Source organism: Sphingobium sp. R-21 (assembly GCF_049913335.1).
Lineage (GTDB): Bacteria > Pseudomonadota > Alphaproteobacteria > Sphingomonadales > Sphingomonadaceae > Sphingobium.
In genome coordinates this window covers 227026-284696 of the sequence record NZ_CP184375.1, presented here as the reverse complement: position 1 = coordinate 284696, position 57671 = coordinate 227026, and the positions used below count along the sequence as shown (strand labels likewise).

The 57671-nt window shown below is 62.2% G+C and carries 42 protein-coding genes (2 of these 42 only partly in view); 21 read left to right on the top strand and 21 right to left on the bottom strand.

What is annotated here, in order from left to right; translation table 11 throughout:
• The 4 genes in view from ACN9MX_RS16095 to ACN9MX_RS16080 are tightly spaced (at most 11 nt apart) and all read right to left on the bottom strand, a layout consistent with a single transcriptional unit that may run on beyond the window.
• Nucleotides 1–666: the 5' portion of a ribose-phosphate diphosphokinase gene (locus tag ACN9MX_RS16095; protein ID WP_363832573.1), read on the bottom strand. It extends 219 nt beyond the left edge of the window; 666 of the gene's 885 nt are visible here — the first part of the coding sequence; it begins with the start codon at nt 664–666; the stop codon falls past the left edge of the window.
• The gene (locus ACN9MX_RS16090; RefSeq protein WP_363736758.1) at nt 663–2150 is read right to left on the bottom strand and encodes a thymidine phosphorylase family protein; all 1488 of its coding nucleotides are present in this window, start codon (nt 2148–2150) and stop codon (nt 663–665) included. The genes ACN9MX_RS16095 and ACN9MX_RS16090 overlap by 4 nt, the downstream gene beginning before the upstream one ends.
• Before the next feature lie 5 nt (nt 2151–2155).
• Nucleotides 2156–2827 carry an NAD(P)H-dependent oxidoreductase gene (locus tag ACN9MX_RS16085; RefSeq protein WP_363832576.1) on the bottom strand — a complete coding sequence of 224 codons (672 nt, stop codon included), beginning with the start codon at nt 2825–2827 and terminating at the stop codon, nt 2156–2158.
• A gap of 11 nt (nt 2828–2838) precedes the next feature.
• Entirely contained in the window at nt 2839–4434 is a 1596-nt protein-coding gene (locus tag ACN9MX_RS16080) for an MBL fold metallo-hydrolase (RefSeq protein WP_363832579.1), read from the bottom strand.
• Nucleotides 4435–4589: 155 nt separating this feature from the next.
• Between ACN9MX_RS16080 and ppsA the strand changes: the two genes are divergently transcribed.
• From ppsA to ACN9MX_RS16060, 4 genes are all read left to right on the top strand, one after another.
• On the top strand, nt 4590–7013 hold the full coding sequence (ppsA, locus tag ACN9MX_RS16075; protein ID WP_363832582.1) for a phosphoenolpyruvate synthase: 2424 nt from the start codon (nt 4590–4592) through the stop codon (nt 7011–7013).
• A 1-nt stretch (nt 7014) separates the two neighbouring features.
• Nucleotides 7015–9543 (top strand): cation-translocating P-type ATPase, encoded by a 2529-nt coding sequence (locus ACN9MX_RS16070; RefSeq protein WP_363832585.1) that lies wholly within the window; start codon nt 7015–7017, stop codon nt 9541–9543.
• A gap of 364 nt (nt 9544–9907) precedes the next feature.
• On the top strand, nt 9908–10114 hold the full coding sequence (locus ACN9MX_RS16065; RefSeq protein WP_363736748.1) for a cold-shock protein: 207 nt from the start codon (nt 9908–9910) through the stop codon (nt 10112–10114).
• 801 nt (nt 10115–10915) lie between these two features.
• Nucleotides 10916–11602 (top strand): spermidine synthase, encoded by a 687-nt coding sequence (locus tag ACN9MX_RS16060; RefSeq protein ID WP_426387714.1) that lies wholly within the window; start codon nt 10916–10918, stop codon nt 11600–11602.
• Between the two features lie 384 nt (nt 11603–11986).
• Here the strand turns inward: ACN9MX_RS16060 and ACN9MX_RS16055 are convergent, their stop codons facing one another.
• The 7 genes from ACN9MX_RS16055 to rhmD form a co-directional block, all read right to left on the bottom strand.
• The gene (locus ACN9MX_RS16055) at nt 11987–12178 is read right to left on the bottom strand and encodes a hypothetical protein (RefSeq protein ID WP_363832591.1); all 192 of its coding nucleotides are present in this window, start codon (nt 12176–12178) and stop codon (nt 11987–11989) included.
• Between the two features lie 125 nt (nt 12179–12303).
• Nucleotides 12304–12672, bottom strand: coding sequence for a DUF6481 family protein (locus ACN9MX_RS16050; RefSeq protein WP_363736740.1), 369 nt, complete (start codon nt 12670–12672; stop codon nt 12304–12306).
• A gap of 190 nt (nt 12673–12862) precedes the next feature.
• Entirely contained in the window at nt 12863–13951 is a 1089-nt protein-coding gene (rhaT, locus tag ACN9MX_RS16045) for an L-rhamnose/proton symporter RhaT (RefSeq protein ID WP_363832594.1), read from the bottom strand.
• On the bottom strand, nt 13951–14859 hold the full coding sequence (locus tag ACN9MX_RS16040; RefSeq protein WP_363832597.1) for an amidohydrolase family protein: 909 nt from the start codon (nt 14857–14859) through the stop codon (nt 13951–13953). The genes rhaT and ACN9MX_RS16040 overlap by 1 nt, the downstream gene beginning before the upstream one ends.
• 63 nt (nt 14860–14922) lie before the next feature.
• Nucleotides 14923–15672, bottom strand: a complete 750-nt coding sequence (locus ACN9MX_RS16035) for an SDR family NAD(P)-dependent oxidoreductase (RefSeq protein ID WP_363736734.1) — start codon at nt 15670–15672, stop codon at nt 14923–14925.
• Nucleotides 15669–16526 (bottom strand): fumarylacetoacetate hydrolase family protein, encoded by an 858-nt coding sequence (locus ACN9MX_RS16030; protein ID WP_363832600.1) that lies wholly within the window; start codon nt 16524–16526, stop codon nt 15669–15671. Before ACN9MX_RS16030 ends, ACN9MX_RS16035 begins: the two co-directional genes overlap by 4 nt.
• Nucleotides 16527–16535: 9 nt before the next feature.
• A complete protein-coding gene (rhmD, locus tag ACN9MX_RS16025; protein ID WP_426387713.1) occupies nt 16536–17765 on the bottom strand; it encodes an L-rhamnonate dehydratase in 1230 nt (409 codons plus the stop codon).
• Between the two features lie 51 nt (nt 17766–17816).
• Here rhmD and ACN9MX_RS16020 point away from each other — a divergent pair, with 51 nt between their 5' ends.
• The 6 genes from ACN9MX_RS16020 (at nt 17817) to ACN9MX_RS15995 (ending at nt 29115) form a co-directional block, all read left to right on the top strand.
• Nucleotides 17817–18611: an IclR family transcriptional regulator gene (locus ACN9MX_RS16020; protein WP_363736728.1), complete on the top strand. Its 795-nt coding sequence runs from the start codon at nt 17817–17819 to the stop codon at nt 18609–18611.
• Nucleotides 18611–19375, top strand: coding sequence for an SDR family NAD(P)-dependent oxidoreductase (locus ACN9MX_RS16015; protein ID WP_363832709.1), 765 nt, complete (start codon nt 18611–18613; stop codon nt 19373–19375). The genes ACN9MX_RS16020 and ACN9MX_RS16015 overlap by 1 nt, the downstream gene beginning before the upstream one ends.
• Nucleotides 19372–20556 (top strand): FMN-dependent L-lactate dehydrogenase LldD, encoded by a 1185-nt coding sequence (lldD, locus tag ACN9MX_RS16010; protein ID WP_363736727.1) that lies wholly within the window; start codon nt 19372–19374, stop codon nt 20554–20556. The genes ACN9MX_RS16015 and lldD overlap by 4 nt, the downstream gene beginning before the upstream one ends.
• A 240-nt stretch (nt 20557–20796) precedes the next feature.
• Entirely contained in the window at nt 20797–23538 is a 2742-nt protein-coding gene (locus tag ACN9MX_RS16005; RefSeq protein ID WP_363752706.1) for a TonB-dependent receptor plug domain-containing protein, read from the top strand.
• A gap of 21 nt (nt 23539–23559) precedes the next feature.
• On the top strand, nt 23560–26895 hold the full coding sequence (locus ACN9MX_RS16000) for a glycosyl hydrolase (RefSeq protein WP_363832605.1): 3336 nt from the start codon (nt 23560–23562) through the stop codon (nt 26893–26895).
• Nucleotides 26896–26955: 60 nt separating this feature from the next.
• On the top strand, nt 26956–29115 hold the full coding sequence (locus tag ACN9MX_RS15995) for a beta-glucosidase (RefSeq protein ID WP_363832607.1): 2160 nt from the start codon (nt 26956–26958) through the stop codon (nt 29113–29115).
• Nucleotides 29116–29762: 647 nt separating this feature from the next.
• Here ACN9MX_RS15995 and ACN9MX_RS15990 read toward each other — a convergent pair.
• The 4 genes from ACN9MX_RS15990 to ACN9MX_RS15975 all read right to left on the bottom strand — a co-directional run bounded on the left by ACN9MX_RS15990 (nt 29763) and on the right by ACN9MX_RS15975 (nt 34694).
• Nucleotides 29763–30986, bottom strand: a complete 1224-nt coding sequence (locus tag ACN9MX_RS15990) for a dipeptidase (RefSeq protein ID WP_363832610.1) — start codon at nt 30984–30986, stop codon at nt 29763–29765.
• Nucleotides 30986–33364, bottom strand: a complete 2379-nt coding sequence (locus tag ACN9MX_RS15985; RefSeq protein WP_363832612.1) for a TonB-dependent receptor — start codon at nt 33362–33364, stop codon at nt 30986–30988. Before ACN9MX_RS15985 ends, ACN9MX_RS15990 begins: the two co-directional genes overlap by 1 nt.
• A gap of 314 nt (nt 33365–33678) precedes the next feature.
• Nucleotides 33679–34089, bottom strand: coding sequence for a VOC family protein (locus ACN9MX_RS15980; RefSeq protein ID WP_363832615.1), 411 nt, complete (start codon nt 34087–34089; stop codon nt 33679–33681).
• A complete protein-coding gene (locus tag ACN9MX_RS15975) occupies nt 34086–34694 on the bottom strand; it encodes a pyridoxamine 5'-phosphate oxidase family protein (RefSeq protein ID WP_363752717.1) in 609 nt (202 codons plus the stop codon). Before ACN9MX_RS15975 ends, ACN9MX_RS15980 begins: the two co-directional genes overlap by 4 nt.
• A gap of 75 nt (nt 34695–34769) precedes the next feature.
• Between ACN9MX_RS15975 and ACN9MX_RS15970 the strand changes: the two genes are divergently transcribed.
• Entirely contained in the window at nt 34770–35663 is an 894-nt protein-coding gene (locus ACN9MX_RS15970; RefSeq protein WP_363832618.1) for a LysR family transcriptional regulator, read from the top strand.
• Nucleotides 35664–35912: 249 nt separating this feature from the next.
• On the opposite strand, the gene ACN9MX_RS15965 is transcribed toward ACN9MX_RS15970, so the two are convergent.
• From ACN9MX_RS15965 to ACN9MX_RS15950, 4 genes are all read right to left on the bottom strand, one after another.
• Complete coding sequence (locus ACN9MX_RS15965) at nt 35913–36422, bottom strand: PepSY-associated TM helix domain-containing protein (protein ID WP_363832620.1); 510 nt, start codon at nt 36420–36422, stop codon at nt 35913–35915.
• 148 nt (nt 36423–36570) lie between these two features.
• On the bottom strand, nt 36571–38187 hold the full coding sequence (locus ACN9MX_RS15960) for a GMC family oxidoreductase (protein ID WP_363832623.1): 1617 nt from the start codon (nt 38185–38187) through the stop codon (nt 36571–36573).
• A 29-nt stretch (nt 38188–38216) separates the two neighbouring features.
• A complete protein-coding gene (locus tag ACN9MX_RS15955) occupies nt 38217–39833 on the bottom strand; it encodes a flavin-containing monooxygenase (protein ID WP_363832625.1) in 1617 nt (538 codons plus the stop codon).
• Complete coding sequence (locus ACN9MX_RS15950; protein WP_363832627.1) at nt 39830–43354, bottom strand: thioester reductase domain-containing protein; 3525 nt, start codon at nt 43352–43354, stop codon at nt 39830–39832. Before ACN9MX_RS15950 ends, ACN9MX_RS15955 begins: the two co-directional genes overlap by 4 nt.
• 113 nt (nt 43355–43467) lie before the next feature.
• Here ACN9MX_RS15950 and ACN9MX_RS15945 point away from each other — a divergent pair, with 113 nt between their 5' ends.
• From ACN9MX_RS15945 to ACN9MX_RS15930, 4 genes are all read left to right on the top strand, one after another.
• Nucleotides 43468–44196, top strand: coding sequence for a TetR/AcrR family transcriptional regulator (locus ACN9MX_RS15945; RefSeq protein WP_363832630.1), 729 nt, complete (start codon nt 43468–43470; stop codon nt 44194–44196).
• Nucleotides 44197–44792: 596 nt separating this feature from the next.
• Nucleotides 44793–45173 carry a tetratricopeptide repeat protein gene (locus tag ACN9MX_RS15940; protein WP_363832633.1) on the top strand — a complete coding sequence of 127 codons (381 nt, stop codon included), beginning with the start codon at nt 44793–44795 and terminating at the stop codon, nt 45171–45173.
• Nucleotides 45174–45420: 247 nt separating this feature from the next.
• Complete coding sequence (locus ACN9MX_RS15935; RefSeq protein WP_363736702.1) at nt 45421–47076, top strand: hypothetical protein; 1656 nt, start codon at nt 45421–45423, stop codon at nt 47074–47076.
• A 91-nt stretch (nt 47077–47167) separates the two neighbouring features.
• The gene (locus tag ACN9MX_RS15930; RefSeq protein WP_363832636.1) at nt 47168–49858 is read left to right on the top strand and encodes a TonB-dependent receptor domain-containing protein; all 2691 of its coding nucleotides are present in this window, start codon (nt 47168–47170) and stop codon (nt 49856–49858) included.
• A 232-nt stretch (nt 49859–50090) separates the two neighbouring features.
• On the opposite strand, the gene ACN9MX_RS15925 is transcribed toward ACN9MX_RS15930, so the two are convergent.
• Nucleotides 50091–50738 (bottom strand): prolyl hydroxylase family protein, encoded by a 648-nt coding sequence (locus tag ACN9MX_RS15925; RefSeq protein ID WP_363832639.1) that lies wholly within the window; start codon nt 50736–50738, stop codon nt 50091–50093.
• Between the two features lie 675 nt (nt 50739–51413).
• Between ACN9MX_RS15925 and ACN9MX_RS15920 the strand changes: the two genes are divergently transcribed.
• Nucleotides 51414–51818: an EAL domain-containing protein gene (locus ACN9MX_RS15920; RefSeq protein ID WP_363832642.1), complete on the top strand. Its 405-nt coding sequence runs from the start codon at nt 51414–51416 to the stop codon at nt 51816–51818.
• On the opposite strand, the gene ACN9MX_RS15915 is transcribed toward ACN9MX_RS15920, so the two are convergent.
• Nucleotides 51730–52224 carry a DUF983 domain-containing protein gene (locus ACN9MX_RS15915; RefSeq protein ID WP_363832645.1) on the bottom strand — a complete coding sequence of 165 codons (495 nt, stop codon included), beginning with the start codon at nt 52222–52224 and terminating at the stop codon, nt 51730–51732. The two genes, ACN9MX_RS15920 and ACN9MX_RS15915, sit on opposite strands and share 89 nt — an antisense overlap.
• A 132-nt stretch (nt 52225–52356) precedes the next feature.
• Between ACN9MX_RS15915 and ACN9MX_RS15910 the strand changes: the two genes are divergently transcribed.
• The 5 genes from ACN9MX_RS15910 to ACN9MX_RS15890 all read left to right on the top strand — a co-directional run.
• A complete protein-coding gene (locus ACN9MX_RS15910; protein ID WP_133655018.1) occupies nt 52357–52677 on the top strand; it encodes a helix-turn-helix domain-containing protein in 321 nt (106 codons plus the stop codon).
• Nucleotides 52677–54335, top strand: coding sequence for a SulP family inorganic anion transporter (locus ACN9MX_RS15905; protein ID WP_363832648.1), 1659 nt, complete (start codon nt 52677–52679; stop codon nt 54333–54335). Before ACN9MX_RS15910 ends, ACN9MX_RS15905 begins: the two co-directional genes overlap by 1 nt.
• Nucleotides 54336–54444: 109 nt before the next feature.
• Complete coding sequence (locus ACN9MX_RS15900; protein WP_363736695.1) at nt 54445–54750, top strand: alkylphosphonate utilization protein; 306 nt, start codon at nt 54445–54447, stop codon at nt 54748–54750.
• Between the two features lie 855 nt (nt 54751–55605).
• Nucleotides 55606–56829: a molybdopterin-dependent oxidoreductase gene (locus ACN9MX_RS15895; RefSeq protein ID WP_363832651.1), complete on the top strand. Its 1224-nt coding sequence runs from the start codon at nt 55606–55608 to the stop codon at nt 56827–56829.
• Nucleotides 56830–56848: 19 nt separating this feature from the next.
• Nucleotides 56849–57671: the 5' portion of a phospholipase D-like domain-containing protein gene (locus tag ACN9MX_RS15890; RefSeq protein ID WP_363832654.1), read on the top strand. 599 nt of this gene lie beyond the right edge of the window; only the first 823 of its 1422 coding nucleotides appear in the window; its start codon is at nt 56849–56851; its stop codon lies beyond the right edge, outside the window.

The following is a 57671-nucleotide window of genomic DNA, read 5'->3' as shown; positions in this document are numbered from 1 at the left end:
GCCGCTGGAGATCATGTCGTCCACGATGATGGCGCGGCGGCCCCTTGCGTGCTCCACGTCCGGGATGGTCAGGCTCACCTGACGGTCGCTGAGGCGCTGTTTGGTTGCGACCAGGGTTTCGAGGCCGAGTGGTCTGGCGATCGCTTCGGTCCATTGGCGGGATTCACTGTCCGGGCCGATGATGATCGGATTATCCCCGGCGTCGATCAGCGCCGTGAGCAGGGGGGCTGCGGACAGGCTGATGGCGGAGATGCCGGGGATGGCTTCGGATAGCGTGGCGACGCGGTGGAGGTGGGGATCGACCGTCAGGAGCGCATCGAAATGGCTGGCGAGCAGGCCGCCAATGACCTTCTGGCTGACCGCTTCGCCGGGGTGAAAGGCTTTGTCCTGCCGCATATAGGCAAGATAGGGCGCGACGAGGATGACGCGCTCCGCCCCGCTGTCCCGCGCGGCGGAGGCGGCGAGCAGGAGTTCGATGAGCTTGCGGTCGGGATCGTCGAGCGAACGATACAGGATGACGCTCTGCGCTGATGCGGGAATGCGGACGAGCGCTTCCTTGTCAGGGAAGCGGTGGACGGCGACGTCACGAACCGGCAGGTCGAGCGATGCGCCCAGCCTATCCGCCGCCGCCATGCTGTCCGCGAAGGCGAGGATCACCGCGCTCACCGTGCCACCATATAGCCCGAATCTTCCGCCGCGAGGTCGCGCGCGAAGCCAAGGCCAGTGGGCGACTGGGCGTGGATGCGATAGAGCGCCTGCCCCTTTCGCACCTGCGCGCCGACCTTGTGCAGTAAGTCGATGCCCGCGCCCTTGTCCATCGGCGCACCGGCGAGGCGGGCGATGCGCGCGATGCGATGGCAATCAATCGCGCTCACCCGCCCTTCATGCGGCGCGACCACTTCATGGACATGGTCGCCGAGGGCGAACTTCACCGGCTGCCGTCCCTGCGCGTCGATCAGCCTTTCCATGGCGGCGAGCGCCTTGCCAGAGGCGAGCAGGTCCATCGCCCGCGCATAGCCCCGGCCGCCGCGCAGGGCGGGATCGAAGTCGAGGACGCGGCCCGCGAGGAACAGTGCATGCTCGCGCAAGTCCTGCGGCGCGTCGGCATCGTTGCGCAGCACCGCCATGACATCGCGCGCCTCCAGCACCGGGCCGACGCCCCGGCCAACGGGCTGCGAACCGTCCGTGATCACGATGTCGATGACGAGGCCGATCTCGTCTGCGATATGTTCGAACAGCTTGCGCAGGCGAACGGCGTCATCCTGCGTGCGGACCTTTGCGGTGGGTCCGAACGGTATGTCGAGCACCAGATGGGTGGACCCGGCGGCGAGCTTTTTCGACAGGATGGAAGCCACCATCTGCTCGAACGTGTCGATGCGCAGCGGGCGTTCGACGGAGATCAGCACATCGTCGGCGGGCGACAGGTTCACCTTGCCGCCCCAGGCGAGCACGGCCTTTTCCCTGGCGACGATGGCGCGCATCGCGTCTTCGCTGAGGTCGACGCTCGCCAGCACTTCCATCGTGTCGGCGGTGCCGGACGGGGAGGTGATCGCGCGCGACGATGTCTTGGGCATGATGAGGCCGTGCGCCGCCACGATCGGCACTACGATCATCGACGTGCGGTTGCCGGGGATGCCGCCGATGCAATGTTTGTCGACGACCAGCGGGGCCTTCCAGTCGAAGCGGTTGCCGACATCGGCCATGGCGCGGGTGACGGCAAGGGTTTCCTGCGTGCTCATGAACCCGGCGCAGGCGACCAGGAATGCGCCGATTTCCATCGGTGAATAGCGGTGGGCGGCGATGTCGCGGATGATCGCGGATATCTCGTCATCCTGAAGCGTATCGCCGTCGATCTTGCGCCCGACAAATTCCAGGCTGCGGGGCGGCATCGCCTGTTCGATTGCAACGGCCGCGCCTTCGGGCAGGGCGAGGCGCCGGAATGCCTGCTCGCCAAGGCCGATTTCGCCCGGCTTCAGCATCGCGGGTTCATCGACCAGCGCGAGGGTGGCGAGGATTTCGGCGCTTCCGTCACTGATGCGGATCTTGCGCAGCGCCTGGAATTGCTCGGCGGAATAGCCATTGCTTTCACGCAACAGAAAGGCGGTGTTTTCAGGGTAGGTGTCGATGGCGAGGCGCTTGATCGTCAGCATGAGGATCAGCTGCCGTCGCCAAGTTGCGGCGGGACGGGTGTGCCATGCAGTTCCTGCGCGACACGGGCGCAGATACTGGCCGCCCGCTGGCGCACGCGGGCAAGATTGTCCTTGAAGAAGTCGGCGGGTGCGCTGTCCACGACATTGCCGATATACAGCGCCTCGCTCGATTGCATGGCGAAGGCGCGGAACAGATAGGTGCCGGCGAGATTGCGGAGCGCTTGGGCCTGGCCTTGCGATTGCAGCCAGTCCTCCGGCGCGCCGGAGGTGGTGATGGCGCACAGATGGCCGTTGCCGAGCAGGCCCGCGCCCGCGCCATGCTGGACCTGGCCTATGGTTGTTCCCGCACCCAGCACCCGGTCGATATAGCCGACGAGGATGGCAGGCGGCATGCCGAACCAGACGGGAAAGATGAAGGTGATGACATTGGCGCCGCATAGCAGGGCGAGTTCGGCCTGCACGTCCGGGGAGAGGCGGAAGTCGCTGCGGCCCGGGCGTTCATGTGCCTTCAGCACCGGATCGAAGTTCATGGCGTAGAGGTCGCGCAGGATCGCCTGCTGACCCGCCGCCTCCACCGCCTCGCAATAGGTTTGCGCGATGCCGGCGTTGAAGCTGCGGGGATCGGGGTGGGCGAGCACCACCGCGTGGCGGATGGGAGATGGGGACGCGCTGGGCATGGCCGAGTTCCTCATTTGGCGTGCTGGCGCTGCTTCGCCTCTTGATAGGCGTCGAGCACGCGCCGCATCCGCGCCAGCGCATCGCGGCGGGCGCGTTCGCTGCGGATGCGGCCGAGATGCTGTTTCAGGTGGGTGATGAAGTCGGCATAATCATTCTGCCAGTCGGGGCCGCTCAGCTCCTCCATGTCGACCCGGCCGGTCTGGATGCGGCGGGCCGGCTTGCCGGGTTCCAGCGCATAGACTTCGCCGATCTGCGGGGCAATGATGCTGGCTGCGGGATTGTCCGCCTGCGTCAGGATGCGCAGGGCGGCGACGGCTTCGGGTTCGCCATGGTCGAGGAACAGGCTGCCGCTGATCGGCCTGCGCGCGCTGATCCAGCCGTGCAGTTCATCGCGGTCGGCATGGGCGGAATAGCTGTCGATGCGGCGGATGCGGGCGCGGACATTGATGTCCTCGCCAGAAATGCGGACGCGCTGGGCTCCGTCAAGGATGACGCGGCCGAGCGATCCCTTCGCCTGAAAGCCGACGAACAGGACGGTGGAGTCCCGCCGGAACAGATTATGCTTCAGGTGATGGCGGATGCGGCCCGCTTCGCACATGCCCGATGCGGCCATGATGATAGCGCCGGTCATGGTGTTGAGGCGGATCGATTCCGCGACATCCTCGACATAATGAATGGACGGGTGACGAAAGACGTCTTCCCCGCCGGTGTCCTCCAGTTCCGACGCATGGGCGGCGAACACCTTGGTGGCGCGGCTGGCGAGGGGGGAGTCGACGAAGATCGGGACGTTGGGGATGCGGTTGGCGTCGGCCAGCTTGGCGAGGTCGAGCAGCAGTTCCTGCGTGCGTTCGAGCGCGAAGCTGGGAATGATGAGGTTGCCGCCGCGTGACAGGGCGTCCTTGATCTCTGTCTCCAGCTGGGTGCGGCGTTGTTCGATGGTGAACTTTTCCCGCGCGCGGTCGCCATAGGTAGCTTCGCAGACCACATGGTCGAGACCGGCGGGGGCCTGTGGGTCAGGGTGGAAGGCCTTGTTGATGGGGCCAAGGTCGCCCGAAAAGAGGAGGTGCATGCCTGCGGTTTCTATCTCGACCGAGGCTGCGCCCAATATATGGCCCGCGTTCCAGAAGCGCGCGCGGAAGCCGGGGGCTGGGTCGAACCAGTCGCACAGCGGCGTCGGGCGGGTGAGGCGCCAGGCATTGAGCGCATCCTGCTCGGTGTAGAGCGGCTCGAACAGGCTTTCGCCCGCGCGGTCGCGGCGGCGGTTGCGGCGATCCGCTTCGCTTTCCTGAATGCGCCCCGCGTCGGCGAGCATATATTCGAGCAGGTCGGAGGTGGCGGGCGTGCACCAGATGGGCTTGTCGAAACCCTGCGCCGCGAGCTTGGGGAGCAGGCCGCAATGGTCGATATGGGCGTGGGTGAGGACGACCGCGTCGATCTTGCCTGGCTCGAAGCTGAATGCGCCATGGTTCAGCGTTTCGAGCGTGCGCGATCCCTGGAAGAGGCCGCAGTCCACGAGGATGGCCCGATCGCCCAGCCGCAATTCCATGCAGGAGCCGGTGACGGTGCCTGCCGCGCCATGGAATGTGAGGGTTAAGGCAGGGCTCAAGCCGTTTCTCCCGATCCTTGTTTTCCGGCCATCATCATGGGGCCAACGGGCGGGGGAGGCAGTCCGTAGTTATACTGATGGGCGGGGGCGCATCCGTATCTTTCCTAATGTCGCGGGACGGGGCGCGTCCGCACAGTGACGCGATGAGCAGCCAAGTGCCAACGAAGCCGCCATTGCCCGTCAAGGACGAGGTGATCCTCTGGTTCGATGCGATCGGGCGCGGCGATGTCGGCCGGGTAGGCGGCAAGAATGCCTCCCTTGGCGAGATGGTCTCCATGCTGGGCGGGGCGGGCATCGCGGTGCCGCCGGGCTTTGCGACCACGGCGGCGGCCTATCGCGCGCTGGTGGAGCATAACCGGATTGGGGATCGGCTGGCGGGCATCGTGGCGCAGTATCGCAGCGGTGCGATGCCGCTGCATGAGGCAGGCGAGGGCGCGCGGCGGCTGTTTCTGGACGCGGAATTGCCGCCGTCGGTCGCTGATCCGATAGTGTCGGCTTATCGGGATCTGTCGCGGAAGGCTGGCAAGCGCGAGGTCGCGGTCGCGGTGCGGTCGAGCGCTACGGCGGAAGATTTGCCGGACGCGAGTTTCGCGGGGCAGCAGGAAAGCTTCCTGAATGTCGTGGGCGAGCGGGCGCTGCTGGACGCGTGCCGCCGCTGCTTCGCCTCGCTGTTTACCGATCGGGCGATTTCCTATCGCGAGGCGAAGGGTTTCGACCACTTGCAGATCGCGCTGTCGATCGGGATACAAGTCATGGTGCGGTCGGACCTTGCGGGATCTGGGGTCATATTCTCGATCGACACGGAGACGGGCTTCCCGCGCGTCGCCGTCATCAGCGCGGCCTGGGGGCTGGGCGAGACGGTGGTGCAGGGGCGGGTCGATCCGGACAGCTATATGGTGTTCAAGCCCTTCCTGTCGGACGGACGGCTCAAGCCGATCGTCGAGAAGCGGGTCGGCGCGAAGGCGCAGAAGCTGATCTATGCCACCGGCGGCAGCGCGCGGACGGAACTGGTCGAATGCAGCCGCCATGAGCGCGACCATCCTGTGCTGGAGGACGAGGAGATATTGGAGCTGGCCCGCTGGGCCGTGCTGATCGAGCGGCATTATGGCTGCGCGATGGACCTGGAATGGGCCAAGGATGGCGAGAGCGACAAGCTGTTCCTCGTGCAGGCGCGGCCTGAAACGGTGCATGGAACGCGATCTGCGACGGCGCTCAAGACCTGGCGGCTGACGGGCAAGGCGCCTGCGCCGGTCGTCACGGGCGCGGCGGTGGGCGATGCCATCGCGTCCGGCGCGGCCTGCATCATCCGCAGCACCGATGACATTGCGCAATTCGTCGATGGCGCGATCCTGGTGACCGACAATACCGATCCCGACTGGGTGCCGGTGATGCGGCGCGCGGCGGGGATCGTCACCGATCATGGCGGGCCGACCAGTCATGCGGCGATCGTCAGTCGGGAGCTTGGCGTACCCGCCATCGTGGGGGCGGGAGACGCGACCAGTCGCTTGACCGCAGGGCAGGACCTTACCTTGTCCTGCGCGGAAGGGGACCGGGGACATGTCTATCCTGGCCGCCTGCCCTTTGTCTCGGAAGAGGTCGATACGGCCAGCCTGCCGCTCACGCACACGGACTTGATGCTGAACGTCGCGAGCCCGGCGAGCGCCTTCCGCTGGTGGCGGCTGCCCTCGCGCGGCGTGGGTCTGGCGCGAATGGAGTTCATCATCAGCAACCTCATCCGGGTCCATCCGATGGCACTAGCCCATCCCGATCAGGTGAGCGATGCGGCTGAGCGGCGGGAAATCGAGCTGCTGACGCGTGGCTATGATCATCCGCGCGACTATTTCATCGAGACGCTGGGCCGGGGCATCGCGAAGATCGCCGCCGCGCACCATCCTCATCCGGTGATCATGCGCTTGTCTGACTTCAAGACCAATGAATATGCGCACTTGCTGGGCGGCGCGGCGTTCGAGCCGCATGAGGAAAATCCGATGCTCGGCTTCCGGGGGGCATCGCGCTATTATCATGAGCGCTATCGCGACGGCTTCGCGCTGGAGTGCCGGGCGATCCGGTTTGTGCGGGAGGTGATTGGCTTTGAAAATGTGATCGTGATGGTCCCCTTCTGCCGGACGCTTGGCGAAGCGGACAGGGTGATCACCGAAATGTCGCGCCATGGGCTGATGCGGGGAGAGCGAGGGTTGCAACTCTACATGATGGCGGAGATTCCCGCGAATGTGGTGCTGGCGGAGCAGTTCGCGGCGCGGTTCGATGGTTTTTCGATTGGCTCCAATGATCTGACGCAACTGGTGCTTGGCGTAGATCGCGATTCAGACTTGCTCGCACCGCTGTTCGATGAGCGCGATCCTGCGGTGATGAAGATGATCGCGGACCTGATCGCCCGTGCGCGCAAGGCGGGGGTGAAGGTCGGGATATGCGGGCAGGCGCCGAGCAATTATCCGGAGTTCGCCGAATTCCTGGTGCGCGAAGGGATCGACAGCATATCCCTGAACCCCGACAGCTTCGTCGCGACCCTGAAATGCGTGGCCGCGGCGGAAGCCGGGCGAGTTGTTCCTGCGGCCTGAGATGGCCGGTGCTGGCGCTGAACTGACGGGCCTTTCCGCTTCGCAAGCGCGGGAGAGGCTGGCGGCGGAAGGGCCGAACGAACTGCCACGGCCAGCGCGGCGCACGCCGTTCAGGATCGCGATGGAGGTGCTGCGCGAACCCATGTTCGCTATGCTGTTGGCAGCGGGTGGCCTCTATCTGCTGCTGGGCGACAAGGCCGAGGCGTTGATCCTGCTGGGTTTTGCGGGCCTCTCCATCCTCATCACCATCGTTCAGGAGGCGCGCACGGAACGCACGCTGGAAGCGCTGCGCGACCTGTCCGCGCCGCGCGCACTGGTGATACGTGATGGGGAAGCGCTGCGCATAGCGGGGCGCGAGGTAGTGACCGGTGATATATTGGTGTTGGATGCCGGGGACCGGATTGCGGCCGACGCTCTGCTGCTGGAGACGCAGGCACTGGAGGCGGACGAATCGCTGCTGACCGGCGAAGCGGTACCTGTCCGGAAACGGGCGGCGGGGCCAAGCGATCAGGAACAGGCCGAGCCGGGCGGGGATGATACGCCCCATCTTTTTTCAGGCGCCATCGTGACGCGCGGCAGCGGCGTTGCGCGCGTGACGGCGACAGGCCTTCGCAGCCGCGTCGGTCAGATCGGGCGGTTCCTGGAGACTTTGGAGACGCAGGTTCCGCACCTTCAGAAGGAAACGGCGCGGACGGTGAGCCTGTGCGCCGTCGGCGGTGTCAGCGTAGCGCTCCTGGTCGTGCTGCTTTATGGCGCTTTGCGTGGCGATTGGATGGCGGCGCTGCTGGCAGGGATCGCCACCGCCATGTCGTTGTTGCCGGAAGAATTTCCGGTGGTGCTGACCATCTTTCTGGCGATGGGCGCTTGGCGCATCGCGCAGGTGGGGGTACTGACCCGGCGCGCGTCGGCTATAGAGGCTTTGGGCGCTGCGACGGTCCTCTGCACTGACAAGACCGGCACCCTGACACAGAACCGGATGACCGTGACCGAACTTTGGTTGCCGTCCGGCGCTGCGACGGGTCTCGGCGAAGGTTTGCCGCATCCCGACTTCCACAACTTGATCGGGGCGGCAGCGCTGGCCAGCGCGCCGGTGCCGGTCGATCCCATGGAGGTCGCGTTTCATGGCATTGCCAGGGATGCCCGGCTTCCTGCCCGCGGCGATTGGGAGTTAGTACATACTTATGGCCTGCGACCGGACCTGCTGGCGATGTCCAATGTCTGGCGGCCGGCGGGCGAAGGCGAGCCGCTGACCGTGGCGGCCAAGGGCGCGCCGGAAGCGATTGCGCGCTTGTGCCGTCTGGATGGGGACGCGCGCCGGGCGCTGGAACAGGCGGCGCAGGCGATGGCGGCGCGGGGGATACGCGTTCTCGGCGTCGCATCGGCGCAGGCGTCGGGCGATGATCTGTCGAAGGGGCATGAAGTGCACGACTTCACGCTGCTGGGGTTGATTGGCTTGTCCGATCCGCTGCGGGCTGGCGTGACCGAGGCCGTCGCGCAATGCCTGGCGGCGGGTATCCGGGTCGTGATGATAACCGGCGATTTTCCAATAACCGCGCAGGCGATCGCCGCGCAGGCGGGGATCGGGGCGGGCGTGGTGATGACGGGCGACGAGGTGAGGGCGCTTTCCGACGCTGACCTTTGCGTGCGGGTGAAGGATGTCACGATATTCGCCCGCACCATGCCGGAACAGAAGCTGCGGATCGTGTCGGCGCTGAAGGCCGCAGGCGAAGTGGTGGCGATGACGGGCGACGGGGTCAATGATGCGCCGGCGCTGAAGGCCGCCGATATCGGCATCGCGATGGGCAAGCGCGGCACAGATGTTGCGCGGGAGGCGTCGGCCATCGTGCTGGTGGAGGATGATTTCGGCGCGATCGTCATCGCCATTCGCCTTGGCCGCCGCATCTACGACAATATCCGCAAGGCCATCGGCTTCATCTTCGCGGTGCATGTGCCGATTGCGGGGCTTGCCGTTTCTCCGCTGTTGCTGGGCCTGCCATTGGTGTTGGGGCCGATTCAGATCGCGCTCCTGGAAATGATCATCGATCCCGTCTGCGCTCTCGTTTTTGAGGCGGAGCGGGACGAAAGCCGCATCATGCAGCGGCCGCCTCGCGACCCGGCCGAGCGTCTTTTTTCGAAGGGCTTGATCCTGCGCAGCATCGTATATGGCGGGATTGCTTTCGCGCTGCTGCTCGGGCTTCAGCTGGGAGTGACGTATTGGGGATTTGCTCCGGATCGCGTTAGGACGATCCTTTTCTTCGCGCTGGTCGGATCCATCATGGCGCTCATACTGGTGAGCCGATCCTTCAGCACCTCGCTCATCCGCGCCCTATGGCGAAACAATGCGTCATTGCGGTACACCGCGGCTGCTGTGCTGCTAGCATCCGCGTCGATCGTCCTGCTGGCGCCGTTACGACGGATTCTCGATTTCTCCCCCCTCAGGCCAGCGGATTTCCCTTTTTTGATCACACCGCCCACGATCGTTCTGTTTCTGTGCGAGATCGTCAAGGAACGGCGTGGCAGGCGCGCTTGACCGCCCTTCAAGTGCAGTTGCTTCGATAAAAGCGAATTGCGGCGTGCTGCTCCTTTGGAAGTCGTGATGACGCCATATGTGAACACCGGTATGGCCCGGATCCACCACAGTTGCGTCGTCTGTGCGCGCTGAGGCGGATCAGGTTGTGCAGGGTTGAGTGATTGCTGCAAGCGACGTCGCCGCGACCGATCCGATCACCTGGATTTTGCATTTCGTTCCACCTGTGCTATCGACGCTTCGCTGAACGTCGCGTTTTGACGGATATCGGGCCGCTTCGGTTCACCTTTGTCCCCACATTGCCTCTTTTAAGCCGGAATGCGCGAATGGTCGCGCGTTCGCAGGACATGCAACAAGGAGACCGAGCATGATCACCGGAACAGTCAAATTCTTCAACGCCGACAAGGGCTATGGCTTCATCGCTCCCGAAGGCGGAGGCGATGACGCGTTCGTGCATATTTCCACCGTGGAACGCGCAGGTATGCACACCCTCGAAAAGGAGCAGCGCGTGACATATGAACTGGAGAAGGACAAGCGCGGCAAGATGTCCGCGGTCAATCTCCAATCAGCGTAAACGGTGCGGGGGCAGGCCAGGAGGCCGCTCCCGGCACATGCCTGTGGACATTGGTTCGCATTGCGAGGCCTCACGGGGGACGAAACCGCCCGTGAACAGGTCAGGCGTCCGGAACATACGGATTTCCACCGAAGCCAAACCGCGAAGCATCCCCTGGTCAAACGGATAGCGGGCATCAATCCGCCGGAAGACGGACGCAGGGACAACCCACCAATGAATTTGAAAATGGAATGCGGCAAGAGCCGCAAGGACTTACGATGAATATTGTTACACAGATCAGAAAACGTGCGATTATCCACCTGCCTTTTGGCAAGCAGGGCAAAAGACCCTTTTCTCCCACTCGATCGACGACGCTCTCTACCAATGAATTGAAGCGGATCGTTGCAGCGATGATTGGTTGAACATCATGCGCCGGCAGTATCCCACGCTGTCGGCCTTTCTCCAGAATTAGGAACAGTAATGAGCCGAGAAGCAATCCGCCCCTTTTTGATTACAAAGGATGAGGATGGTCATTTCCGGCTCACTGTGCGTGAAACACGCTATAATTCACAGGGTTATCCGCTTGTGACCTCCCAGATGCAGGAGGAGACGTTCAAGACGGCAACTGCTGTGCGGAACTTTGCGCGAGATATGTTCAAGGCCGGACCCGGACAGTTTGCAACCAAGTAAATTGTTGCCGGCTCACACGATTGGTTGAGCCTGGCCTCGGAAAATTCTCATCTCGGTATCGTGGCTACAAGTGGCGCTTCATGGCGTCCATGCGAGCGACATCAGCAAAGGGAAAATAGCTCAATGTTATCCATGCCCGATGATGCCGTCGAACTGATCGGCAAGGCAGAGCTTCCTGATGGAGGACGGCTGCACTTATGGCGACGCGGCGATGATTATTCCATCAGGTTCGGGGACAATGAACTGATGGGTAATCAGGTCCGTCATTCCGAAGAAGCTCTTGCCACCCTGGCCTGTAGCCGCCTGCAGCATCGGGACAGCCGCATCCTTATCGGCGGTTTGGGCATGGGCTTCACCCTCGGCGCTGCCCTGCAATCCTTGCCATCCACAGCCATCATAAGCGTAGCAGAACTCATTCCGGAGATTGTGACGTGGGCAAATGGGCCTTTGTCACACCTCTTCCATGATTATCTCTCAGATCCCCGCGTCAAGGTTGAGATAGCCGACGTGCATGACGTGATCGCCAGAGAGAAGTCGGCGTTCGATGCCATCCTGCTGGATGTCGACAACGGACCCGATGGGCTGATCCACCTGGCAAATGAACGCCTATACTGCAATTGGGGACTGCGCGCTGCTCACGCGGCCTTAAGGCCCAATGGAATATTGGCTGTCTGGTCAGCCTATGGGGATGAAGGCTTCGTTGCACGCCTTGAAAACGCGCATTTCGATGTAGAAGAGGTCAGTGTGGCAGCCCTCGTTGATGGTGAGGACGTGATTCATACAATCTGGCTGGCGTCGAAGCAGGATGACTGCCGGTAGTTCGTCGTGATTTGACCCTCAGTGCGAGGGGCTTTCAGAAAACGGCCCCCTCTGCAGCGGGAGACTGGAACTGAACGCCTGAACGGCCGGGAAGGTCGACCTTGGCGAACTATGCTTTGGCGAGCGCGTCCATTACTGCCTCAAGGTCGCGCTTAACGACGACGTAGTGGCCCTTTTCAAAATTAACGGCGCTCGAGCATTTTCAAGTTGACCGTTTACGGTCAACGGCTCGGAAAATGCGGCATCAAAAGATCAGAGCGTTTTCGTTCATAGTGAAAACGGCGCCAGCTTGATCAGTTCCTCTGTAACGCCGAACGAAGCTGACACTGTCTGCATTGATTGCCAGGATGTCACCGTCGGGCGTCTCGAATTTGACGTACCCGTTCAAGGATTTTTCGCCTCAGGACTGGATGGAGTAGATCCGCCGCCTTTCTTCGCTTTATGCTTTGCAAGCAATCCGTCCAGTTCCGCTATACGGATGCGCTCCGGAGTATCCTTTGCAAGACCTTTCAGCCTGCATTCGGCCCACAGGCTTCGGCGTTCGGACTCCAATGCTTTCTGATACAAGTCGGCCATATTCTGCTCCGCAATTCGGTTGGATGCTCAGCGTCGATACGCTACCCCGAGCGAGTCGTTTCAGGTGATGGGCGTGGGGCTTGCCCCACGCCATCGGCCATCCTGTATGAACCAGCCTCAGCTATTTATTTTCGAGCTTTGCGCGCAGCGTAACGCGCATCGCGCGCAGCCTTCATTTCAGCGGCGCTGGCGGGCTTCAGCCTGGCGGCCTTGAGTGCTGCCGCGGCCTCTGCGGCGGCTTGTTTTTCGGCTTCGGCCGCCAGTTCGGCCGCTTTGCGTTCTGCCTTCTGAGCTTTGGCCAAAGCAGCAGCCTCAGCCTTGGCAGCCCGCTCGACTGCAAGTGCTTGATCCTTGGCTTCGCGCGCGCGGCGCCGCTCCGCCATAATTGCCTCGTCAACGGGCGGCTTGGCTCTCAGCGCATCCAGGGCTTTCTGTTTGGCCAATCCTGCTGCGGCAATACGGTCTTGAAACGAGGGAGCTTTATAAGAGGGCAAAGTTTATCCTTGAACGTTTATATCGACGGCGGACCTCGCGTTGCAGACGCAAGACCGGTTTAGCGGTGAAGGGGGAGCCACTAGCAAAAAATACCCCTGGTCTCAAGATCGTCAGATTGTGGGTAGAGGCACTGTCCGAAATTTCAGTCTGAAGAACGAAACGGCTAAAAACGATCTTTTGGGAGCTTTGTCAGGTCGCCAGCATGTTGCCATAGCCGATGATGATGGTTGCGATGACGAGAAGGCCGACACCGCTCCACACCATCGCGCGCACGCGCGGCGCGGCGTCCTTCCACTCGCGGAAGGCAAAGCCCCAGAGCGTGCCGAAGATGATGATCGAGGCCATGTGCAGCGTCCACGACGAGAAGCCGAAGCGCCCCATCTGGCTTTCGCCCATGGTGTAGAAGAAGAACTGGAAGTACCAGGCGGTACCGCCCAACCCGGCGAGCAGGAAGTTGCGGCCGAGAGGAGGGCGCCCCTCGCCGCGACCGGCGTCCGCGTCCATGTGCATGGCAGTGCCGCCCAGCCACTGGCTTGCCGAGCCGTTGCGGACGATCAGGATCGCGCACCAGATCGCGTTGGTGGCGAGGCCGCCCGCCATGACGAGGCAGAGCGTCGGCAGACCAGTCCAGAGCGGGCCAGTGCCGGCAGCGGCGGAGAGTGCCTTGATCGGCTCGCCCGCGCTCAGCCCGAAAGCGAAGCAGGAGGACATGACGCCGGAGAAGATCGCGACCGCGATACCCTTGCGGAAATTGAACTCGGCCACAGCCTTTGTCTTCTGCGCATCGGAGAGCGCACGGTCCTTGACGGCGCCCGCCATCGCCACCACGACGATGCCGGCCAACGTGACGAGCAGCCCGAGCAGGATCATGTGGCCCGATGTGCTGCCGAGCAGCTTCGCCGCGAAATCGCCTTGAAAGATTGGCGGGATCAGCGTGCCGAACACCGTGCATAGCCCCAGGACCACCGCCATGCCGAGCGACAGGCCGAGATAGCGCATGGTCAGCCCGTAGGTGAGGCCGCCAAAGCCCCACAACATGCCGAAGAACACGCACCAGCCGACGATCCGGCCGGGAACCTGCGCCATCACGCCAATCAGATCATGCGTCTGGACGGAGGCGAAAAACCACGGGGCGACCGCCCAGGAAAAGATCCCGCCGGTGAGCCAGAATATCTCCCAGTTCCATCGCCTGATGCCGCGATAGGGCACGTAGAAGCTCGCCGAGGCAAGGCCGCCCAGCCAGTGGAAAAGAACGCCGAGAAGGGGGTTGGCTGGCATCAGAGGTCAAGCCCCAAGCGATAGATGCGGTTGGCATTGCGGCCGAAGAGATCCCGCCGCTCCTCTTCGGAAAAACCTGCGGCGAAGGCGTGATATGCTTCCAGGTAGCGGTCGAGCGGGGCGAAGAGCTTGTCCGTGGGGCTGTCGCTGGCGAACATGGCACGCGCGGTGCCGAACACGTCTATTGCCTCGCGCAGCAGCGGCGCCACGGCATCCAGCGTCCAGTTCCGATCGATGAAGCCCAGCCCCGAAATCTTGATGGAGACATTGGGGCATGCGGCGAGCGCGCGGATGCCGTGGCGCCAGCGCGCCAGCCCCTCCCGCTCGGACGGGATCGGCATGCCGAGATGGTTGATGATCACCGGCACGTCGGGGTGACGCTGGATCAGCGGCGTGAGGCCCGCCATCTGCGGGGCATAGCATTGCAGGTCGAACGACAGGCCGTGGCGGCCGAGCCGGCCAAAACCGCGCCACCAGTCGTCGTCGAGCGTGACGTCGCTCGGGTTATAGGTGCGCATCGGGTTGACGTGCCAGTTGACGATCTGGCGGATGCCGCGGACGTGGGGATGTGCGGCATGCGCCTCCAGCACGGCATCGATCCCGTCGTCCTGCAAGGCCGCGAAGGCGACGATGCCGTTCGGCATACCCTGCGCCGCAGCGAGGCCTTCGAGCCAGCGCGTCTCGTCGAGCGCCTGATCGGGCACCGCGCCGGCGTCGATATGGACGCAACCGACGACGTTCCAGCGGCCGGCGTCGGCCAGATAGTCGTCGATCAGATAATTCTTCGCGATCGCCTCGGTGCTGCCGTTGGGGCCGGCATCGTCGAACGGCGGCAACAGCCACGGATAGCGAATGTGCGCCAGATCCCAGAGATGGACGTGGGCATCGACGAAGGGAATGGCGTCCAAGCGGCTTCTCCGGTCAGTGGGGGATGCGCCGCCTCTCGGGCGGGCGGTCGGATCCCGCAAAAGTCAGAAGGTCGTGCGTCCACCCGATGTGTCGAAGGTGGCGGCGGTGGTGAAGCTGCACTCCTCCGATGCCATGAAGCAGACCATGGCGGCCGATTCTTCGACTTTGCCCAGCCGGCCCATGGGAATCCTGGAGCGCATGTAATCGACCTGGCTCTGCGGCAGCTGATCGAGGATCGGGCTTTCGAAGGTTGCAGGCGTCAGCGCGTTGGCGATCACGCCCTTGCCGGCCAGTTCCTTGCCCAGCGACTTGGTGAAGCCGATCACGCCCGCCTTCGATGCCGAATAGGCCGAGGCATTGGGATTGCCTTCCTTGCCCGCCACCGAGGCGACGTTGACGATGCGGCCATAGCCGTTCGCCAGCATGTGCGGCACCACCTCGCGGCAGCAGTAGAACAGGCCGTTGAGGTTGATATCGACCACGCGTTGGAAGCTGTCGATGGGGAACTCCCAGACGGGCTGTGTTGCCCCGGTGATGCCCGCCGAGCAGACCAGAATGTCGATATTGCCGAACAGGTCTGCGGTTTCACGCGCGGCGGCCGAAACCGCCTGCGGATCGGCGACGTCGAGCGCGACGGTGTGCGCGGCGCCGACCTCGTCCTTCGCGGCGGCCAGCGTTTCGGCATTGAGATCCCAGAGGGCGACGGTGCCGCCTTCCGCCACGATCCGCTTCGCCACTTCCCTGCCCAGCCCGGAAGCGCCACCGGTCACGATGGCGGTCCGGCCGGCATAGCGCCCCGAGAACAGGGTCATGTCAGCACCTCGTCACCGAGATGGCGCCACGCTGCGACCGTCTGGGTCTGGGTGCCGAGCTTCGCGATCGAAAGCGTCATTTCGTCGCCGGGCTTGAGGAAGATCGCGTCCGGTTTCTTGCCCTCGCCCACGCCCGGCGGCGTGCCGGTGATGATCAGGTCGCCGGGGAACAGCGTCACATATTGGCTGAGATATGCGATGATCTGCTTCACGGTGAAGATCATTGTCTTCGTGTTGCCGGTCTGCATGCGCTGGCCGTTGACGTCGAGGCTCATGTCGAGATCCTGCGGATCGCCGACCTCGTCGGGCGTCACCAGCCAGGGGCCGACCGGGCAGAAGGTGTCGTGGCCCTTGCCCTTGCTCCACTGGGTACCGCGCTGCTTCTGGTTGAACCGTTCCGACACGTCGTTGGCCAGCACGTAGCCCGCGACATGATCAAGCGCGTCCCCCTCCTCCACGTAGCGGCAGGTCTTGCCGATGATCACGCCCAGTTCGACCTCCCAGTCCCCGTGGGTCGAATCCTTCGGCAGCATCACCTCGTCATTGGGGCCGGTGAGCGCCGACAGCGCCTTCATGAAGACGACCGGCTCGGTCGGGATCGGCAGGTTCGATTCGATCGCGTGATCCTCGTAATTGAGGCCGATCGCGACGATCTTGCCGATGCCCTTCAGCGGCACGCCGTAGCGGGGCGTGCCCTGGACCACGGGCAGCTGGTCCGGATGGACCGCCCTGGCGATGGCGAGCGTCGCCGGCGTGATGTCCTCGACGACGTCGGACAGATCGCGGATGTGGCCTTCGGCATCGACGATGCCGGGTTTTTCGGACCCGCGCGGGCCGTAGCGGCAGAGCTTCATGGGAAATCCTCAGTGGGTATAGGGGCGATGAAGGGGGATGTCGCGGTTGAGCTCGACGCCGAAGCCCGGCTTGTCGAGCGCGCCAACCTTGATGCGGCCATTGACCGGGACCGGTTCGCCGAGCAGCTGCGGCGCGAACATCGGCACCACTTCGGTCGGTCCGGGGTGCATCATCAGGAACTCGGCGAAGGGCGAGTTGTGGCGGGTGATGACGAAATGATAGCTGTAGACCGACGATCCGTGCGGGATCATCAGCACACCCTTGCTCTCGGCATAATTGGCGATCTTGATCAGTTCGGTAACGCCGCCGCACCAGCCGACGTCGGGCTGGATGATGTCGCAGCAATCCATGTCCATCAGCATGCGGAAGCCCCAGCGGGTCGCCTCATGCTCTCCGGTGGTGACGAGCAGGCCCCTGGGCGCGTTCTGCTTCAGCGCGGCATAGCCCCAGTAATCGTCGGGTGAGAGCGCCTCCTCGATCCATTTGAGCCCACATTCCTCGTAGGCGCGGTGGGAGAGCCGGGTGGCGTAATCGAGATCGAGGCTCATCCAGCAATCGAGCATCAGCCAGAAATCGTCGCCAACCCGCGCGCGCATCTCGGCCAGTTCGGCGATGTTCTTGTGCAGGCCCTCAATGCCTTCGGCGGGACCGTGGTGGAGTGGGAGCTTGCCGCCGATGAAGCCCATCTCCTTGGCGAGATCGGGCCGCGCTCCGGTGGCGTAGAATTGCAGTTCTTCGCGGACGTTGCCGCCGAGCAGCTTGTAGACCGGCTCGCCGCGCAGTTTGCCGAGCAGATCCCACAAAGCGAGATCGACGCCGGAGATTGCGTTGATCACCAGTCCCTTGCGCCCGTAATATTGGGTCGAGAAGTACATCTGGTCCCAGATCTTCTCATAGTCGGCCGGGTCGCGACCTTCGAGGAAGCGGGCAAGATGCTTTTCGACGATGTAGCAGGCCGGTTCTCCGCCGGTCGTCACCGCGAAGCCGACCGTGCCGTCAGCCGCCTCGATTTCAACCACAAGCGTGCCCAGCACATTGATCCCGAAGCTCTGCCGGCTCTGCCGATATTCGGGATAGCGCGCCATCGGCGTCGCGATGTGATCGTCGATCCAGTGCCCCTTGCCCTGGTCGTGATAGTCGGCCCCGCCGCCGCGCACCACAAAGGCGCGGACATACTTGATCAACGGTAGCGCCACGGAGATCCTCACCCCTATATAGTCAGGCCGCTGCACGACCATGTTGCCAATATATGGAAACGTGTTTTATAGAATGGATATGAGGGCGTCAACATGACCGAAAACAAAAACGAGGAGAGCGGCAGCAGCGTGGGCGCGGGCAGCCAGACGCTTATGCGCGGGCTCGATATTCTGGAGGCGGTGAGCGAGGAGGGTTTGGCGCTGGCCGAACTGTCCGAGCGGATCGGCCTCGCCAAGAGCACGACGTACCGGCTGGCTACGGCTTTGGCCGATCGCGGCTACCTCGCCTACACGCCGCGCGCCGGCTACCGCCTGGGCGCCAAGCTGCTGCAACTGGGCGCAATGGCGCAGGCGCAGATCGACCTCATCCAGGTTGCGCGCGATCATCTCGAGCGCCTCTCGTCCTCGACCGGCGACACCGTGCATATGGGCGTATTGGTCGACGATCAGGCGCTCTACCTCGACAAGGTTCCGGGGCGCCGGCGGATCACCATTTCCAGCCGGGTCGGTGATCGCCAACCGCTCAGCTCCACGGGCCTCGGCAAGGCGCTCATGCTCGATCACCCGCCCGCTTACTGGGCCGAGCGCTTCGATGCCGACCAGAAAAGCGGCTCCCACCCGGTCGATCCCGCGCTGTGGCGCGAGCGGATGGCGGGCTATGTCGAGGCAGGCCGCGCCTTCGACCTCGAGGAGAATGAGGACCAGATACGCTGCGTGGCGGCGCCAATCCGGGACGTCGCCGGCAAGATCGTCGGCGCGATCAGCGTATCCAGCGCCGCGCAATATATGGACGACCAGCGGATGGTGGACCTCGCCACCGAGGTGGTCGACACCGCGAAGGCGATCAGCACCGAACTCGGCTGGTCGCCCCCCAAGACCAGAGGATGATGATGCTTTTGCAGAACAAGGTGCTGCTCGTCACCGGTGGCTCCGCCGGCATCGGGCGGGCGACGGCGATCGAGGCGGCGCGCCACGGCGCCGATGTCGCGATCAACTATCTGGGGCATGACGAAGGCGCCGCGAGCGCGGTGGCGCAGATCGAGGCGCTGGGACGCCGCGCGATTGCCATCGAAGGCGACGTCGCCGATGCGCGCACCGCAACCGATTTCGTCAGCCGAGCGGTGGACGCGCTCGGGCGGGTCGACATATTCGTGTCGAACGCCGGCATCTGCCCGTTCCACGCCTTTCTCGACATGCCTGCCAAGACCTTCGAGCGGACGATGGGCGTCAACCTCCACGGCGCCTTCTACATGGTGCAGGCGGCCGCCAACCAGATGGTGCGACAGGGAGACGGCGGGGCGATCGTCGCGGTCTCGTCGATCTCGGCGCTGGTCGGCGGGGAGATGCAGACCCACTATACCCCCACCAAGGCGGGCATCCACTCGCTGATGCAATCGACCGCGATCGCGCTCGGCAGATATGGCATCCGCTGCAATTCGGTGCTGCCCGGCACGATCCTAACCGACATCAACAAGGACGACCTTGCCGACGCGGAAAAGCGGACGCGCATGGAGGCGCGCATCCCGCTCGGGCGGCTTGGGGCGCCCGAGGATCTCGCCGGTCCGATCGTCTTCCTTGCTTCCGACATGGCGCGCTATGTCACCGGCGCGGCGCTGCTGGTCGATGGCGGCGCGTTCGTGAACCTGCAATGAGCCGCAAGATCCGCACGGCAGCCTCCGCGATCGACTATCGCGAGCTGGCCCGGCGCCGTCTGCCGCCCTTCCTGTTCGAATATATCGACGGCGGTTCCTATGCCGAGGTGACGCTGAAGCGCAACGTCGCGGACCTGGAGGCGATCGCGCTTCGCCAGCGGGTGCTTAACGATGTATCGACGATCGATCTGGCGACCACTCTCTTCGGGCAGAGGCTGGCGCTGCCGGTGGGCCTCGCCCCGATCGGCCTTGCGGGGATGAACGCGCGACGCGGCGAGGTGCAGGCAGCGCGCGCGGCGGAGGCGGCGGGCGTGCCCTTCTGCCTTTCGACCGTCTCGGCCTGCCCGCTGGACGAGGTTGCGGCAGGAACCACGAAGCCCTTCTGGTTCCAGCTCTACATGATCCGCGATCGCGGCTTCATGCGCGAATTGCTGGAGAAGGCGCGAGCGCTCGGTTGCTCGGCGCTGGTCTTCACGGTCGACATGCCGGTGCCGGGATCGCGCTATCGTGACTATCACTCGGGTCTGGCTGGCGCGCCGGGCCTCGGCGGCGCACTGCGGCGCGCGTGGCAGGGCGCGACGCATCCGCGCTGGGCGTGGGACGTCGGCCTCAACGGCCGCCCGCACCAGCTTGGCAACGTCGCGCCGGTGCTCGGCCCCAACACCGGGCTGGAGGATTTCTTCGCCTGGATGCGCAACAATTTCGATCCCTCGGTATCGTGGCGCGATCTCGACTTCATCCGCCAGACCTGGGACGGACCGCTGATCATCAAGGGCATCCTCGACGTCGAGGATGCGAAGGCCGCCGCCGCGATCGGCGCCGACGGGATCGTGGTCTCCAACCATGGCGGCCGCCAGCTTGATGGCGTGCTGTCGAGTGCCCGCGCGCTTCCGCCGATCGCCGATGCGGTGCGCGACCGGCTGGCCGTGCTGGCGGACGGCGGTATCCGATCCGGCCTCGATGTCGTGCGGATGCTCGCGCTCGGCGCCGATGCGGTGCTGTTGGGGCGAGCCTGGGTCTACGCGCTTTCCGCCGCCGGGCAGGCGGGCGTTGCCCACGTCCTGCGCCAGGTCGAGGCCGAGATGCGGGTGGCGATGGCGCTGACGGGGTGCACGGACATCTCCTCCATCGATCGGTCACGCCTGGCAAATCAATTCTCACATAATGGAATGATAGAATAATTTTTGAGAATTATGTTGACATCTGCCGTCAATCCCCGCATCCCGAGGCTCAGGCAGCAATGCGACTGTCATCGAGTCTCAGGTGAGGCCGGGGAGGATTGAAGGCTATGATCCGCTGACCTGATTGCTGGCGCCTCGAAATGCGCCGCCCGATTTTCAACAGATAACGAGGTTCGTCTCGCCGGGATGCGGCCACCGCCGTCGCCGGCCGGCGTGGCGTGCCCGCAAGAGGGGAATGATATGAAGACGATCCAGGGACTCGCCCTGCTGCTGGCGGGATCCGCCTTGTGCTCGACCCAGGCTGTTTTTGCACAGACCGCGCCAGATACGCCCGCGCCCGTCGCGGACACTGCCGGCGCGGATGCGGCCGGATCGACGCTCGCGCCTGCGGCGGACGATGGCCAGACACAAGCGTCTTCGCAGGATATTGTCGTCACCGGCACCTTGATACGCGGCGTGGCGAAACCCACCGGCTCCAACCTTCTCACCGTGAGCAGTGCCGCAATTCGGTCGACCGGCAGCAGTGCGGCAATCGACGTCCTCAACCAGACGGTGCCACAGCTTCCGACGCTGAACAGCGTCTCTTCCGGTTCGGCGAGCTTCGCCACACCCGTGGCCAAGATTGCGCTGCGCGGCTTCGGAAACACAAATGGCAATTCTTCCGGCCAGACAGCGACCCTGGTTCTTTTCAACGGCCATCGGATCGTGCCTGTCGGCGTTCTTTCCACCGACCCCGATCCCAATCTGATTCCGGCCGACGCACTCGAAACCGTCCAGGTCCTGCCGGACGGCGGGTCGGCGACATACGGTTCTGATGCGATTGGCGGTGTGGTCAACTTCGTCGCGAAGAAGCGCTTCGACGGCCTTCAGATGCACTACCAGCATCAGTTCGGTCAGGATTATCACGAGAACGACGTAACGCTGACTGCTGGCACCCACTGGTCGACAGGCTCTGTTCTGATCAGTGCCGCCTATGCGGCTCACGACGCGATCTTCGGCAAGGACCGCGACTACATCACGTCTGACTTCACGAGCCACGGAGGTTCGGATCTGCGCACCACGTCGTGCGGCTACGGCAATTTCACCGTCAACGGCACGGTGTACACTGCTCCGAATTTCCAAAGTGTCCCGTCCGTTCCGCGTTGCGATCAGACCGACTATACGAGCCTCACTCCGGTCGAGCGTCGTGTCAATGTCTTCGCCTACCTCGAACAGGAAATCACCCCTTCGCTCAAGTTTTCTGTCGACGGCATCTACGGTCTCAGAACTGACAAGGTCTATACCGATATCGCGTCTATTCCTTCGTCAATCACCATCGACGCAAGCAATTCCTACTTCAGGCCAGTGAACGGCGAGACGTCGCAGACGGTTAGCTACAACTACTCTAGAGGGCTGGGAAATGCCCGCGTTTCGCCCCAGCGATTTGAACAGTATCAGGTCGATCCAAGTCTGACCTGGACGATCAATGATCGTTGGCAACTGCGCGGTGATTTCCTGTACGGCCATAGCACGGCTACCATCCACGACCGGACCGGCTTGAACGGATCGGCCATCACGGCAACGAATTTCAATCCTTACGACACGTCGCAGACCCCGTCTGATGTGCTGGCAAATCTGGCGGATCACGAGATTTACACGCGCGGCGTGAACAAGATTGTCAGTGGCCAGATCGTTGCCAACGGAACGTTGTTCTCCCTCCCGGGCGGTGATGTGAAGCTGGCTGTTGGCGGCGAAGTTCGCCGGCAATCGCTGTTCAACTCTACCGTGACCGGTTCGATCGGCGATCGGTCCGGCCTGGCGAGCTACGACGCCACGCGGACTGTCAAGGCTGGCTTTGCGGAGCTGTTTGTGCCTGTTGTCGGACGCGAGAATGCGGTGCCGTTTATCAACGCGCTGTCGCTCGACGCCGCCGTCCGATATGACCACTATAGCGACTTTGGCGGAACGACGAACCCCCGCTTCGGTATCGACTATAAGCCGTTCGAGGATCTGACGCTTCGTGGCGTCTACCAGACGACGTTCGTTGCACCCAGCCTTGCCGACTCAGGAAACAAGATCGATACGCGCCTGCAGGTCCTGACTTTGGCGCCCCAAACCTATCTGGCCTTTATCGCCGGCGCGGGCCAGGGTTTGAAGCCGCAGACCGGTCGAAATTACTCGATCGGTGGCGATTATAGCCCGCATGCGATCCGTGGGCTGAAGCTGGGCCTGACATATTGGAACACGAAGATCGACAATCTCGTTTCACTTTCGCTCGGGGCATATGGATTCCCGGGGGCCCTCAGCACCGCCTATAATCTATGCGGCGCCGCTTCGCCCGTCCAGCAGTGCAGCGAGGCCTATATAAGCAGCATTCAGCCGCTCTGGCTGAGACTCGACAATGGCGGTGCTCCGAACATCCAGTCTGTCGCTGACCTGTTCAAGCCGGGAAGCAACATCATCGGCGTGGTGGACGCACGACGGGCTAATTTCGGCAGCGAAAAGCTGGACGGATTTGATTTCAATGTTTCCTACAATACCGATGTTTCCTTCGGCACGATTTATGGACAAATCGCCGGAACTTATATCCTGAACAAGAAGATCTCGGCCACCGCCGGCGGGGCGTATCAGGATTATCTCGCAAGCACGGTCGTGAATGGCCAGACTCCCAAATATAACATTGTCGGTTCGCTCGGCGCCACCAGCGGCCCGGTGACCACAAACCTGACTATTCGGCGCAACGGTGGGTATCATGTGCTCGACGGCATCTCGCCCGGCCAAAGCCATGTTCGCGGCTATACTGTGACGGACGTGTTCGTCGGTTATAATCTCAATGCGATCGGCTTCATGAAAGGAGCGGATATCGGGGTCACGGTGCAGAACCTGTTTGACGCCGATCCGCCTTATTATGGTGCGTCCGTCTCGGCGGGTGCCCTTTCCGGTTATACAAACGGAGGTACGCTCGGTCGGATTGTCAGCCTGTCCCTTCGCGGACGGTTCTGACGGTCGAATAGGGAGGAGAGGATGGGGCGGCGGGTCACTCAAGGCGCTTTTGCAGCGGCCTGCGGCCTCTTTGCAATGGCATCGGCAAACGGCCAAAGCCAGCCGGCGCCATCGGACAAGCTTAGGGCGGGCTTCGAAGACCCGCCACATGAGGCGCGCCCGCAGGTCTGGTGGCACTGGATGAGCGGGAACGTCACGCAAGAGGGCGCGCTCCTCGATCTACAGTGGCTGCACGACGTGGGCATCGGCGGAGTCCACGCTTTTGCCGGTGGCCGGCTGGAGCCCACTGTCGTCGATCATCCTGCTCCCTTCATGAGCGTTACGTGGAGGACAGCTTTTCGCGCCGCCGTGGATAGGGCGCATGCGGATGGGATGGACGTGACGATAGCCGGTTCGCCTGGTTGGAGTGAGACGGGCGGGCCCTGGGTGCAACCCGCTGACGGCATGAAGAAATATGTTTGGGCGACGAAGATCGTCGAGGGTGGCCATCGCATAAAAACCGACTTGCCGTCCCTCCCGACCGCGACCGGACCATTTGCTTCCGTGCCTCGAGACCCAGGCTTTTCCTTACCCGGCGATCCGAAAACACCGGATCCGATTGCATCGGGGCCCGGTCCCGTCATCGCCTTTCCTCTGCCGGCGGAGGAGGCTGCGGCTCCTTCCTATACGTCGAGCGCCGGCTCCGCCGAGGCCCTGGCGACTGCAGCGGCCGACTTATCGTCAGACTTTGCGTTACCTATGTCGACGGACGGCAGCGCCTACGTCGATGTGCGTTACGCCAAACCCGTGGAAATGCGGGCGCTCACGCTGGCCATGAGCACGCGGCCTGCGATCGACATCCTGGTCAGCCGCGATGGCAAGACCTTCGATCTGGTGCGGCACGTTCCCCAAGACGAGGCCGAGCATCCGTCGCGACAGCAGACATTTGCCTTCAAACCTGCGACAGGCCTGGTGTTCAGGATCCGCTTCGGCGCGCCCAAGCCCTGGCGCGTGCTTTCGGGTCTGCCAAGAGGTCTGGTCCCTCCTCCTGGACCGGTCATCTTCCACCTTCAGCGCGTGACGTATAGTGCCGCGCCGCGGATCGATGGCTTCGAAGCCAAGGCCGGATTTCAATCCATAGTCGACCAGGCGACCCTGGAACCCGCCGCAAAATCGGCGGGATTGTCACCGACATCGGTCATCGATCTTGAACGCTATGTCACCGGCGAAGGGGCTCTGGACTGGACGCCGCCTCCAGGGCGTTGGATGATCCTCCGCTTCGGCTGGTCGTTGACGGGACAGACCAACGGACCCGCCGAACCGGTCGCGACCGGGCTGGAAGTCGACAAGCTCGATGCAAAAGCTGTCGACCGCTATGTCGATGGGCTCTTCAGCCTGTACAGCGATCGTATCGGCGTCAATCTCGGTCCTGCGGCGGTCAATGGCCTGCTTACCGATAGCTGGGAGGCGGGAGTCCAGAACTGGACACCCGCCTTGTTGCAGGAGTTCCGCAAACGGCGAGGCTATGATCCCTTGCCGTGGCTTCCTGCTCTGGCGGGTTACGTAGTGGGCAGTTCCGAACGTAGCGACGCATTTCTTGCTGACTTCCGCCAGACGCTGAAAGATCTTCTGATCTCCAGTCACTATGATGTCCTGGCCGATGCTGCTCACAAACGCGGCATGACCTACTATACGGAGGTCCAGGGCGACACGCCCCGCGCCATCGTCGATGCCATGACGGCGAAATCCCGATCCGACATACCGACGGGTGAGTTTTGGTATCGGCCGTTCGCGACGGTTGCCGGGCAGCCTTCGCTCGTAGCCGATCTCCAGGAGGCGGCGTCGGCTGCGCACGTCTACGGAAAGCCCCTGGTGGCCGCGGAAGCGCTGACGGTTGCGGCAGGCAACGATCCATGGGCTTTCTCTCCGGCGATGATGAAGCCCGTCGCCGACCAAATCTTCGCGCGAGGCGTCAATCGCATTCTCCTTCACGAGTCACACCTCCAACCGTTCCCGGATCGCAAGCCGGGCCTCGCGCTTGGCTTTTTCGGACAATATTTCAATCGGAACGAAACATGGGCGGGAATGGCCCGCCCGTTCGTCGATTATCTGGCGCGAACGTCGCACCTGCTACAGCAGGGTCGCTTCGTGGCGGACGTCGCTTATTTCTACGGGGAGGAGGATGGGCCGACGCGCCAGTTCGAGCTTGCTCCGAACAAGGACGTGCCTCCCGGTTATGCCTTCGATTATATCAACCCCGAGGCTCTTCTCGACAAACTGTCGGTGCGCGACGGTAAGATCGTCACCCAGACGGGCATGCAATATCAGGTGCTTTACATCCCTCAAACCGTTCATCGGCTGTCCTTGCCGGTCGTCGAGAAGCTTGGCGCGCTGGTGCGTGCCGGGGCGACTTTGGTTGCGATGCGTCCGAAGGGCGGCATCGGCCTGAACGACGAAGGTGCCGCTTATTGGAAGGGAGTAGATCTGCTTTGGGGACATGATGGGGAGGTTCGCCAGCTCGGTCAGGGTATGGTCTATGCCCAAAGCTCTCTGGCCGATGTCCTGCGAACCAGGCGGATAGCACCTGATGTGGACGATAACGGCGCGCAGCTGTTGTTCCTGCACAGGCGTGCGTCAGACAGCGACATCTATTTCCTGTCGAACCAGTCCTCGGCAGACATCAATCCGCAGGTCGCGTTTCGTGTAGATGGCCGGATCCCGCAATGGTGGTCTCCCGAGGATGGCAAGGCCCGGGATCTGTCGTTCAGGCGGTCCGGAGGCAAAACGGTCGTCGATCTGAAGCTCGACCCCCAACAGGCGGGATTTGTCGTCTTCAAAGGTCGGACGGACAAGCTGTCCCGGACCGTCGCCGGCCCGCGCGTCGCGGCAACGATGACGCTCGACCGCGGCTGGAGCATCCGGTTCGAGAATGGCTGGGGTGGGCCGCCGGGACGTCAATCCTTCAAATTGGGTGACTGGTCCAAATCCACCGAACCGTCGATACGCTATTTCTCGGGCGTGGCGGCCTATGACACGATGATCGACGTGCCGGGCAAGATGATCGGTACAGGGCGCCATATGGTTCTCGATCTCGGCAACGTCCGGGATCTTGCTCAGGTTGAAATCAACGGCCGCGCCGTAAGTATCAGTTGGCATGCCCCTTATCGCGTGGACGTGACGGGCTTCCTGAAGGCGGGGTCCAACCGGATCGTCGTCAGGGTTGCCAACCTCTGGGTCAACCGCCTGATCGGCGACAAGCAACCGGGTGCCAAGCCCTTTGCTTATGCGCCCGCGTCAACGTACCGGGCCGACAGCAAACTTCTTCCATCGGGGCTCATCGGTCCTGTCCGCCTTACAGCCATGGACCCGGCGGACTGAGGTGATTGGCTATCGCTCCTCAGAGCCCCTTCTGCATCATGGAATATTATAGGTGTGCAAATGAAAAGCGTCAGATTCGGGCTCGTTGCAGCGCTGCTTTCCGGAATAGCGCCCTGCTTTCCGGCAACTGCGCAGGATCCGGCAGACGCCAAGGCCGCGGCGACCGAGGCCAAGATGACCGACGTCGAGCGCTTCCAGCTTCTCCATGGCATCATGCCGATCGCAATTCCCGGTTTGCCGCCGATCCCCCCGGGTCTCAAATCCACCGCAGGGTTTGTTCGCGGCATACCCCGCCTGGGCATTCCCGATATCTATGAAAGCGATGCCAGCCTGGGTGTCGTGAACCCGTTCCAGTCTCGCAAGGGCGATATATCGACTGCCCTGCCGTCCAGTCTCTTGCTGGCAGCGACATTCTCCCCCGATCTCGCTTTTGCGAGTGGCGCGCTGGCCGGCAATGAAGCGCGGTCCAAGGGTTTCAACGTGCTCCTTGCCGGCGGGGTTAATCTGGCGCGCGATCCACGCAACGGCCGCAACTTCGAATATGCGGGTGAAGATCCGTTGCTCGCCGGCACCATCGCCGGCGCTTCGATCAGCGGCGTACAGAGCGAGCATGTCGTCTCGACCGTCAAGCATTTCGCGTTGAACGACCAGGAGACGTTACGTCAATCTATCGACGCGAGGATCGAGGAGAAATCGTTTCGGGAAAGCGATCTGCTCGCCTTCGAGATCGCTATCGATCGGGGTCATCCGGGCGCTGTGATGTGCGCGTACAATCAGGTCAACGGCGCCTATGCGTGCGGAAGCGATTTCCTCTTGAACAAGGTCCTGAAGGCGGACTGGAAATATCCGGGATGGGTCATGTCGGATTGGGGAGCGGTTCACGACGTCAGCTATTTCGCAAAGGGGCTCGATCAGCAGTCGGGTGCGCAACTGGACAAGGAAACATATTTCGACAAGCCGCTGCAGGATGAAGTGGCAGCCGGGCGCGTGCCAAAGGCACGGGTGTCCGACGCGGTGCGTCGCATCCTGCGATCGCTCTATGCGGTCGGTGCCGATGCGCCGCTTCGGGAAAGGCCGATCGACTTTGCCGCCCACGCGAACGCCGTGCGGAAAATTGCCGATGCCGGTATCGTCCTGCTCAAGAACGAAGGCGGCATACTGCCTCTTGCTGCCAACGCAAAGTCGATCGCGGTCATTGGAGGCCATGCCGACGTGGGCGTGATCTCCGGAGGCGGATCGAGCCAGGTCACGCCGGCCGGGCAGGTCTTGCTGCTGCCGCTCGGCGGACGCGGGATAATGAGCAACTGGTCGAAGATCCTCTACATGCCGTCGTCGCCGCTCAAGGCGCTCCAGGCCGCACTGCCCCGGACGAACATCGAGTTCGACAGCGGCTACGTGCCCGAGGAAGCAGCGGCATTTGCCGCACACTCGGATCTGGCGATCGTTTTTGCGACCCAATGGCAGTCCGAAGGCGTGGATGGGAGCCTGACGCTGCCCGAAGGGCAGGATGCGCTGATCGATGCGGTGGCGACCGCCAATCCGAATACGATCGTCGTGCTCGAGACCGGGAATCCCGTCAAAATGCCGTGGCTGGGAAAGGTGAAGGGCGTCCTCGAGGCCTGGTATCCGGGGCAGGGGGGAGGCGAGGCGATCGCCGACGTTCTGACGGGCGCCGTCAATCCTGGAGGCAGGCTGCCCATCAGTTTCCCAGCAGACGAAAGCGATCTTCCACGGCGGACGATTCCCGGTCTCGGATTGCCTGAGAAGACGGCCCTCCCGATCGACTATGATGAAGGCGCGAACGTCGGTTATAAATGGTATGCGGCCAAGGGCGTGAAGCCGCTCTTCGCTTTCGGTGAAGGTTTGAGCTACACCAGATTTGCGCATTCCGGCCTGAAGATATCGGGCGGCTCCGATCCCAGTGTGACGCTCACGGTCAAGAATATCGGCGAGCGTAGCGGCTTTGACGTGCCCCAGGCCTATTTGGTGTCGATTAACGGCAAGCCCGTGCGACGACTGATCGGTTTCTCGCGCGTCGAACTGGCGCCGGGGCAAAGCCGCACCGTAACGATGAAGGTCGATCGCCGTCTCCTTGCCGACTGGACCGACAAGGGCTGGGCCATCGCTGGGGGCCAATACGACATCGCGACAGGGCAATCTGCACTTGATCTGGATGAGGTCATGAGCGTCAAACTCGCTGCGCAGATGGTTTCTCGCTGATAGCTCTATGATCCCGAGGCACCAGGAGCCTCATGGTCTTCATCTTGGACATCGCAAAAGCCGGGAATGGCTGAGAAGAGCAGGGGGCAGATTTTCGATCAGGGGACCCGACCGGCTGCCCGTGTCGCGACCGGCCGTTCAACCAGTGATGCGTGAATGGCCGGCTCTGGTCCGCTTTCGAGCGTGCTTCCTCCGGGCTATCGTGGCCCGAGGAGAAGTGTCATGGGATTATCGGAATTTGATCCCGCTGCACGCGAGCGAGTATCATGGAACGCGGGATGCAAAGTCGGTGCGAAACGCGCGCTAGAGCCCCGTCAGATATGGGCAATCCGCTTCTTTCTTGATCAGCATGGGTAAACCCTGGACCGGTGCTTTTTGACCTTGCCATCGACAGCGAACTTCGCGGCTGTGACCTGGTGAAGATCAAGATCGGCGACATCCTTTGTGACCGAAAAGTTCGGACGCGGGCGATTGTCGTTCAGCAAAAAGCCGGGCGTCCTGTTCAGTTCGAATTGATGGACGATGCTCGCGCCAGCCTGCTCCGGTGGTTGGAGTTGCGGGGCGGATCACTGGAGGATTATGCCTTCCCGAGCCGCACTGATCATTCGGCCCACATGGGTAGCCCATGGGACAGGCGGAGCCTTCGGTCATTTTACCTTGCCGTCCTCCGCCGCCTTCAGCACGCGCAGCACATTGCCGGACCAGATTTTCTGGATATCCGCCTCCGAATAGCCCGCCTTCAGTAAGGCGTTGGTGATCTTCGGCAGGTCTACCACATCCTCAAGGCCGACCACCCCGCCGCCGCCGTCCCAATCGAGGCCGATGCCGACATGGTCCGGTCCCACCACCTTGAGCGCATGGAGCATATGCGCCATGAAATCATCGAAGGTCGCCTTATCCTTTTCAGGATAGAGCCGGTCGATCTCCTGCCGCTTGGACAGCAATTCGGCGCGCTTTTCGGGCGAGAGTTTCGCGTCTTCGCGCATCTGACCCATCAGCGCGGCCATCGCCTTCTGTCGTTCGGGATTGGGCTTGGATGCGCGCAGATAGGCGCCATAGGCGTTCATCTGGATGACCCCGCCCTGCGCCGCCAGCGCTTTCAGATGCGCGTCATCGATGTTGCGCGGATGATCGTAGATCGCCTTGCAGCCCGAGTGAGTCAGCAGCACCGGCGTCTTGGACAGGGCCAACAGATCGTCCAGTACCTGATCCGAACTGTGCGACGCGTCGGGCACGATGCCGAGCCGGTTCATCTCCGCCAGCAATTGCTTGCCCAGTGGGCTGAGGCCGCCATAGCGCGGCCTTTTTGAAGGATCGGTGGAACTGTCGGCAAACTGGTTATGCGCGAAATGGGCAAAGCCCGACACCCGCACGCCGATGTCGTAGAAGGTTTTGAGCAGCGACACATCCTCGCCCAGCGGATAGGCGTTCTCGATCGAGATATAGACGATCCGCTTGCCCGTCGCCGCGATCGGCGCGGCGTCCTTCGCTGTCAGCGCAAGCTGGAAGTTGGCGGGATCGGCGGCCACCATCGACCGGATCGACATGCCGCGCAGCAGCGCGAAGTCACGCGCCTTGCGGAACCCCTCGACCGTCAGCGGTCCCTGCGGCGTGTAGATCGCCCAGAATCCGCCATCCAGGCCGCCCTTCTTCATCCGGGGCAGGTCGACCTGGGTATAGTCACCATGCACATCATGCTCCTCCTCGATCGACCAGCCGGGCAGGTCGAGCGAAGCGGGCGTGTCGAGGTGGCTGTCCAGTGTCAGCATCTTCTGGTGCAATTGATAGACTTTTTTCGGCACAGCCTGCGCTGATGCTGCGGTGGGGAGCAGCGCGATCAGCGCCGCTCCGGCAAGAAGGCAAACTCGCATCAAATCTCCCCGGAAATGGTGAACTGGAAGGTGCGCGGCGACAGCGGCCGGAACGCGCCGTCACCCGATACCGCGGAGGATATGAAGGACAGCCTGTCCTTGTCGAAGATATTGTCGACATTGAAACGCGCCTTCAGGCTCTTCAACGGGCCGACGCTGAAACCATCGCCAATGTCGACATAGGCGCTGAATACCGTATAGCCCGGCACGCTCGACCCCGCGCTGTTGGTGAAGGTCGACCAGCGCCGCGACGTATATTTGCCCGAGACATTGGCCACCAGCCAGCTGGCCGGTTCCACCGTCACGCCGCCGCCGACGATCCATTTCGCGCTGTCGGGCAGGAACTTGCCCGCGATCGGGATCACGGTCGATGCGATGATGTCGTCCTTGAACTTGGCGTTGTTATAGGTGACGTTCAGGTTGCCATAGGCAAGGCCGTTCAGGAAAGAGGGCTTGTAGGTGCCCGCAAATTCCACGCCATAGGCGCGAACGCGTCCGACATTCTGGTAGAATGTCTCGGTCGACGCGCCGCCGCCCGGGACAAAGGTGGTGATCGACTGAATGCGGTTGGCGAATTTGGTATAGAAGGCCGCGATGGAGGCATAAAGCTGCCCCTGATTGGTGCGGAAGCCCAATTCCATATTCTTCGACCGTTCAGGCTTGGGCTGCGGCACCAGAGCCGAAGTTCCGGGGCGGGTGACGGCATAGATGTCGTCCATCCCCTTGGGCAGCGCCATATTCTCGGCATAGGAGGCGAAGATCTGCGATCGGCCGTCCAGCTTGTAGAGCAGGCCCGCCATGGGCAGGAACATGTCGTTATAATGCGCGCTGTTGATCGACGGCCCCCAACCCGGCACGCCGACGCCATTCAGAACGCGATAATAATCGTCGAAGTCGCGATACCCGCTCAGCCGGTAATCCAGCATCAGCCCCTTGAAGCCCAGATCGAGCACCAGCCTGTCATCGGCCAGCTTGATCGTGTCTTTCAGGAAGAGCTGCAAGGTGTCGCGCTGCGACCGATAGTCGCGGCGCAGATAGACCAGTTCGTCCAGATTGGGCGCGCCGTCGGGCGCGCCGTCGGTGGTGTTGTAGCGCGCCTGGGTGCGGTGATATTTGTCGACCTCTGCCCAGATGCCTGCTTCCAGCGCGTTGCTGCCAATCTCCCAGTGCAGCTTGCTGGTGATGCCATAGCGGTCGCCGCCAACGCCGGACTTGCCATATTGCACGCCCCTGGGGGCGGTGACGGCCAGCCCGGCCTGCAACTGCGGCCTGTAGCGGCCGAGCGAATTGGCGTAGCTGTCGGGCGACACGCCATAGCCGTCCTTATCCTCCCAATATAGGGTGGATTCCGCCCATACTCCGTCCGCAATCCCGGCATGGACGGTCGCGCCATAGAGCCGATCCTTGCGAACGTTGATGGCAAGGTTATAAACGGACGTGTAAGCGCTGTTGGAATAGTAGACGCCCGGTACTGTGGGATTGAATCCGGGGGTCGTGTTCGGCACATTTTCGATATAGGCATAGTCGCGCCCACACTGGCCCAGTGCATTTTTCACGGTGCAGTTATATTGGGCGCGGGTGATGGTGGGCGAGTCATAGTCGAGGAAATCGTTCGACACGAATTTCAACCGCGCCCAGCTGTCGCCACCCAGATCCGCGTGGATCTGTCCTTCCCAATGTTCGCGGTCGACGGTGCCGGGGCCGCGCCACAGGTCGCTGTTGAGCTTGGTGCGGCTGACATAGGCCTTGAACGGCCCGATCTGCCCGGTGCTGGCGCGGATGAAGGTGCGCTTCATGTCGAAATCGCCGAAGCTCTGCGACACGAACAGGCCCATCTCGTCCTGCGGGGCGATGCTGTTATACTGCACCACGGGACCAAGGGAGGAATAGCTGGGCAGGCCGACATCGCCCGCCCCGACCGAGGCGACGACCGCGCCCAGATTTTCATTGTCGACATAACGGAACACCGGGCTGCCGCCAAAGGCATCGCTGCGCCCGGTGGGGATGCCGTCGACCACGAAGCCGATCTGGTCGAGGTTGAAAGCGCGGGTCTGGACGCTGTTGCCGAATTCGTAAAGGCCTAGCGCGCCGTCGGTCTGCACGTTGAAGCCGGGTAGCTGCTCCAGCATCTTGAGGCCCGAAATGCCCGAAGGCGCCGATAGCAGCGCCTCCCGCGTCACCGCCACGACATTGCTGATCTTGTCCTCGCCAATCGCTTCGGACGATTGCGAGACGCGGCGCCCCGTGACGGTGATCGCGTTGCTCTCGTCGGCCGAAGCGGGATCCTGTGACCAGGCGGCGGAGGGCAGGCCTGCCACGCAACAGGAGAGTAGGAGTGCCGCATGAGATGCGCGGCGGAAAGCAGGAATCGAAGGCATATTGGCTCCCTGTTGGCCCGTCTGGGGGCGTCACGAGCCTCTCAGGAGCGCGTTCCCAAGGATGCGCCTTTCCACTCCAGTCGCTTCCCTGCTGGCGAACGCTCGGCCTGCCGGACGGGTCTATTGCATAGTTGCAATTTGAAACGAAGCGATGAGGAAAATCCGCTACTCGCTTATGCCTAATCCGAGGATACGGCCATCAGAACAGATCCGTCGGCAGGCAGAGCAATGACGGGTCGTCGCCTGACGAAGTGCGCATCATGCAGTGTACGACGATCATGGGCGACTGGTGGTCGCGACATCGTCGGGTCCTTTCAGGCAAAAGGCGTGGCGAACTCAAGACGAATGCCACCGGGAATGAAGATGAGGAAATGGCGCGTCGAGGAAGTCGGGCTGATGGGGCCGGGCGCGGCATCGACCACCACTTCGGGATGCGCCGTTACTGCGTCCCACGCCGCATCCAGCGCGGCATCGTCGGCGACTGACAGCGAGAGATGATGGAGGCCGATATTGGCGCGCCGGTCGAAGGCCCGGGCGGTGAGCGGGTCAGCCGCGCGCCACAGCGTCAGCAGGATCGCGCCGTCGGACACGAAGATGGACGGATAGTCCGGAACGCCGCCCGTCTCCGCGAAGCCCAGCGTGCCGCAGAAGAAGGCGCGCGCCTGATCGAGATCGGGTACGGTGAGGCCGATGTGATGGACACCCTGGGTGAGCTTGCCGGTCATGATTCCTGTCCTTCCAGTTGGGTAATGCGGGCACGCAGCGCCGCGATTTCGTCGATGAGGGGTTGGGAAGCCCGCCGGACCTCTACCCCGGTGAAGCGCGGGGTGATGTGCTGCGGACAGTTCCAGTCGAAGCCGATGACATCGATCAGGAAGGCGCGCTCGGGCTCTGCCGCATAATCAGGCGGCATCAGCGCGGCGATGTCCGCCGGGTCTTCGCTGGCACGGGCATGTCCAATCATCTTGAGCCGACGGCGGTTTGGATAATCCATCAGGAACAGCGCGACGCGGTCGTCGGCGGCGACATGGGCGGTGGAGAGATATTGCCGATTACCGCGATAGTCCGCGAAACCGATACGATTGCCCGTCACATGCCGCAGGAAACCCGCCGGACCGCCGCGATGCTGGACATAAGGCCATCCATCCTCGGAGACGCTCGCCATGTAGAAGCTGTCGCGGGCCGAGATGAAGTCCAGTTCGCGGTCGGTCAGCCTGTCGACCGGACCGGCACCGGCTTCCATACGGGCATAGGAAGCACGTGATCCGGCAGCCGCCTGCAAGGCTCGGGCGCCGAGACCGAAGAGGGTATGGAGGAAAGTCTGTGCCATGGGCTGGAAATAGCGCGTTGCTACAATGGCGATAATCCGCGATGATTGGTCTTCACTATTTCAATTTGAGGAATAATGGATCGTTTCGAGAGCCTTTCCGCCTTTGTCGCGGTGGCAGACCAGCGCGGCTTTGCAGCGGCAGCGCGGGCGCTGGAAATGTCGCCGCCGGCCGTCACCCGTGCGATCGCGGCGCTCGAACGTCATCTTGGTGTCACTCTGTTCCATCGCTCGACGCGGGCGGTGTCGCTGACGGACGAGGGGGCCGCCTTTCTCGACCGGGCACGGCGCATATTGTCCGAATTGCGCGAGGCGGAGCAGATCGCGATGGGAGGGCGGTCCGTGCCGCGTGGGCAGCTCTATGTGACCGCTCCGGTGATGTTCGGGCGTCTGCATGTGCTGCCTGTCATCAACGCGCTGCTGGCGACCCATGCCGGACTGACAGCACGCATGATGCTGCTCGACCGCAATGTCCGCATCATCGAAGAGGGGATCGACGTGGCGGTGCGGATCGGCGCGTTGACCGACAGCGCGCTGCGGGTGGTGACGATAGGATCGGTGCGGCAGACCATCGTGGCAAGTCCGGCCTATCTTGCCGAGCATGGTGTGCCCAAGAACCCTGCCGATCTCTCGAGGCATCGCTGCGTTGCGGGCAGCGGGGTGCGCGTCGGCAGCGCCTGGCCTTTTGGACCGCGAGGCGAGACAATCGCGGAGGCGGTTCCCCGGCTGACCGTCAATAGTATCGACGCGACCATCGCCGCGGCGGAGGCGGGCGTGGGGCTTGCCAATGTGCTGAGTTACCAGTCCGCAGCGAACATCGCGAGCGGGCGGCTGGCCGAGGTGCTGGCGGATCATGCGCCGCCGCCCATACCGGTGAGCCTGCTCTACGACCCCGGAAGGGCCGCCATGCCTGCGGTTCGCGCCTTCATCGAGGCGATGCGGGAGCAGGCAAGGCAGATGGCGTGGCGTTGATGAAGAATCGCTGTTGAAGCGCGGTTGAATCCCGCCAAAGTTGAGCGCTGCTAAATCCAGCTCATCGATGAAGGCCTCAACCACTCGCACCGGGTTATCCTCGGCGACATAATCATCAAGCGATACAGGCAGAAAGCTATCCTGCCGCCGATCTTGCCCGTCGACGAAATGCCTCATGACCAAGTCTCCCGAAACGCCAGGAAACCCAATCACAAGCAGGCGTTTTTACAGAGCATCGGTCGATGTCCTTCAGCTTGCTCCCCTAATCGCCTCCGGCGTCAGGATCAGGGTGAGGAGAATGAGGGCGATGCCAATATATCCCCAGGCGCCCATGCCTTGCCAGGCGATCTTCATGCTGCCAGCGTTGGAGCGTGACGATCTGGCCAGCCGCATCGCGCAGATCATCGTGCCGGTGACGGCCATCGCCGTCAGCAATGCGCCGAAGAGGAACCAGACGGCTTTCGTCCACAGGCCGCCGAACGTGCCGAAATGCAGCGGATCGGCCATTTCGGAAAGGCGCTGATGCGCGCTCAGTGCGCGTCCATCCAGCCGCGCGACAACCCGCGACGTCGCCGGATCGACCACCACCGCATTGGCGCGGTCGCGTACCAGCCAGGCGGATGATTGGCCCAGAAAGATGACGCCATTGTCGGGTGTGATGCGGATTTCCCGAATATCGAGCGCAGGATCGGCTCTGCGCGCAATGGCAACCAGCCGGTCCAGCGCGACGCTGGTCGGCATCGCACGAGCCGCGATCACGCTTGCTCCCTCAGCCGACATGGCCCGGGCGGTGGCCCCCCATCCCTCGGGCGCCACCCGTGATGATGGCTACTTTTCCTTGCATCCGGCCCATTTCAACCACTCCCAATCTGCTCGGACGCGAGGGTCCACTCGTTGATGTCCCCGATCAGGCGTCGGCCAGGATCAGGTCCGACGCCTTTTCGCCGATCATGATCGCGGCGGCGTTGGTGTTCCCCGAGACGATGCGCGGCATGATCGAGGCGTCCGCCACCCGCAGACCCGCGATGCCCCGTACGCGCAGGCGCGGATCGACGACAGCATGCTCGTCGGCGCCCATCGCGCATGTGCCCACGCCGTGGAAGATGCCGTAACCGAAAGTGCGGGCATGTTCGAGCAGTGACGCCTCTTCATTCTCGTCCGGATGGTCGCCGGCAGGCCCTTCGATTATTGATGCGAGCGCAGGCTGGCGGGATATCTCACAGCTGATGCGAAGACCCGCGGCGATCTTCCGGCGATCCTCGGCAGCGTCGAGGAAGTTGAGCAGGATGCGCGGCTGACGGGTCGCGTCGCCGCTGGCGACATGGATCGATCCGCGGCTTGCCGGACGCAATTGGCAAGCAGCGATGGTGACGCCGGGAAAGCTGTCGATCTCGCCCGTGGCGGGATCGGCCGAGGCGCTCACCATATTGACCTGTATGTCCGGGATGTCGAGCACCGCCTCGCTGCGGACAAACCCCATGACAGTGGCAGGCGGCGCGGATAGCGCCCCCTTCCGGGCGAACAGATATTTCGCCACCTCGCCCATCAGGCCGACGCCGCTCACCGCCGTGTTGATCGACGGGGTGCCCGGCCGCAGGCGGAAGCGCAGCATGGTGCACCAATGGTCCTGAAGGTTCTTGCCCACGCCCGCCAGCGGGTGGCGCACCTCGATGCCTGCCGCACGCAGGATCGCCGGATCGCCGATGCCCGAAAGTTCGAGCAACTGCGGGGAATTGACCACGCCTCCGCACAGGATGACTTCCCCCCGGCAGGCGATCTCGCGCGTCTCGCCGCCCTTGCGGACACGCACCCCCTTCGCCCGGCCCTCCTCGATGAGGATGCCGGTCACCAGAGTGTCGGTTTCGACCTTGAGGTTCTTGCGGTGCATGATCGGGTGGAGATAGGCGACCGCGCTCGACCGGCGCCGCCCGCGCCGCTGGGTGGCCTGGATATAGGCAAAGCCCTCCGGATCGCCCCGATTATAGTCATCGACCAGCCTGTGTCCCGCCTGCGAGGCGGCTGCGAGAACGGCGTCCGAAACGGGATCGCGGGGGACGTCGGAAACCGTCAGCGGGCCACCGGCGCCATGGGCGTCGTCCGCCCCCCGGCATTGGTCCTCGCTGCGCTTGAACAGAGGCAGGACATCGCTCCATCCCCAGCCGGTGCAACCAAGCTGCGACCACAGGTCGTAATCCGCCGCCTGTCCGCGCACATAGATCATGCCATTGATGGAAGAGCTGCCGCCGAGGACGCGTCCGCGCGGGTACGGCGCGGACCGGCCCGCGTTGATCCCGCCCAGTTCCGACGTGTAGTTCCAGCTAAGCGGCGGAGCCTCCATCGTATAGCGGTATCCGGCGGGAATGTGGATCAGGCTGTTCAGGACAAACTGCCGGGGATTGCGGAACGGACGATCATCGCCCCCGGCCTCGATCAGCAGGACGCGGTTGCCCGTCCGCGCACTGAGACGGTTGGCCAGGACGCAGCCCGCCGACCCCGCGCCGACTATGATATAGTCGAACTCCATGTCGTCCTCCCGTCCGTCCTGCGAATCTGTCAGGCGGCGACCGCGCCCATCGCCTTTTCCAGGCGGAAACCTTCATAGCCGCCCTCCGCCACCGCTGCGCACCTGTTGCGGTAGGCATCGAGACCGGCGAGATAGAAGGAAAAGACGCGCGGTTTGCCGGGAATATTGGCACCCATGGCCCAGGAGTCCGCATTTACCATCAGCGTGTAGTTGGCCACCTCGCCCACGTGCGCAACCCATTCTTGTTGGGCTGGTTCGCTGGCCTCAATTGTCGTGTAGCCGTTCCGACGCATCTGCTCGATGCAATCGCCGACCCATTCGACCTGCTGCTCGATCGCCAAGGGAGCGTTGACTATGATCGAAGGGCTCTGCGCGCCGTCGATCATGAACAGGTTGGGAAAGCCTGCGATGGCGATGCCGAGGTAGGTCTGCGGTCCGGACGACCACACGTCCCCGAGCGAAAGGCCACCTTTACCGGTGATCTTCAGCTTGAGCACGGCCCCGGTCACAGCATCGAATCCAGTCGCCAGGACGATATCGTCGAATGCATGGACTGCACCACCCGCGACGATCCCTTCGGCACAGAACCGTTCGAGCGGCGCTTTCCTCAGGTCCACCAGCTGGACGTGCGGGAGATTGAAGGTTTCATAGTAGTTGGTGTCAAGGCACGGCCGCTTGGCACCGAACGGATATGCCTGCGAGGTCAGGACAGCAGCTGTCTCCGGGTCGTTCACCTTGGCCCGGATCTTGCGCTTGATGAAATCGGCGGCAAGGTCGTTCGCTTCCTGGCTGAGCAGGATGTCACGGAAGGACTGGATGAAAGCGAAGCCGCCCAACGTCCAGCAGCGCTCGAACTCGGCCTCGCGCTCCTCGTCACTGACCTCAAGCGCACTGCGCGTGCTCAGCATCCAGCTCAGCCCTCCCGAAGAGGCGCGACGCACCTCGCGGTCCCTGGCGAATTGCCCGTGCTTCTGCCGAATCTCGTCCGCCGAGAGCGCGCGATTTTCGGCCGGCAGGCTGAAGGCCGGGGTGCGCTGGAAAACCGTCAGGCTGGCCGCTTCCTGGCCGATGACCGGGATGCTCTGCACGCCAGACGAGCCGGTGCCGATGATTCCGACCCGGCGGCCGGTGAAGTCGACAGGATCCTCCGGCCAGCGGGCGGTATGGAACAGGCGGCCCTTGAATTCCTCCATGCCGGCAAAGGGGGGCGTGTTCACCGAAGTCAGCGGTCCCACCGCGAGAATGAAGTAGCTGGCACGGAAGGTGCCGCCGCGATCGGTCTCGACCAGCCAGCTTTGCCTGTCCTCTTCGAAGGTAGCTGCCGTGGCCGTCGTCTCGAACAGGATGTCGCGGCGCAGGTCCAGCGTGTCGGCGACATAGGACAGATAGTTCTGGATCACGGGCCCCTTGGAATAGCGCTCCGGCCAGTCCCACCCGCGCTCGATCTCGTCCGAGAACTGATACTGGTAATCGGTCGATTCCACGTCACAGCGCAGGCCCGGATAGCGGTTCCAGTACCACGCCCCGCCCACGTCCTTGCCCGCCTCGATCAGCTTGGCCGACAAGCCCTTCTCCCGCAGGTTGTGCAGCATGTACAGCCCGGCAAAGCCGGCGCCGACCACGATCGCGTCTACTTCATTCGTCATTGGACACATCCTTTGGAAGCCGGTGAGATAAGACCATGCTGCTGCATGTCGGCGAGGTGCTTGTGCAGATACGCCTCCGTCAGGGCCGGTGGCGCTTCGCTGCCGTCGTTCCGCAGCGCGTGGGCGAAGGCCCCTCCCGCACGGACCTGGCTCCGCGTCATGGGCGCGGCGAAGGCGGAAAGAATCGGCAGGGCGCTGGACTGACGAGCCTGGGCGGGCAGGCGCTCCAGCCGTGCCTCAAGCTGCGCCAGCCATTCCGAATGGCTGCTTGCCCGATCGAGGGGGTAGCCGGCCGATTCGATCCAGTCGGCGATGCGGTCGAGCGAGGCCGAACCCGTTTCGATGGAGGGAGCAACGTCGAAGCTGCGATAGCCTGGCTCGCCGGCCAGTGCGAGATCGACCATGGCGCGGGCGACATGGTCGACCGGCAAGCCTTCAAACCCTGCCGGGTCGGCGGCATCGGCATAGAAGGAAGGCGGGCGTACCCCCGCCAGCACGAGACTGGCCAGAAGGCGGATGAACAGGTCCGGGACGTTGATCTGCCCGACGAATTTTCGATGCGCCATCAGCATCCCGCACCGGAACACATTGACCGGCAGGCCGAACTGCTCATGCGCATGGCGCAGCAGCACCTCGCCGGCCCATTTGCTGGCGGCATAGCCGACAGCATAGTCATCGCCGAGCGCAATCCGGGGCAGGGCGGCGCGTATGTCGGCCGTTTCCAGATCGGCCCCGCCGACGCCGGGCAATCCCGAGACCGCCCGGGAGGAGACGAAGTCGATCGGTTTGATCCGCCCGGCAAGCGCCAGTTCGATAAGGGCGAGAGTCCCTGCCACATTGGGTTGGAACAGGTCCTTGTAGGACATGCGGTGGTTGACCAGTGCGCCGACATGGACGATCCGGTCCACCCGTTGGGCGAGATCGTCCCGAACGGCTGCATCGATGCCAAGGCCCCGCTCGCCCAGATCGGCGGCAATGACCTCGAGATGGTCGGCCGCAAGCTCGCTGAACCGCTTCGCAAGTTCGGCGTCATCTGCGCCGTAGGCGTCTTCGAGCCGGCGCCGCGCATCCGCCTCGTCCACGCCCCGGACCAGGGCGATCACCCTGCCGCCCAGCGGGGCGAGGCGCTCCAGCCATTCGAGCGTGACGAAACGGCCCAGAAATCCGTTCGCGCCGGTCACCAGCACCACGCGCGTCAAGGCCGCATCCTTGGCGGGACTCGCGCCCCTGCCCACCCCGTCCGGCAGCAGGCGCGCGGGGTCGAGGTCCGCAGCCTCAAGCACCTGCGCATTTTCGCCATGGACAGCGGCGAAGGTCAGGCTGTCCTCCTCCTGGCCGCCGCGAAGCATTTCGGCCCAGCGCCGCGGACCGCCGCTGGGGCTGAGGATGGCGCTGGCCGAGATGGCGGTTCCGAAGACATCTTCCAGCAGCATGGACAGGGTGATCGCGTCGAAGGAATCGCCGCCAAGGTCAAGAAAGCTGGGGTTGCCCGACAAATCGATATCGTCACGCCCCAGCGTAGCACGCAGGGCAAGCGCGATGCGCTCCTCGATCGTCAGACCCGAGTCCGGATTGCGCAGCATCAGCACCTCTTCGCGCTGGCGCGCCGCAATGCCATCATAGAGCGATTCCAGGCGCTCCTGATATTTGCGGTTGAACGCGGCCCTGAGCGGCTTGCGAATGGTGGACAGCAGACCGCTTTCGATCGTGAAGGGTTCATCCTCGATGATGAAATCGCGCGGGATTTCGAACTTGCGCAGACCGGCCTTGTGCGCGGCCTCGGCCAGGCCGGCGTGAAGCAGGCTGCGCAGTTCCGTCTCGTCAGGGGCATGGCCCAGCCGCCCGGCCGCAAGGTCGCGGTCGGGCACGATCACCGCGACCAGATTGGGCCGGAACGAGGTGCCATAGAGATAGATCTGCCTGATCCAGGGAACCGACCCGGCATATTCGATCTCCAACTGGCTCAGCGCGACATATTCGCCCTGGGAAAGTTTCAGCACATTATTCCGCCGGTCGATCCAGACCAGTTCCTCGCCCTCGCGCAGTTCGAACACATCGCCGGTCAGGATCCAGCCATTCTCGTCGCGGATCCCGGCCGTGGCCTTGGCATCCTTGTAATAGCCGGGAATGGCGCTGCGCGTCTTGACTGCCAGTTCGCCGCGCGGCCAGGGGCGGTCGGTATTTGAATAGCCGAGCTCAGGCACGTCGCGCAGCTCGAAATCCGTGACGAAGCGGCGGTCGAGCCGGCCGTCGAAGGTCACGCCCGAGGTTTCGGTCGAGCCATAGCCTACGCATAGCGGAACGCCGAACGTATCCATGAAGAATTGGCGCAGCTCTCGCGATATCGGGGCGCCGCCGACCACTGCAAAGACCAGCCGGTCGCCCAGGAACGTCTTTGCCATGGCCTGGCGAACCGCGGTCTCCGCCTCGGTCCGGTCCTGGCCCCTGCTCACCCGGTGCAGGACCTCGCCAAGGAAATATTGGTAGATCTGCTCGATCACGCGAGGAAACAGGTTGAGGTGGGTCGGCCGGCTGATCCGCAGGTCGTCGAACAGCGAGGACATGTCGCTCTTCAGGGTGAAAAACACCGTCCCACCCTGGGCGAGGGTACGGAACACATGCGAGTAGCCGAGCGAGTGGTTCATCCCCGCGAAGATGAGCGCGATATTGGCCTGCGGCTTGTCCACCTGAAGGATCGGCAGGCGCACGATCGCCTCGCTGTAGATCGCCCCCTTGGGCTTGCCCGTGCTGCCCGATGTGTAGAGGATCGCCAGCATGGCATCCTGGCCAGCGGGATCCGCCGGGAGCGGTTCGAATGTCCGCTCCCGCCCAAAGGCGATCAGTTCGTCGATGGTGGCGAGGGCGATTGCGTGGCCGGCTTGGGCCAGGGCCGCGCGCGCGCGCGCGATGATTCCCGCATCCTCGTCGATGCGGAGATCGGCCGACAGCACGACGAAGCTGCGCAGGGAGGGCGTGGCGAGGGCGAAGGGGACCATCCGCTCCACATCGCGGATGTCGACCAGCATCGCTGCCGGCGCAATCTCGTCCAGGATCGTGCGGGTGTCCTCCGCCGCCTGGGACGCCAGCAGGGGCACGTGCACCGCCTGGGCGAAGATCGCCGCGAGTATGCCGGTGGTGATGTCAATTCCCGGCTGGCCGAACAGCGCAACGAATTCACCCGGCCGGACGATGTGCTCGTCATGCCGTCGCCAGGCTGTGGCAAGTCCGGTCACCCTTTGCCCAAGTTCGGCATAGCTGATCGTGGAGAACGCATCGAGATAGTCGCGCACCCGCGTGGCTTCTTCCGTCTCCACCATGCGCCAGGCGCGCTCGCCCAGCGCGGGATGATTGGCATAGGCATCGAACAGCAGCGAATAGGCCTGGGTCAGCGGAAATCCTGGCTGGACGATCGCAGCTGTGACGCGATCGTCAGGCTGGATAGCCCGGAGCTGCTCATCGACTGGCGGGCTCTCCCCGGGAAGGGTTGCCACGTCCGCCCATTCGTCCACCTCTTGGGTCATCCTCTTCTCCTCTTGGGCCGACTGAAGACGGCCCCTTTGTGAAGCATTCACTTCCTTTCATGTCAAGACGCAGACTGGACTATACGCCCGTGCCGGAATAACTGGACCAGGGGATGGCCCGCATATTCAGGCATTTTTCCAAGGCTTCCGGGCCCTCGACACGAAGGCCGAAGCAGGAAAAAAAGCTATTGGAAGGACGTGAATGCATGAATCTTCGACCTTCAACAGCCGGCGAACCGCCAGCCACAGCACGGCGGCGTCGAAGGCCAACGGAAGAGGTCCGCGCCCTTATCCTGGCCGCCGCACGTTCGGAATTCGCTGAAAAAGGAATGGCCGGGGCGAAGACGCGGAAAATTGCGGAGCTGGCAGGTATATCCGAGCGGCTTCTGTTCAAATACTTCGTCAACAAGGCTCAATTATTTAGAATATCGATAGTGGAGCCTTTTCGTGACAAGATAAATGACCTGCATGCCGAACTGGATTCGATGGCGCCGGATATCAGGGAAAGGAACTTGCACGGCGCGCAGGAAACCTATCTTTTCCTCAGCAAGAATAGCGACCTTTTGAAGGCCTTGATAAAATCGAGCGAAATTGGTCGTGAGATAGGATATAGCCTGTCGGATTTATTATCCGGATCGGCCGACAGAATTCGGGAGCAGCACGTCAATTCTCAAACGGTCCCGATAGTCGAGCCGGGACGGGCAGTTCGTTATGCCTTTGCAATGGTGGCCGGTTCCGTCCTTCTGCACGACTGGCTATACCCGGATTCCGAGATCGGAACCGAGAATGACATGGCGTCAGTGACTGCAATCATACACAAGATTCTTCATCCGAACCTCTAATACCAAGTCCTCACCTGTCATCCATTCGTTATGGTGAAATTTCTACTATTGGCGTCATTCCCCCCGCCGCGGCCGCCGCGAATGTCGCCGGTGAGTAGCCAAGTGCAGATCTTTGCCCCCGCGAACACCGCATCCCAATTGCCTCGGCAGGGCCAACGAATATGCGCAACTCGTCGAAAGCCTCATCCCACCGGGAACGCGGATCACGGTTCCGGCAGGTTCCATGCTGTTTGCGGTCGACCTGAACCGACCGACCCACGATAATCTAGTGCCGGCGATAGCGGCGGCGGCTGTCGGCCTTGGCCGGGCTTGTTCCTTCGTTACTGCACGTTTGCCCAGCGAAAAGCAGTACCTGGCGTTTCCCTCTCCGCCTCCGGCCGCGGCACTTCTAACCAAGATGTCCGGCGATCGCCCGAATCATGAGTTATCGCCATTCATCATTATGTTACAGTATTATGACATTGGTGAGACAATGCAGTATGTCACTGTTTTAATGCCAAAAAAATATAGAACCGGAGACTGAAGCGGTCTTGTTATGGTGTCATGATTCTGCAATATTCATAGCGATAATAGAAAGATTTTTTTGGAGAATATCGATGAGGAAGGTGGCGGCGATTCTTGTTCTGGCCTTGGCGGCACAAGGCTCGACTGAGGCATTTGCTGCTGATGAGACGATTGTCGTGGGTGTTTCTGATCGTGGTCTTGCATCGGCAGCGCTGCTTTCAGGCGATTACCGTGATGCGGCCCGTCGCTTGGAGTCGCTGCGTTCTGATTTTGCTGATGATCCGGCGCGTCTCATCAATCTTGGGAATGCTTATGCTGGCATGGGCAGACTCAAGTCCGCGCGAAATGCTTATCAAGCGGCTAGCTTCGCACCGGACACCGTTCTGATTACGGCGGATGGGCGACAAAGCTATTCGCGCGAAATTGCGCGCAATGCTATACGGCGTCTGAAGACGAATTTCGCCATGCGTTGAGTCAACTGGCAAGGCGCGCCTATTTCGCAGTGGCGCGCATGTTTCATAGAAGCCACTTGGCGCTGAGTTGATCGAGCGTCATAAAGTTGTCATCTTAATTTCTCTGATCTGTCATTTCGGTGAAACCTCCTTGTCTTTTATGACGCCTAGGTGCTCCAGCCAGGGCGACAGGGGGCGTTGTCCGATTCGTTTTCCCCTTGCGCTCCGCAACCAATTTTAAACCGGCTCAAGCCGGAGCGGAGACCTCATGGCCAAGCATAACCGTTTTCACACCCTTTTAATGGCGAGCTGTGCGTGCGCCGCACTGAGCGCCTGTGGCGCCGATGATATCGCTTCGCCCGGTACCGGCGGTAATGTGATCATCAACCCGACGCCCACGCCCACGCCCACGCCGACGCCGACTCCCACCCCGACTGCGATCACAGCCGCCGCTGGCTGTCCGACAATCGCCGATCCCAAAGGGCTGGCTGACGAAGGCACCATTTCCGGTTCCAATGGCGATACCTGGCGCGTCTGCACGCTGCCTTCGATCATCGCTAAAAGCATCACCTTGCCGAAGATCGCCGGGCTCGTCTATCAGATCAAGGGCCGCGTCGATGTCGGCTGCGATAGCGGTTTCGCGGCGCCAACCGCATCAGCGCCGCTCACTAGTTCGACCGTCGGTTGCACTGCGGCCAATGGCTTCTCGTTGACCGGTGGTCAGCTGACCGCCGATACCAATGTAACGTTGACCATTGATCCTGGCGTCGTTCTTTATGGTGGCACCGGCACTAGCTGGCTGGCCGTCAACCGCGGCAACAAGATCAATGCAGTCGGCACTGCGAGCTTGCCGATTGTCTTCACCAGTCGCGACAATCTCAACGGTAACGCCACCGAAAACTCGATCGGTCAGTGGGGCGGCGTTGTTCTGCTCGGCCGTGCGCGTACCACTGACTGCAACAGCGGCTCGGTCGCTGCCGACACTTGCGAACGTCAGACGGAAGGCTCGGCCGATCCGGCAACTTTCGGCGGTCGTGACGACGCCTATAATGCGGGCACCATGAAATATGTGCAGATCCGCTATTCGGGCTATGTGCTTGGCGCCAATACCGAACTCCAGGCGCTGACCGGGGAAGGCATCGGCAGCGGCACCACGCTGGACTATATCCAAAGCTTCAATAGCTCGGACGATGGCGCGGAATTCTTCGGTGGCACCGTGCGAATGAAGCACTATATCGCGGCCGGGGCGGACGATGACAGCCTCGACGCCGACACGGGCATCCAAGGGCGTTTCCAGTACGTTCTGTTGGTACAACGCCCAGGCCAGGGCGACGCTCTGATGGAAATCGACAGCAATGGCCTGGAAAGCGACACGCCGCGGCAGAACACGATTGTGGCGAACTTCACAGCGCTTCAGCCCAATGTCAGCAGCAATAATGAAGCGAATGACCAGGCGTCCATTCTGAACCGCGGCAATAGTGACCTGACGCTGGTCAACGGCATTGTCGCCACCCCGAATAATGAGTGCGTCCGCTTGCACGGCACCGGGACGGCTTCCACCCGCGCTACGCTGACGGCCCGTTCGGTTCTACTGCAGTGCAATGCGACGAAGTTCATCGGTTCGGGCAGCGGTTCGACCGCCTACACCGCAGCCGACGTCGCGTCGCTCTTCACCGGCAACAACAACAATGTGTCCTATACCTCGTCGCTAAGCGCCGTGTTCATCAACGGAACGAACGAAACGACGGGCGTAACCGCGACCGACGCGAAGACACTGGACGCCTTCTTCGACACGACGACCTATGTCGGCGCGGTCAAGGATGCGAACGACACCTGGTTCGCGGGCTGGACCTGCAACTCGGCCTTCGCGCCGTTCGACAACACGAGCACCGCTCGCCGCGCCTGCACCTCGGTGCCGCTGTAAAACCGGCCTGAGCTAATGCGGGGCGGGATGAGGTCTTCACTGGCCGCATCCCGCCCCGATGCTTGCACTTGATAAAATTAGGGGACTTCCGATGGCGACGCCGCTCAACTTCGCGGGCCTGCTGCTTCTTTCTTCCGCGCTGGTTGCGCCGGCTGCTCTAGCGCAGGAAGCGACCGCGCCCGCCGATGCCACCATCAGCCAACCGGAATCGGCCGATCCGGCGGAACAGCCCGGCCGTTCCGCCGCCGAGGCGACGCCCGACGTTTCGATCCCCGGTTCGGACATCATTGTGACTGGGCGGCGCGGCTCCAACATCCAGAAGAGCGTCCCAGCCGTGGTGTCCATCCTGTCCTCGGCGGACATCGCGCGCACGGGCGACGGCAATATCGCGGGTGCGCTTGGCCGCGTGACCGGCATGTCCGTGGTCGGCAACGGCTTTGTCTATGTCCGCGGCCTTGGCGATCGCTATTCGCTTGCGCTGCTCAACGGTTCGCCCTTGCCGAGCCCCGAGCCGCTGAAGCGCGTCGTCCCGCTGGACCTGTTCCCGACCAATATCGTCTCCTCCTCGCTGGTTCAGAAGAGCTATTCGGCCAACTATCCCGGCGAGTTCGGCGGCGGTGTCATCAACCTGACCACGACCGTCATCCCGGCAGAAAGCTTCGTGACGATCAGCGGCGGCATTGGCGCCAATGACGAAAGCAGCTTCCAGCCGGGCTACAGCTACTTTGGCAGCAAAAGCGACTGGACCGGTTTCGACAACGGCAGCCGCGATCTGCCACCGGCACTTGCAGCTTTTTTCCGCAGCGGTGAGCGCATCAGTTCGGGCAATGTCGATACGCCTGAAATTGCCGGCCAACTCGTTCGCTTCAGCAATGCGACGGTGCAGCGAATTTCCGATCTCGATCCCAATTATTCGGCAACGATCGCGGGCGGCACCTCGTTCGATCTGGGCGGTTCCACGCTCGGTGTGATCGCAACCGCTGGCTATAGCAACAAGTGGGTCGTACGCGACCAGCGTCAGCAGAATTCGATTACTCCGGACCTTTCCGCGCTCAACTCGGATTTTCAGCGAGTCACGACCGACAACCGCATCATCGTCAACGCCCTCATGGGCTTGGGACTGGAGTTTGGCGACAACAAGATTCGCTGGACGAACCTCTATATTCGCGACACGTTGAAGCATACTCGTCTCGGCATCGGCAATACACAGACCCAGCCGACCTCCGACATCATGGAGCAGGACACGGCCTGGTATGAGCGGCAGCTGATCGATACTCAGCTGGTGGGCGAATTCAAGTTCAGCCCCGAATTCAGTCTGGACGTGCGCGGCGGCTTCGCCAATTCGCAACGCGAGGCACCAGACGAACTGTCCTTTGAATATATTCGCACCAATTCGGATGCCGACCCCTTCGGCAACCTGTTTATCAACCGCCTGAACGGCAATACAGGTCAGACGGCCACCGTCAGCTATTCAGACCTCAATGAAGATCTATGGTCGGGTGGTTGGGATTTCACCTGGCGACCGTCACCGGCGCTGGGCGCGACGGTGGGCTACGCCTATGTCAGCACCAACCGCACCAGCTCGCGTCGCGACTTCCAGTTCCGCGCGTCGAGCGATATGCCCGAGGGCGTGGGGGTGTTGCGGCCCGATCTGCTGTTGGCGCCCGGGATCGTCGACTATTTCAATATCGGTTTGATTGAGACGAACGAAGGCAATCCGGCTTTCCGTGCGACACTGAAAAACCATGCGGGCTATGGCAAACTGAACTGGCAGATAACGCCGGAACTGTCGATTGATGCCGGCGTCCGCTATGAAACAGCAAAGCTAGCTGTCGCACCGTTACAGGTGTTCAGCACGCCTGGCGCCAGCACCGCCTCCACGCAGCTCAACAATAATTATTGGCTGCCCAGCGCGACGCTGACCTGGCAGGTTCAGGCAGACATGCAGGTTCGCCTGAACGCTTCCAAGACTATTGCTCGTCCGCAATTCCGCGAGTTGATCTATCAATTCTATTTCGATCCGGACAGCAACCGCCGGTACCAGGGCAACCCCCATTTGCAGGATAGCGAACTTTTCAACGCGGAAGCGCGCTACGAATGGTATTTCGCGCGCGATCAGCGTTTCTCGATTGCAGGCTTCTTCAAGAAGATCGACAAGCCGATCGAGACCTTCATCACACTCAACGGAGACAATTTCGTCACCAGCTTCGCCAATGCGCCAAAGGCAAATCTCTATGGGGGCGAAGTCGAGTTGCAGAAATATATCGACTTGTCGGGCGTAGGAAGCGATCCCTTTTTCGCCTCCCGCCGATTGGTTGCCATCGCCAACTATACCTATACCAAGTCCAAATTGAAGGTCGGCCCGAATGACGCCGTGGCGGTTTTCGGCGCGTCCTCGACTCTGGCGACCGACTATTTCCGAAACGGCGCATCGCTAACCGGGCAGTCGGACCATTTGGTGAATTTCCAGCTTGGCGTCGAGGATCAGGAAAGCCTCTCGCAGCAGACACTGATATTCTCCTATGCCAGCAAGCGCGTGACAAGCCGCGGCCTTGCCAATCAGAACCAGCCTGATGTTTATGAATATCCCGGCCTTAATCTGGACTTTGTCGCGCGACAGGGCTTGCGCGTGGCGGGTCGGCAGTTCGATGTGAAGTTTGAAGCCCGAAATATTCTCGGCAATAACTATAAGGAAACTCAGTCCAACGGGACTAACACCGTGATCTACAATAAATACCGTATCGGCCGAACCTTCAATTTTTCACTGTCGACCACTTTCTGATATTATTCGGTTCCTCATGGCGTGGCCGATCGGTGAGCGATCGGCCATAGCCTGTCAATCTTGCCTGCAAAGCGGCCTCCGTCGTGAGGCAAGCAACGCGGCTGGGAAAGGAAGTCGTCGTCCCTGCCCTAATGAGGGGCGGAGGGCGACCTACGCGGCCGAGCAGCTGCGTAAGCTGCATCGCTGTATTTCGGCGCGCGGGGACGATGTCGTCCTCCTCCTTCAGATGTAATCAGCGCCAAGGCTTCTCCCGATACCATTTGGTGATGATGTGCTTGACGCCGCTGCGCACCTTCATGCCGTGGTGCAGGCTGGCCGGATTATATGCGCCTTCCCTTAGCCGGTTGTTCCAGGCGAGCAGCTTGCCGGTTTCGGGTTGCACCGTCTTGCCAATCTTGGGGAAGCGGGTCGCGCCACCCGCGCCGGGTTCATTGAGGTAGACCATCAGCGTCCAGGTGCGGTTGCCAGCGACTGAGCAATATTTGTCGAAGTCAGGACCGTCCGGTTCGAAATAATCGGTATGCGCCTTGAATTCCTGACCCACGGCATAGCGCTGGCCCTGGATGGGCTCTCCATAAATAGGATTGATGCCGGCGAAGTCGGCCAGCTTGGCGTCGATGGTGGCGATGAAGGAATCGCCGTCGTCAAGGTCGCATGTCTCACTGGTGCGGAAGGCGCTGTCGCCATTGGCGTCCGCTATGGTGGAGGGACGACGGCAGGCTTCGATCCGGTCAATCAGATCGGCGCATTCCTGCTGCGAGAGGAAGCCGCGCTGGATGAACAGGGTGAGGTCGCGACTGGGGACGCGCTGTACACGCGCATGTCCGGCGATCCATAGCGGGTCTGCGTCGGGCGCAGAGGGAGGCATGCAGTCGGCCATATTCTGTCCTGAAGATGGGTGCGCCATGGCGCGAAGTCGGATTTGCTATTGCCCGTCGCGCGAAATGCAAGCCTTGATAATTCCCGCAGGGTGATTGTCATCATACAACCGCAAAAATGTTATCTTATAGTAACAGAAATTACCGAGCACTATTTTGGCAGAAGAGTGATTGAACTTGGGATACGTGCGTCATAGCAGAAAGCTGGCCGGCTGAACGTCCACCGTAGCGTTGCCAAGCCCACTTCAGCAGTTCCCTCACTTCGTTCTTATCATCGGTACAATCGGCGCTGTCCCAATCGGAACAGTACGGCGCGGCGAGTCAATTGGCTGCATTCCAAAGGGTGCAAGCGCGCTATAGCGGGAGTTGAACACGGGACAGAACTTCCACACTTGCGGAGCCTCTGTGGTTAGAGGTTCATCATGCGAAGCAAGCCACCAACGATTGGGATGGAAAACCAGCTTTTGCAGCTTCATATGGCTAATGCCGCCGCTTTCTGCGCCATGTTCCGCCAGGAACCTATTGGCTATGGCAAGTGGGGCGAATGGCATAATTGTTCTCCATTCCCCTTATGGTCTCCGCGAGTCGTTTGGGCAATGATGGTGCGTTTTCTGGGGCTAATTAGGTATATAGGTCCCAAAAAATTGGCCGCTGAACGACCGTGAAGGGTCGAGTTAATGGATTTGCGCGATGGAAGGCAGAGAAGGTGCCTTGCGGTCAACTTGCGATCGACACACGCGCTGCGGATTTCGCTGAGCCCGGCTTTGCCGAACGTGATCGCGGTCCTCAGGAGCCGTGCAATCAACCCCGGGGCGATTGTGACCGAGGTCGCAGAATCCATGTTTCACCGTGCCAATGCCGACATGGTCCGACGGGAAGTCCACCTCCTGTCGCTTGGCGGTTTCCCGGTCGCCTATGACGATTTCGGGACACGCGTTGCGTCGATAATCCAGTTCAAGGCACTGCCTGTCGAGGTCATCAACAGACATACCATCATTGAGGGATTTCGACGTCGGCTTCGGTCGTCTCCGGCCGCTCCCTTTGAAACCCGTGTATGCCAAGCCACCACTGGAGGGCCATGATGCCGCCTTTGGCGGGCTGGAGCAGCCCGATCATCAGGGTCAGCGATAGCGGCATGATGATCGCAAGGAGCATGGGCACGGATAGCTGCGCATCGTGCACCAGTGCGATGATCACTGGCGCCAACAGATGCCCAGTCAGGAAGATCGAGACATAGGCCGGGAAGTCGTCCGTCTGTTGATGCGACCAGTCCTGTCCGCAACGGGCGCAATGCGGAACGGGCTTGAGGAATCGAGAGAATAGCCTCTCATCCCCACATCGAGGACATCGGCCACGCAGTCCGCGCATCGTTGCTTCCCAACCCGTGACGGGCAGCGCCAGTGCCTCAGTCAGCACGGGCTCGGACGTACTCACCCGATCGGGATCGACTCCCATATTGTCGAAGGGCGACACCATGAAATCAGGCATTGATCATCACGGCCGCGGTTTCCGGGAATCGTTCAGGAAAGTTTGATCGCTTGGATTGCACAAGCCATATATACAATATTACTATTAATTGTTAACAATGATATTTGATGTATTAAACATCATGAGGCAAATATGATCACGTCGCAGCAAATGCGGGCCGCACGCGCTCTTCTCGGCTTGGACCAGCGTCAGTTGGCCGAATTGGCGGGATTGTCTCTCCCTACGATCCAACGGATGGAGGCGTCCGAAGGCCAGGTGCGGGGCGTGGTCGAGACTCTGGTTAAAGTGATCATGGCGCTGGAGAGCGCCGGTATTGAGCTGTTGGGCGAGAACGCGCCGAGCACAGGCGTCGGGCGCGGGGTCCGCCTTCGTGAACCTGCCAGTGGCGGCGTCAGGCGGTCGTCGTCCTCCATGCTGTACGACAAGATACCGGCTGAGGAAGCCGACAGGTGATGGCAGCCTCCTATACGCCCAAACTCCTCACAACGCTGCGCGAAGGCTATTCGGTCGCGAGCTTCCGGGCAGATGCCATAGCAGGATTGACTGTGGCCATTGTTGCGCTCCCGCTCGCGATGGCGCTCGGCATTGCCAGTGGAGCGACGCCCGACAAGGGATTGGTGACCGCTGTGATCGCGGGCTTCCTGATCTCGGCGCTTGGCGGATCGCGCGTCCAGATCGGCGGACCGACCGGCGCCTTCGTGGTCGTGATCTTCAACGTCATCGCCCAGCACGGCTATGATGGACTTCTGGTGGCCACGCTGTTGGCCGGGCTGATCCTCATCGCCGCCGGCGCCCTTCGCCTGGGGCGGATGATCAAATATATCCCGCACCCGGTTGTGACCGGCTTTACCGCTGGCATCGCGGTGATCATCGGGTCGAGCCAGGTGAAGGATTTTCTCGGCCTCTCGATCGAGCATGTCCCTGCTGAATTCATTCCGAGGTGGCAGGCCTATTTTGGCGCGATCGCCACCGTCAATTGGGTCACGCTTGGCATCGGCGTGGGCACGCTTAGCGTTATCGTCATGCTGCGCAAGCTTGCGCCGAAATGGCCCGGCTTCTTGATCGCTGTGGTGGCGAGTTCGCTCGCAGTTGCCCTGCTCAAACTGCCGGTCGACACGATCGGGTCGCGCTTCCCGGATATGTCGGCCGGTTTGCCGATGCCGTCGTTGCCGGAATTCTCCCTGGCCAAGGTCGCCGCAGTTCTCCCTTCCGCGTTCACGATCGCCTTCCTCGCTGGGATAGAAGCCCTGCTCTCCGCAGTCGTCGCCGATGGAATGGCCGGAACACGCCATCGCTCCGATCAGGAGTTGATCGGCCAGGGCGTGGCGAATTTGGGGTCGGCACTCTTCGGCGGCCTGCCGGCGACCGGTGCCATCGCACGCACGGCGACCAACATCCGTTCTGGAGCAAAGACGCCTGTTGCGGGAATGATGCATGCGGCTTTTCTGCTCCTGTTCATCCTCTTCGCCAGCGACCTGATGGCCTATGTGCCGATGGCGGCGCTCGCTGCAATCCTCTTCATGGTCGCCTGGGGCATGAGTGAGTACAAACGTTTCGTGGCCCTTCTGCGTATGCCGAACAGCGATCGTGCGGTACTTTTGCTGACTTTCGGACTGACGGTGCTGGTTGATCTGACAGTCGCAATCGGTGTCGGCGTAGCGCTCGCGTCATTGTTGTTCATGGCGCGCATGGCCGAAGCGGTCGAAGTTGACGCGGGGATCGCGCAAGAGTCCGAACTGGATGCAGAGGACATGCACCAACGCGATGCGCTTCCCCGCGGCGTCGAGGTGTTCCGGATCAACGGGCCGTTCTTCTTCGGGGTCGCCGGCGAACTGCTGGACACGTTGAGGCGGGTCGGTTCGTCGCCCAAAGTCCTTATCCTGCGCATGCGCCTGGTCCCGCTGCTCGATGCCAGCGGAGTGCAGGCGCTGGAGGAATTTGTCGAACAAGCCCGCATTTCCGGCGCGCGTGTAATCCTCTCCGGTATAAGGCCACAGCCGTTCGCCATGCTCAAACGCGCACGCCTTGGCCGGTCATCGGGCAAGCTCATCTACACGTCGAACTATGCAGAGGCGCTCATCGCCGCCGCAAAGATCGTCGAGGAAGCCTGACATGCCGGGAACTTTCAACTCATGCGCATAACGCGGGGGGCAGGCTTGTGCGCTGTCGATCGAAATGCGCAGGCCCAACGTGACGACGGTCCATTATCAGGAGAAGCAGATGAACGACCAAGATTATGTCTATGACGAAGAAACCGGGGAATGGATGCCAGCAGCGGAACTGGCAGTGCGCCATGCCGAAGCCGAGAGGGTCGAGGTGCGTGATGCCGTGGGAAACATACTCATCGATGGCGATCAGGTCACATTGATCAAGGATCTGGAAGTCAAAGGTGCTGGGCAGACGCTGCGGCGTGGCACACTTATCAAGTCGATCCGACTTACCGGCGACGCACAGGAAATCGACTGCAAATATGATGGCATTAAGGGACTGGTGCTGCGAGCGGAGTTTGTTCGGAAACGCACCTGATCATGAAGCAAACTGTCCGACACAGAGCATCAACAGGAAGCCCACCGTGCTGGCAACGCCGCCGATATAGGGGAAGGACCCGGAACGGGATCGCCGCAGCCGGATCATCAACTCGCCAAGCGCTGTGAGTGAATAAACCGGGAGTACCGGCGCGCAATCGAACCCAATTAGCGGACCGTCTGGACGCAGGAACGAAAATCGGCGGTTGAACGGCTACAAGGGGTCGGTTTCGCCGAAGGTGAACGCCGGATCGTGGGACAATCCTGCCGTTCGCGGATATGAGCAGGAATGGCGGGTCTTGGCGACACCCGAAATTCGATCCTTGACGCCAGTCATCCTGGTAATGGGTGAGATTGGCTGGGAACTCCTCCCAAAGATCTGCGGAATGCGGGATCGGGCCCTAGCTCGATAACCGCTAGCCAAGCCTAGCGTACGCAAACGTCTGACGAGCCTGGGAGACCCCCATTCTTCAAGTTTCGGTCCGCTCAGACAGTATCAAAGCATCGTCCATGTCGATCCCTGGTGCGACCAAAATCCTATCGCTCCAATAACATGTGAGCGGGATTTCATTGCGACGAATGAACATGATCCCCTAGTCTGTCAGTCGCACACCATCTGGAGCGCGCTCATGGCCGATGACCAGCCTCGTTACGAACCCTACGACAAGCCGGCAGGCGGTTGGGGTGCGGCCGCTGCTACGACAAAAGTCCTGATGCAGGAAAGCGTGGTCACTAAAGGATCGAAAGCGCTGCTCTCCATGAATCAGCCCGGCGGGTTCAAATGCCCGAGCTGCGCCTATCCCGACCCCGACTGCACCCAGACGCTTGAATTTTGTGAGAATGGCGCGAAAGCGTCGTGCGCGCATTCGGGACCAACAACTTCCCCGACTGTTCGAACATGTGCCACGAACCGACCAGTCGGGGCCTCCCGCATTCGATCGGCGTCGGCAAAGGCACGGTCACCATGGCCGATTGGGCCAAGGCCGAAGCGATCTTCGTGATCGGCCAGAATATGGGGACCAATTCTCCCCGCATGATGACCGATCTGGTCGAGGCTGAGCGGCGCGGCGTGCCGATCATCGCGATCAACCCGATGCCCGAACGCGCGCTGATCCGCTTCACGCCGCCGCAGGACGTGATCGAGATGGCGACCTTCGGCTCGACCAGGATCGCGAGCGATTATGTGCCGGTCAGGATCGGCGGCGATATCGCGTTGCTGAAAGGCATGATGAAGATCCTGTTCGAGCGGGATGCAGCCGGCGAGCAGGTCATCGACTGGATGTTCGTCAATATGCACACCACCGGCATCGATGCGGTGCGCGCCGATGCCATGGCGCAAAACTGGGACGATCTCGTGCGCGTGTCCGGCATCGAGGAGGCACAGATTCGGCACTGTGCCGAGATCTACATCCGGTCCAGCGCGACGATCATCTGCTACGGCATGGGGCTGACCCAGCACCAGCAAGGCGCGCGGTTGCTCCAGCAGGTCTGCAACCTGCTGTTCCTGCGTGGCAACTTCGGCAGGCCCGGCGCCGGGATCGCGCCGATCCGGGGTCATTCGAACGTCCAGGGCGATCGCACCGTCGGCATCGACGAGCAGCCTGCCGCCGCATATCTCGATCGCGTCCGGGATGTGTCCGGGTTCGATCCGCCGCGCGAGCATGGCCATCACACCGTCGATGCCGTCAAGGCGATGAGGGCGGGGACGGCCAAACTGTTCGTCGGCATGGGCGGCAATTTCGTGCGCGCCGTTCCGGACACCGAGCGCACCTATGAAGCCATGCGCAATCTCGACCTGACCGTCGGCATTTCGACCAAGCTCAATCGCGGGCATGTGGTCCATGGCAAGGAGGCGCTGATCCTGCCGGTCATTTCCCGGTCCGAGCGCATCGAGACAGAGGCGGGCGAGCAGTTCGTCACGATCGAGGACGCCATGTCCAAGGTCACCGCCTCGCGCGGCGTGCTCGATCCGGCCAGCCCGGACTGTCTGTCCGAAGTGGAGATCGTCTGCCGCATGGCCCGTGCCACGCTGCCCGACAGTAGCATCAAGTCGATCCCGGTAAAGATCCGGCTGGCGTGAGAATGGCTCGGGCGGCCCGATGACGCTGATAAGCCTTGCCGCGCTGCTCCACACCGCGATCGTCGCGGCGACGCTGCTGCACATACTGGCGCGACCGGACATCAACGCAACCACACGGATCGCCTGGGCGCTGGCTCTCTTCGTACTGCCTGTCCTCGGCGCGCTGGCCTATTTCCTGTTCGGCCGCATCCGGTTCGATGGCCCGCAAGGCGCCGCTCATCGCGAGGCCGAACTTGCGACCCGGCCAATGGTGCTGGACAGCGGCGAGCCGCATGACCTTGTCACCCAGGGACCGGCCAGCGGCTTTGCCAGCGCCATCAACGGGTTCGGCGTCACGCATGGCAACCGCGCGGAGTTGCTCGACAGCCCGGACGGGCAGCGCGCCCGCCTGATCGCCGATATCGATGCGGCACGGCGCTTCGTCCATGTCTTCTACTATATCTGGCTGGATGACGGCACCGGCCGGGCGGTCGCCGAAGCGCTGATCCGGGCGGCACGGCGCGGCGTACGCGTGTGCGCCGGAGTGGACGCGATCGGATCGGGCGCGCTCCTTAAATCCACCGTCTGGCAGGCGATGCGCGCGGCGGGCATCGAGACCATGGCGGCCTTGCCCATCGGCAATCCGTTATCGACGGTGCTCGTTCGCCGGCCTGATCTTCGCAATCATCGCAAGATCACGATCATCGACGGCGCTATCTGCCATTGCGGCAGCCAGAACTGCGCCGATCCGGCCTTCTCACCCAAGCCGAGATATGCGCCATGGGTCGATGTCATGACCCGGTTCGAGGGGCCGGTGGCGCGGCAGATGGACCTCCTCTTCGCGCAATCCTGGTTCGAACAGG

Bases quoted from the DNA above. Each gene is read 5' to 3' on its own strand.
- ACN9MX_RS16090 (WP_363736758.1), bottom strand. From the start codon at position 2,150: ATGCTGACGATCAAGCGCCTCGCCATCGACACCTACCCTGAAAACACC.
- ACN9MX_RS16085 (WP_363832576.1), bottom strand. From the start codon at position 2,827: ATGCCCAGCGCGTCCCCATCTCCCATCCGCCACGCGGTGGTGCTCGCC.
- ACN9MX_RS16070 (WP_363832585.1), top strand. From the start codon at position 7,015: ATGGCCGGTGCTGGCGCTGAACTGACGGGCCTTTCCGCTTCGCAAGCG.
- ACN9MX_RS16065 (WP_363736748.1), top strand. From the start codon at position 9,908: ATGATCACCGGAACAGTCAAATTCTTCAACGCCGACAAGGGCTATGGC.
- ACN9MX_RS16060 (WP_426387714.1), top strand. From the start codon at position 10,916: ATGCCCGATGATGCCGTCGAACTGATCGGCAAGGCAGAGCTTCCTGAT.
- ACN9MX_RS16055 (WP_363832591.1), bottom strand. From the start codon at position 12,178: ATGGCCGACTTGTATCAGAAAGCATTGGAGTCCGAACGCCGAAGCCTG.
- rhaT (WP_363832594.1), bottom strand. From the start codon at position 13,951: ATGCCAGCCAACCCCCTTCTCGGCGTTCTTTTCCACTGGCTGGGCGGC.
- ACN9MX_RS16035 (WP_363736734.1), bottom strand. From the start codon at position 15,672: ATGACCCTGTTCTCGGGGCGCTATGCCGGCCGGACCGCCATCGTGACC.
- ACN9MX_RS16030 (WP_363832600.1), bottom strand. From the start codon at position 16,526: ATGAAGCTCTGCCGCTACGGCCCGCGCGGGTCCGAAAAACCCGGCATC.
- rhmD (WP_426387713.1), bottom strand. From the start codon at position 17,765: ATGGTCGTGCAGCGGCCTGACTATATAGGGGTGAGGATCTCCGTGGCG.
- ACN9MX_RS16020 (WP_363736728.1), top strand. From the start codon at position 17,817: ATGACCGAAAACAAAAACGAGGAGAGCGGCAGCAGCGTGGGCGCGGGC.
- ACN9MX_RS16015 (WP_363832709.1), top strand. From the start codon at position 18,611: ATGATGCTTTTGCAGAACAAGGTGCTGCTCGTCACCGGTGGCTCCGCC.
- lldD (WP_363736727.1), top strand. From the start codon at position 19,372: ATGAGCCGCAAGATCCGCACGGCAGCCTCCGCGATCGACTATCGCGAG.
- ACN9MX_RS16005 (WP_363752706.1), top strand. From the start codon at position 20,797: ATGAAGACGATCCAGGGACTCGCCCTGCTGCTGGCGGGATCCGCCTTG.
- ACN9MX_RS16000 (WP_363832605.1), top strand. From the start codon at position 23,560: ATGGGGCGGCGGGTCACTCAAGGCGCTTTTGCAGCGGCCTGCGGCCTC.
- ACN9MX_RS15995 (WP_363832607.1), top strand. From the start codon at position 26,956: ATGAAAAGCGTCAGATTCGGGCTCGTTGCAGCGCTGCTTTCCGGAATA.
- ACN9MX_RS15990 (WP_363832610.1), bottom strand. From the start codon at position 30,986: ATGCGAGTTTGCCTTCTTGCCGGAGCGGCGCTGATCGCGCTGCTCCCC.
- ACN9MX_RS15985 (WP_363832612.1), bottom strand. From the start codon at position 33,364: ATGCCTTCGATTCCTGCTTTCCGCCGCGCATCTCATGCGGCACTCCTA.
- ACN9MX_RS15980 (WP_363832615.1), bottom strand. From the start codon at position 34,089: ATGACCGGCAAGCTCACCCAGGGTGTCCATCACATCGGCCTCACCGTA.
- ACN9MX_RS15975 (WP_363752717.1), bottom strand. From the start codon at position 34,694: ATGGCACAGACTTTCCTCCATACCCTCTTCGGTCTCGGCGCCCGAGCC.
- ACN9MX_RS15970 (WP_363832618.1), top strand. From the start codon at position 34,770: ATGGATCGTTTCGAGAGCCTTTCCGCCTTTGTCGCGGTGGCAGACCAG.
- ACN9MX_RS15960 (WP_363832623.1), bottom strand. From the start codon at position 38,187: ATGGAGTTCGACTATATCATAGTCGGCGCGGGGTCGGCGGGCTGCGTC.
- ACN9MX_RS15955 (WP_363832625.1), bottom strand. From the start codon at position 39,833: ATGACGAATGAAGTAGACGCGATCGTGGTCGGCGCCGGCTTTGCCGGG.
- ACN9MX_RS15950 (WP_363832627.1), bottom strand. From the start codon at position 43,354: ATGACCCAAGAGGTGGACGAATGGGCGGACGTGGCAACCCTTCCCGGG.
- ACN9MX_RS15945 (WP_363832630.1), top strand. From the start codon at position 43,468: ATGGCCCGCATATTCAGGCATTTTTCCAAGGCTTCCGGGCCCTCGACA.
- ACN9MX_RS15940 (WP_363832633.1), top strand. From the start codon at position 44,793: ATGAGGAAGGTGGCGGCGATTCTTGTTCTGGCCTTGGCGGCACAAGGC.
- ACN9MX_RS15935 (WP_363736702.1), top strand. From the start codon at position 45,421: ATGGCCAAGCATAACCGTTTTCACACCCTTTTAATGGCGAGCTGTGCG.
- ACN9MX_RS15930 (WP_363832636.1), top strand. From the start codon at position 47,168: ATGGCGACGCCGCTCAACTTCGCGGGCCTGCTGCTTCTTTCTTCCGCG.
- ACN9MX_RS15925 (WP_363832639.1), bottom strand. From the start codon at position 50,738: ATGGCCGACTGCATGCCTCCCTCTGCGCCCGACGCAGACCCGCTATGG.
- ACN9MX_RS15920 (WP_363832642.1), top strand. From the start codon at position 51,414: ATGGATTTGCGCGATGGAAGGCAGAGAAGGTGCCTTGCGGTCAACTTG.
- ACN9MX_RS15915 (WP_363832645.1), bottom strand. From the start codon at position 52,224: ATGCCTGATTTCATGGTGTCGCCCTTCGACAATATGGGAGTCGATCCC.
- ACN9MX_RS15910 (WP_133655018.1), top strand. From the start codon at position 52,357: ATGATCACGTCGCAGCAAATGCGGGCCGCACGCGCTCTTCTCGGCTTG.
- ACN9MX_RS15905 (WP_363832648.1), top strand. From the start codon at position 52,677: ATGGCAGCCTCCTATACGCCCAAACTCCTCACAACGCTGCGCGAAGGC.
- ACN9MX_RS15900 (WP_363736695.1), top strand. From the start codon at position 54,445: ATGAACGACCAAGATTATGTCTATGACGAAGAAACCGGGGAATGGATG.